Source organism: Psychrobacter sp. JCM 18903, assembly GCF_000586475.1.
GTDB lineage: Bacteria > Pseudomonadota > Gammaproteobacteria > Pseudomonadales > Moraxellaceae > Psychrobacter.
The window spans coordinates 57672-115342 of sequence record NZ_BAWJ01000010.1; the positions used below are offsets into that span (position 1 = coordinate 57672).

48 protein-coding genes and 9 pseudogenes (2 of these 57 cut by a window edge) are annotated in these 57671 nt (G+C 41.9%); 15 read left to right on the forward strand and 42 right to left on the reverse strand.

What is annotated here, in order from left to right; translation table 11 throughout:
* The 16 genes and pseudogenes from TT12_RS08550 to fmt form a co-directional block, all read right to left on the reverse strand.
* Positions 1-423, reverse strand: the 5' portion of a protein-coding gene (locus tag TT12_RS08550; RefSeq protein WP_045453896.1) for a thiol-disulfide oxidoreductase DCC family protein. 21 nt of this gene lie to the left of the window's left edge; only the first 423 of its 444 coding nucleotides appear in the window; the start codon lies at positions 421-423; its stop codon lies off the left edge, out of view.
* A 25-nt stretch (positions 424-448) separates the two neighbouring features.
* Positions 449-1300, reverse strand: coding sequence for a fatty acid desaturase family protein (locus TT12_RS08555; protein ID WP_201501686.1), 852 nt, complete (start codon positions 1298-1300; stop codon positions 449-451).
* Positions 1301-1415: 115 nt separating this feature from the next.
* Positions 1416-1862 carry a hypothetical protein gene (locus tag TT12_RS08560; protein ID WP_045453899.1) on the reverse strand — a complete coding sequence of 149 codons (447 nt, stop codon included), beginning with the start codon at positions 1860-1862 and terminating at the stop codon, positions 1416-1418.
* An 83-nt stretch (positions 1863-1945) separates the two neighbouring features.
* Positions 1946-2317, reverse strand: a complete 372-nt coding sequence (locus TT12_RS19110; protein ID WP_353511622.1) for a DUF1731 domain-containing protein — start codon at positions 2315-2317, stop codon at positions 1946-1948.
* Positions 2318-2910: pseudogene (locus TT12_RS19115) on the reverse strand (NAD-dependent epimerase/dehydratase family protein); the annotation flags it as partial.
* A gap of 23 nt (positions 2911-2933) precedes the next feature.
* Positions 2934-3434: a hypothetical protein gene (locus tag TT12_RS08570; protein ID WP_045453902.1), complete on the reverse strand. Its 501-nt coding sequence runs from the start codon at positions 3432-3434 to the stop codon at positions 2934-2936.
* Positions 3435-3551: 117 nt separating this feature from the next.
* A complete protein-coding gene (locus TT12_RS08575) occupies positions 3552-4505 on the reverse strand; it encodes a fatty acid desaturase family protein (RefSeq protein WP_045453906.1) in 954 nt (317 codons plus the stop codon).
* A gap of 156 nt (positions 4506-4661) precedes the next feature.
* Positions 4662-5180, reverse strand: a complete 519-nt coding sequence (locus TT12_RS08580) for a GbsR/MarR family transcriptional regulator (protein WP_045453910.1) — start codon at positions 5178-5180, stop codon at positions 4662-4664.
* 122 nt (positions 5181-5302) lie between these two features.
* On the reverse strand, positions 5303-5932 hold the full coding sequence (locus tag TT12_RS08585) for an L-threonylcarbamoyladenylate synthase (protein WP_045453914.1): 630 nt from the start codon (positions 5930-5932) through the stop codon (positions 5303-5305).
* 344 nt (positions 5933-6276) lie between these two features.
* The gene (gene dprA / locus TT12_RS08590; protein WP_201606037.1) at positions 6277-7512 is read right to left on the reverse strand and encodes a DNA-processing protein DprA; all 1236 of its coding nucleotides are present in this window, start codon (positions 7510-7512) and stop codon (positions 6277-6279) included.
* Positions 7513-7588: 76 nt separating this feature from the next.
* A complete protein-coding gene (locus TT12_RS17135; RefSeq protein WP_243443518.1) occupies positions 7589-7780 on the reverse strand; it encodes a hypothetical protein in 192 nt (63 codons plus the stop codon).
* Positions 7777-8160: a hypothetical protein gene (locus tag TT12_RS17140; protein ID WP_243443519.1), complete on the reverse strand. Its 384-nt coding sequence runs from the start codon at positions 8158-8160 to the stop codon at positions 7777-7779. The genes TT12_RS17135 and TT12_RS17140 overlap by 4 nt, the downstream gene beginning before the upstream one ends.
* Positions 8161-8180: 20 nt before the next feature.
* Complete coding sequence (locus TT12_RS17145; protein ID WP_243443520.1) at positions 8181-8720, reverse strand: LysM peptidoglycan-binding domain-containing protein; 540 nt, start codon at positions 8718-8720, stop codon at positions 8181-8183.
* A gap of 336 nt (positions 8721-9056) precedes the next feature.
* On the reverse strand, positions 9057-10478 hold the full coding sequence (gene thrC, locus TT12_RS08600; RefSeq protein WP_045453920.1) for a threonine synthase: 1422 nt from the start codon (positions 10476-10478) through the stop codon (positions 9057-9059).
* A 41-nt stretch (positions 10479-10519) separates the two neighbouring features.
* A complete protein-coding gene (locus TT12_RS08605; RefSeq protein WP_045453923.1) occupies positions 10520-12085 on the reverse strand; it encodes a transcription antitermination factor NusB in 1566 nt (521 codons plus the stop codon).
* Positions 12086-12204: 119 nt separating this feature from the next.
* On the reverse strand, positions 12205-13257 hold the full coding sequence (gene fmt, locus TT12_RS08610; RefSeq protein WP_045454018.1) for a methionyl-tRNA formyltransferase: 1053 nt from the start codon (positions 13255-13257) through the stop codon (positions 12205-12207).
* Positions 13258-13604: 347 nt separating this feature from the next.
* On the opposite strand from fmt, the gene TT12_RS17150 reads away from it, so the two are divergent.
* Together TT12_RS17150 and TT12_RS08615 are read left to right on the forward strand one after the other, a co-directional pair.
* Positions 13605-13991, forward strand: a complete 387-nt coding sequence (locus tag TT12_RS17150) for a hypothetical protein (protein WP_243443521.1) — start codon at positions 13605-13607, stop codon at positions 13989-13991.
* A 44-nt stretch (positions 13992-14035) separates the two neighbouring features.
* Positions 14036-16432 carry a response regulator gene (locus TT12_RS08615; RefSeq protein WP_243443522.1) on the forward strand — a complete coding sequence of 799 codons (2397 nt, stop codon included), beginning with the start codon at positions 14036-14038 and terminating at the stop codon, positions 16430-16432.
* A gap of 50 nt (positions 16433-16482) precedes the next feature.
* Here the strand turns inward: TT12_RS08615 and TT12_RS08620 are convergent, their stop codons facing one another.
* The 8 genes and pseudogenes from TT12_RS08620 to rpmH all read right to left on the reverse strand — a co-directional run bounded on the left by TT12_RS08620 (position 16483) and on the right by rpmH (position 23969).
* On the reverse strand, positions 16483-17157 hold the full coding sequence (locus TT12_RS08620; protein WP_045453927.1) for a riboflavin synthase: 675 nt from the start codon (positions 17155-17157) through the stop codon (positions 16483-16485).
* A 421-nt stretch (positions 17158-17578) separates the two neighbouring features.
* Positions 17579-18634 (reverse strand): bifunctional diaminohydroxyphosphoribosylaminopyrimidine deaminase/5-amino-6-(5-phosphoribosylamino)uracil reductase RibD, encoded by a 1056-nt coding sequence (gene ribD / locus TT12_RS08625; RefSeq protein ID WP_045454022.1) that lies wholly within the window; start codon positions 18632-18634, stop codon positions 17579-17581.
* A 95-nt stretch (positions 18635-18729) separates the two neighbouring features.
* Positions 18730-19188, reverse strand: a complete 459-nt coding sequence (nrdR, locus tag TT12_RS08630) for a transcriptional regulator NrdR (protein ID WP_045453932.1) — start codon at positions 19186-19188, stop codon at positions 18730-18732.
* A gap of 135 nt (positions 19189-19323) precedes the next feature.
* Entirely contained in the window at positions 19324-20769 is a 1446-nt protein-coding gene (gene mnmE, locus TT12_RS08635; protein WP_045453935.1) for a tRNA uridine-5-carboxymethylaminomethyl(34) synthesis GTPase MnmE, read from the reverse strand.
* 207 nt (positions 20770-20976) lie between these two features.
* Positions 20977-22672 (reverse strand): annotated as a pseudogene (gene yidC / locus TT12_RS08640) (membrane protein insertase YidC).
* A 211-nt stretch (positions 22673-22883) separates the two neighbouring features.
* Positions 22884-23261, reverse strand: a complete 378-nt coding sequence (gene yidD / locus TT12_RS08645) for a membrane protein insertion efficiency factor YidD (protein WP_201606044.1) — start codon at positions 23259-23261, stop codon at positions 22884-22886.
* A 1-nt stretch (position 23262) separates the two neighbouring features.
* The gene (rnpA, locus tag TT12_RS08650; RefSeq protein WP_227679021.1) at positions 23263-23796 is read right to left on the reverse strand and encodes a ribonuclease P protein component; all 534 of its coding nucleotides are present in this window, start codon (positions 23794-23796) and stop codon (positions 23263-23265) included.
* A 38-nt stretch (positions 23797-23834) separates the two neighbouring features.
* Positions 23835-23969, reverse strand: coding sequence for a 50S ribosomal protein L34 (gene rpmH / locus TT12_RS08655; RefSeq protein WP_007394757.1), 135 nt, complete (start codon positions 23967-23969; stop codon positions 23835-23837).
* A gap of 623 nt (positions 23970-24592) precedes the next feature.
* On the opposite strand from rpmH, the pseudogene dnaA reads away from it, so the two are divergent.
* The 5 genes and pseudogenes from dnaA (at position 24593) to TT12_RS08680 (ending at position 32617) form a co-directional block, all read left to right on the forward strand.
* Positions 24593-26036: pseudogene (gene dnaA / locus TT12_RS08660) on the forward strand (chromosomal replication initiator protein DnaA).
* A gap of 161 nt (positions 26037-26197) precedes the next feature.
* Positions 26198-27372: pseudogene (gene dnaN / locus TT12_RS08665) on the forward strand (DNA polymerase III subunit beta).
* Positions 27373-27553: 181 nt separating this feature from the next.
* Complete coding sequence (gene recF, locus TT12_RS08670; protein WP_045453938.1) at positions 27554-28762, forward strand: DNA replication/repair protein RecF; 1209 nt, start codon at positions 27554-27556, stop codon at positions 28760-28762.
* Between the two features lie 505 nt (positions 28763-29267).
* Positions 29268-31882 (forward strand): annotated as a pseudogene (gene gyrB, locus TT12_RS08675) (DNA topoisomerase (ATP-hydrolyzing) subunit B).
* Positions 31883-32035: 153 nt separating this feature from the next.
* Complete coding sequence (locus TT12_RS08680) at positions 32036-32617, forward strand: manganese efflux pump MntP (RefSeq protein ID WP_045453942.1); 582 nt, start codon at positions 32036-32038, stop codon at positions 32615-32617.
* A gap of 123 nt (positions 32618-32740) precedes the next feature.
* Here the strand turns inward: TT12_RS08680 and rlmF are convergent.
* The 3 genes and pseudogenes from rlmF to TT12_RS18395 form a co-directional block, all read right to left on the reverse strand.
* Positions 32741-33776 (reverse strand): annotated as a pseudogene (rlmF, locus tag TT12_RS08685) (23S rRNA (adenine(1618)-N(6))-methyltransferase RlmF).
* A gap of 102 nt (positions 33777-33878) precedes the next feature.
* Complete coding sequence (locus tag TT12_RS18390) at positions 33879-34313, reverse strand: LysE family transporter (RefSeq protein WP_279378850.1); 435 nt, start codon at positions 34311-34313, stop codon at positions 33879-33881.
* Complete coding sequence (locus tag TT12_RS18395) at positions 34271-34576, reverse strand: LysE family translocator (RefSeq protein WP_279378851.1); 306 nt, start codon at positions 34574-34576, stop codon at positions 34271-34273. Before TT12_RS18395 ends, TT12_RS18390 begins: the two co-directional genes overlap by 43 nt.
* A 216-nt stretch (positions 34577-34792) precedes the next feature.
* Here TT12_RS18395 and TT12_RS08695 point away from each other — a divergent pair.
* Positions 34793-35595 (forward strand): annotated as a pseudogene (locus TT12_RS08695) (crotonase/enoyl-CoA hydratase family protein).
* Positions 35596-35683: 88 nt separating this feature from the next.
* On the opposite strand, the gene TT12_RS08700 reads toward TT12_RS08695, so the two are convergent.
* Both TT12_RS08700 and TT12_RS08705 read right to left on the reverse strand, forming a co-directional pair.
* On the reverse strand, positions 35684-38410 hold the full coding sequence (locus TT12_RS08700; protein WP_045453945.1) for a TrlF family AAA-like ATPase: 2727 nt from the start codon (positions 38408-38410) through the stop codon (positions 35684-35686).
* A gap of 585 nt (positions 38411-38995) precedes the next feature.
* Complete coding sequence (locus tag TT12_RS08705) at positions 38996-39841, reverse strand: membrane protein (RefSeq protein ID WP_045453949.1); 846 nt, start codon at positions 39839-39841, stop codon at positions 38996-38998.
* Positions 39842-40086: 245 nt separating this feature from the next.
* Here TT12_RS08705 and TT12_RS17155 point away from each other — a divergent pair, with 245 nt between their 5' ends.
* Both TT12_RS17155 and TT12_RS08710 read left to right on the forward strand, forming a co-directional pair.
* Positions 40087-40230, forward strand: a complete 144-nt coding sequence (locus tag TT12_RS17155; protein WP_243443523.1) for a hypothetical protein — start codon at positions 40087-40089, stop codon at positions 40228-40230.
* Between the two features lie 25 nt (positions 40231-40255).
* Positions 40256-41251: a MalY/PatB family protein gene (locus tag TT12_RS08710; protein ID WP_243443524.1), complete on the forward strand. Its 996-nt coding sequence runs from the start codon at positions 40256-40258 to the stop codon at positions 41249-41251.
* Positions 41252-41253: 2 nt separating this feature from the next.
* On the opposite strand, the gene TT12_RS08715 is transcribed toward TT12_RS08710, so the two are convergent.
* The 7 genes from TT12_RS08715 to TT12_RS17175 all read right to left on the reverse strand — a co-directional run bounded on the left by TT12_RS08715 (position 41254) and on the right by TT12_RS17175 (position 46361).
* The gene (locus TT12_RS08715) at positions 41254-42816 is read right to left on the reverse strand and encodes an FGGY-family carbohydrate kinase (RefSeq protein ID WP_243443525.1); all 1563 of its coding nucleotides are present in this window, start codon (positions 42814-42816) and stop codon (positions 41254-41256) included.
* A 29-nt stretch (positions 42817-42845) separates the two neighbouring features.
* Positions 42846-44030, reverse strand: coding sequence for a glycerol-3-phosphate dehydrogenase/oxidase (locus tag TT12_RS08720; protein ID WP_279378852.1), 1185 nt, complete (start codon positions 44028-44030; stop codon positions 42846-42848).
* Positions 44000-44521: an FAD-dependent oxidoreductase gene (locus TT12_RS18400; protein WP_279378853.1), complete on the reverse strand. Its 522-nt coding sequence runs from the start codon at positions 44519-44521 to the stop codon at positions 44000-44002. Before TT12_RS18400 ends, TT12_RS08720 begins: the two co-directional genes overlap by 31 nt.
* Before the next feature lie 86 nt (positions 44522-44607).
* The gene (locus TT12_RS17160; RefSeq protein ID WP_243443526.1) at positions 44608-45252 is read right to left on the reverse strand and encodes an FAD-linked oxidase C-terminal domain-containing protein; all 645 of its coding nucleotides are present in this window, start codon (positions 45250-45252) and stop codon (positions 44608-44610) included.
* On the reverse strand, positions 45231-45683 hold the full coding sequence (locus TT12_RS17165; protein WP_243443527.1) for an FAD-binding oxidoreductase: 453 nt from the start codon (positions 45681-45683) through the stop codon (positions 45231-45233). Before TT12_RS17165 ends, TT12_RS17160 begins: the two co-directional genes overlap by 22 nt.
* Complete coding sequence (locus tag TT12_RS17170) at positions 45610-45786, reverse strand: FAD-binding protein (protein ID WP_353511620.1); 177 nt, start codon at positions 45784-45786, stop codon at positions 45610-45612. The genes TT12_RS17165 and TT12_RS17170 overlap by 74 nt, the downstream gene beginning before the upstream one ends.
* Positions 45787-45794: 8 nt before the next feature.
* Positions 45795-46361, reverse strand: coding sequence for an FAD-binding oxidoreductase (locus TT12_RS17175; RefSeq protein WP_243443529.1), 567 nt, complete (start codon positions 46359-46361; stop codon positions 45795-45797).
* Between the two features lie 615 nt (positions 46362-46976).
* Between TT12_RS17175 and guaA the strand changes: the two are divergent.
* From guaA to TT12_RS08750, 5 genes and pseudogenes are all read left to right on the forward strand, one after another.
* A pseudogene (gene guaA, locus TT12_RS08730) lies at positions 46977-48570 on the forward strand (glutamine-hydrolyzing GMP synthase).
* A 369-nt stretch (positions 48571-48939) separates the two neighbouring features.
* Positions 48940-49626 (forward strand): zinc ribbon domain-containing protein, encoded by a 687-nt coding sequence (locus TT12_RS08735; protein ID WP_045453956.1) that lies wholly within the window; start codon positions 48940-48942, stop codon positions 49624-49626.
* Between the two features lie 42 nt (positions 49627-49668).
* Entirely contained in the window at positions 49669-50484 is an 816-nt protein-coding gene (locus tag TT12_RS08740; protein WP_201606069.1) for a hypothetical protein, read from the forward strand.
* 354 nt (positions 50485-50838) lie between these two features.
* A complete protein-coding gene (locus TT12_RS08745) occupies positions 50839-52164 on the forward strand; it encodes a hypothetical protein (RefSeq protein WP_207804033.1) in 1326 nt (441 codons plus the stop codon).
* Entirely contained in the window at positions 52107-53603 is a 1497-nt protein-coding gene (locus TT12_RS08750; RefSeq protein WP_045453963.1) for a hypothetical protein, read from the forward strand. Before TT12_RS08745 ends, TT12_RS08750 begins: the two co-directional genes overlap by 58 nt.
* 144 nt (positions 53604-53747) lie before the next feature.
* Here TT12_RS08750 and TT12_RS08755 read toward each other — a convergent pair whose 3' ends face one another.
* The 6 genes and pseudogenes from TT12_RS08755 to TT12_RS08780 form a co-directional block, all read right to left on the reverse strand.
* Positions 53748-54755 (reverse strand): YhdH/YhfP family quinone oxidoreductase, encoded by a 1008-nt coding sequence (locus TT12_RS08755; RefSeq protein ID WP_243443530.1) that lies wholly within the window; start codon positions 54753-54755, stop codon positions 53748-53750.
* Between the two features lie 70 nt (positions 54756-54825).
* Positions 54826-55802, reverse strand: a pseudogene (locus TT12_RS08760) (zinc-binding dehydrogenase).
* Between the two features lie 155 nt (positions 55803-55957).
* A complete protein-coding gene (locus TT12_RS08765) occupies positions 55958-56638 on the reverse strand; it encodes a GDYXXLXY domain-containing protein (protein ID WP_201606059.1) in 681 nt (226 codons plus the stop codon).
* Positions 56635-57021, reverse strand: a complete 387-nt coding sequence (locus tag TT12_RS08770) for a DUF4401 domain-containing protein (protein ID WP_207804034.1) — start codon at positions 57019-57021, stop codon at positions 56635-56637. The genes TT12_RS08765 and TT12_RS08770 overlap by 4 nt, the downstream gene beginning before the upstream one ends.
* Positions 56985-57407 carry a hypothetical protein gene (locus TT12_RS08775; protein ID WP_045453974.1) on the reverse strand — a complete coding sequence of 141 codons (423 nt, stop codon included), beginning with the start codon at positions 57405-57407 and terminating at the stop codon, positions 56985-56987. The genes TT12_RS08770 and TT12_RS08775 overlap by 37 nt, the downstream gene beginning before the upstream one ends.
* Positions 57392-57671 carry the 3' portion of a DUF4401 domain-containing protein gene (locus tag TT12_RS08780; protein WP_045453977.1) on the reverse strand. 149 nt of this gene lie beyond the right edge of the window, so 280 of the gene's 429 nt are visible here — the last part of the coding sequence; its start codon lies beyond the right edge, outside the window — the gene reads right to left on this strand; it ends in the stop codon at positions 57392-57394. The genes TT12_RS08775 and TT12_RS08780 overlap by 16 nt, the downstream gene beginning before the upstream one ends.

Here is a 57671-nt window from a genome sequence, read left to right on the forward strand (position 1 = left end):
ACAAGCCTGCATCAGCGCTTTGCCATAGAGCAGCTTGGTCACCCAATTCGGGATTCTATAGCGATTACGCGCGATATACGGATAAGCGAAGTCACCAAGTTGTTTGACTACTGGCAAAAATAACAACGTTGACAATTTCACGCCGCCCGTTCTGTAGAGCAGCCGCACGGCATCCATATGCGTGTACCAATTGCCGTAGCTGTCTTGCATACACATATACGTCATCGCATCCTTACGGCTGAATCCTGCGGCCGCCAACTCATCAAGCCCCTCTTCCACAGGAACTAAGCGTATCTTCTCGGGCTGACGCACTTGCATATTGTGTGCCTCGGTACTGCATATGACGCAAGCATCATCGTAATACATGGTGATGGATAAATGTGCTTGCTCTCTATAACTGTTGATATGGTTTTGGATAATCATCTTACGACTCCTTTCTGAGTGATAACTAAATATCAAGGTGGCTGGCATTGGATTTTTGAGTCACGCTAGATTGTTGGTGCTCATTGGCTGCGGCTAAAAAGGGAATGACTGGCTGCTGCGTCCATTGCGGTGCGGCAACATCTAAGCGCTTCGCCAGTGTTGGTAAATGATTGGTCGGGACAGCTGGGAACAGATGATGCTCGATGTGGTAGAGCAAATTGAAAGTCAACAGATTAATCAATGGATGGCGCTCACTACGGGCATATACCACCTCATCGCAACCATGATGGACGCTCCATACCGCAAAGAATCCTACCATCGTATTGGCCAATATCATTACCAATACGTGATACATCAAAACTGGATGCATCGTGATAAAAGCGGTGGCGATCACTGCGAAAATGAGCAACAGATCAAAGCCAACGAGTATACGATTGCGGCTACTACCATGCGTCAAGCCAAACCACTGAATCATAAACGAAAAAATACCACCGCCTAATATCGCCTGATACCAAGGCAGACGAGCCCAATTACCCTCGACATCGCTGTCACCCAGTGGATCTCTATGATGATTGAGATGTGTGTGCCGAATAGCATGCGTGCTACAGAGCATCGTGATACTGAGAAAAAACAGCATGGTTTCAGTGGCAAGCTTCTCTACTCCCAACGTTCGATGATAACAATCATGGGCTTGTCTCAGTGCGGCAGTAAAAAAGAAAAATGTCGCCACAAGTGCAAGCAACCACCACCCTTGCCACGCGCTCCACCATGACAATAATAAAAAAGGCAAAGATAAGAAAATATTATAAACAGTCTCGCCAAGACTAAGCTGTCGCAAATCTTGCCATTCAATATTGGCTAACGAAGGATGACGCATGATGTTCTCCTTACTTGGTGATAAGCAGTAGCTGTCTAGCTGGCGCGACCGCTTAATTTAATCGGCTGTTTTAATTTACTTTATTTCTGTTAATAGTGAAATAACTATTTAAATTTTATTTGTATTTAGGTAGTGCGATAAGACCTGTAATTACAGCGCTGGCTCCACCTATCAAGCTAACAACCAATCCAAATATTATTTTCTCTAAAAAAACATCTGTTTCTATAATCCAAACTGCAAATATAAAAGTACTAAAGAATCCAATGAAGAATAATGGTACTATTTTTAGGATGGAATCAAAGACTATCTTCAACTTACATATAGTTAATCCAGCTACTAACGTAGGGAGCAAACCAAAAAAGAATCCGCCTACAATAGAAGCTAATAGCATTTTGAAAATATCTGTTAACTCTTGCCTAAAAATATTACCGTCAATTACAAGCATATATAAGAAGACAATCAAACCACCTATCGCACCTCCCGACAATCCATAAACTCCTATCACCTTACCTTTTGGATAGTTGGTTACAGTAACTGTATCGTTGCTATCAACTTTACTCATAAAAACCCCTCTTTAGGTTTCACATGAAACAAAGAATCCTATGATAAAAACTACGTTTCACATGAAACAACCTTCATAAGTATCTATGACTTCTGCTCTTCTAACGCTTGCTTCAGTGTTGGCTGTTTAAAATCATAACCTGCGTCCTGTAATGCTTGCGGCACTACTTTTTGACCATCAATTAATAGAGTCGACATCTCACCAAATATCAGCTTAAGCAGAAAATTGGGTAAAGTAAAAAAGGTGGGACGGTGTAACCATGCTCCAAGCGTTTTGGTAAAAGTATGATTGGTCACTGGATTAGGCGCAGTGAGGTTATATACCAGCACTGGCGTATCATTGATAGTTTCTAACGAGTGATCATCGGTAGTCTGAGTATCCGCATAATTAGCAAGATGCTTTTCAATGATGAATATCACCGCCCCAACCCAGTCTTCACGACTGATCCAGCTCATGATCTGTTTGCCATCACCTAACTGCCCACCAACGCCCATTTTAAATGGGGTTAATAACTTACCAAGCATCCCGCCATCAGGATGGATAACCACCCCAGTGCGCACGATAGCCACAGGCACGCCATGTTTAGTGGCTTTGAGCGCTAACTGCTCCCATTCATGACATAATTGATGGGCAAAATCAGTTTCAAAACCACTGCTTTCGGTAAGAGGTTTATCGCCTTGTGCGCCATACCAGCCAATCGCAGAGCCGCTGACCATTAGCTTGGGCTTAATACTGGTGCGCTTAATAAATGCTAATAAGGATTCGGTAGCTTGATACGGCTGGCGAGCAACTGCTCTTTGCGCGCATCGCTCCAGCGCGAGTCAGCAATGCCTGCGCCTGCTAGGTTTAAGATAACATCAAAGCTTTTATCTGAACTCGCTAGCTCATCGTAGGTCATCATACTGATCGCGTCAGGATGTGTTTGGCTGCTATCGCGTGTTAGCCATGTAATGTGTAAGTCCTTATCTTGCGTACGATAGCGTTTGATAAGCTCGTCACTAAAAGCACTGCCTAAAAAGCCTGAGCCACCACTGATTAAAATATTCATGTCCTACTCCCTATATTTTTCGCTTATCGTTTAGTAAAACTTAATCCGTTATAGTTATCGTCTACTTTTTTAGTACTAATATCAAAATGACTTTTACGTACTTTTGGTAAAGCAATGCGGCTGGCAATCGCTGAATTGATTGCGCCAAATAGTCCTATGCCAATCATAAAGGCCAGTAGCACACCAACCTCTATCAAGGAGTTGATGCCTAAATATAGGATGATTGCACCCATATAACCTGCTGACGTTATAAACCCCACTAAAAATGTCGTGCGTAGACTCTTATGATCACCGCGCCATATCTTCTTATAAGCGACGATAACACCCGTTAATAAAGCAGGTATAAAACCAAGCAGACCAACATAGAGTAATGGCTGATAACCAATCTGCGCAAAATCCGCATTCCTAAAAATGAATAATAGAGCCAGCTCTGAAATCAACCCACCAATCATACTACCAAGCCCTGCAAACAAAATAATCACTTGTAGATAAGGATACACACCTAACTCATTATTCGTTTTCATTCTATTTATCCCATTAACATTCATCGTTAATTCAGTATAAATACGGCGTTGCCAAAGCCAATGAAATTCATGTGGATAATTGGTGGATAAGTATCTTGATTTTGTTTTGCCTACTGATTAAGCAAAACGCTTACGAATAGGACAGTCACTATCATTACTATTTTGAGATTTATTCTTTAATTGGTTCCAACGATGATTAATAAAATCTATGACGTTAACCATACTTGGCAATACATGTTCTTTGGTCAGATGTGGCGTTGCTGCATCTAAACGCTTGGCAAGCGTCGGTAAATGATTGGATGGCACAGCAGGAAAGAGATGATGCTCTACGTGATAAAGCAAATTAAAGGTCAGCAAGTTGACCAAAGGATTGCGCTCAGTTCGGGCGATTGTCTCATCACAATCATGATGCACGCCCCACACCGCAATGATGCCAACGCTAGCATTGGCCAACGTCATGGTCAGTAGGTGATATATCAATACTTGCGCTAACATGGTCAGAGCAGGAACAGTTAAAGGAAATACGGTCAGTACGAAGGCAACCAAGACGACTAAACCAATCAAAGCAAACTCTAGCCACGCCAATTTTTGATTGCGACGGCTACTTAGACGCAATCCTTGACGATAAATATCCAATCGATAAGTTATCCCGTAGAGCAGCGCTTGCCACCATGAGCCTTTTGCTAGACTGCCTTCAATATCACTATCGCCCAATGGGTCACGATGATGCGCCATGTGGGTGGCTCGAATGCTGTGCAAACTGGTCATTAATAGTACGCTGAGCAATAATAATATGGCGGTGGTCGTGCGTTTACCTGTACCCAAACTATGATGATAGCCATCGTGCGCTTGGCGAAATGCGGCAGCAAAAAACAAATAAGAAGCGCCGCACGCCAATACATACCATGATTGACTAGCAAACCACCAAGACAACAACAAAAATGGATAAGGCAAAATAATGTTGTAAGCGATTTGAGCGCGCGTTAACTGGCGCAAATCCTGCCACTCGACTGCAGCAATAGCCTTTTTAATGGCTGGCTCTTTATTAGTGTGTGTCTGATTGACTGTCATTTTACACATCCATTTGTCATTGCTATTTTTGGTTGCTGCTATTTTATAGAAACTTATCTCACTTAAACTTAACTGGCTTTTATAGTTATTACATATATTTCTGTCAAAACAGAAATTATATTGCAAATTTTTTATTTTAAATTACACCGCTAACTATTAACGTAAGACCTTTTTAATACTAGCGCCCAGTTTTAGGACTTTTTTGAGGATGCTTGTGGGCAGTTTAAGCATCTCAGATGACCATGTGGTTAGGGTACTAACGAATTCTTGGGTATCACGAATACGTGACTTTACCTCATTATTTTCATGTTCAAATTCAGGACTGTCCATCAATTCTTGTAAGAACTGTACTGTTGGCTCAAGCTCACGCTTTTGTCGTTCAACCACGATGATGCGTGCCAGCTCCCAAACATCAGTATTGGTTGTGAAGTGATCGCGACGATTACCCAATATAGAAACCTTTTGTACCAAGCCCCAATGCTGCAACTCTTTAATACTGTTTGAGACGTTAGAGCGAGCAACACCAAGTGTGTCGGTAATTTCTTCAGCATTTAATGGCTTACCAATGATGAATAACAACGCATGAATCTGTGACATGGTGCGATTGACGCCCCACTGCGAGCCCATTTCACCCCAATGTAAGATAAATTTTTCGGTCACAGGATTCAGTTTCATGATTAATCTGCACTCTATTTTATAAGTTTTGGTTATTTATTGACTTATCTTGCGCTATTCTTTTATTTCTGTCAATAGTGAAATCAACAGATAACACTCATCACTTGGTTGACTGTCATGCGCTAACGAATCACTAAACCCGTGGTTGCGTCACGAATTTGGCTCGGTAAAGTATAGCCTAATGTTTCAGCCTGCAAGTAGCTGATTTGCTCGCCAAAATACCCATACGCATCAGTGAAAGTCATAGCAGGCGGTTGCCCTGATGGATTACAGCTTGTGGAAACCAATAGTCCAAATGGGTTTTGAACGTCGACCAGTTGTTGGCACAATTGACGAATCATAGGATGCGCAATAACTCTAACCGCCACTGTTTGATGCTGCCCCGTGATCCAAGGAGGGATAGTCGTTTCAAGTGTCTGAGGGATAGGCAGTAGCCATGTATGGGCTTGCTTACCTTGTAGCTCTATACTGTCAGTATCTGCCTGCCAACTCTTGATGATTTGTTGGCGCAGACCTTCTTCTAAAGGCTCTAGTAACGGCATTAAACGCTCAGCGCTGTCAGTAATGACGATCATGCCTTTGGCTTGTGGACGCTGTTTAATGGATAAAATACATTGAACGGCTGCTTCGTCATAAGCGTCACAACCAATACCCCAAACGCTTTCGGTGGGATAAGCAAGTAGCTGTCCTTCTTTAAGCCATTTGGCAGCTTGAATGACAGAGTCAGTAGTAAAAGATGTGTATTTTTCCATGGCTTGAAGGCTTCAAAAAGGTAGAAATTTAAGCACTCATCATAACATAAGACTAAGAAAAATTAGGGCAGCGAAGTTTAAAGCGACCTTATTAGCAGCTACCTAGGGCGTGTCATCAATTAGCACATTAGTACGTTTAGTGGTCTTAAAATGGCTAAATTTTTCTAAACATCGTCAGAAATTTTGTCAATATGTTCATATTAACGGCAATTTCTTCCTTGTTTATCTACAATTTTTCTCATTTTAAGCCTCACAATCTAATTGATGACACGCCCTAGATTGTACTGTCGTCAATCACTTGGCAGTAGATAGGTGAAAAGCCTAAAGCGATAGAAAGTACAATTTTAGACGCGCAAATACCGTCCGCCTTGCACACTAATGATGCCTAATAATTCAAGCTCCATTAACTGTCCAATCAGCTGCGGTGTGGCAAGTTTGGTAGCGATAATCAGAGCATCTAAATCCTGCCCGTGCCAATCAAGCTGCTCATACACAAGCATCAAATGCTCTGGTACGACGATAGCACTGGGAGAAGGTTTAATATTGGATGATGCTAGCTTGCCAGTATTTGCAGTAGAACTGCTATCGTTTTCTAAAGGGTTTTCTGTCTGACTACGATTCAATGTAGATAAGACATTTGATTGAAATGAATGACTGTTATATGGCAACTGACTATTGATATCCTCTAGCACTTGCTGCGGATGATAAATTAAAGTCGCACCTTCACGTATCAGGTGATGACAGCCTTCTGCATTGCTATTATCAATATGACTTGGAATGGCAAAAACTTGCTTACCCTGCTCCGAGGTTAAACGCGCGGTAATCAGCGAACCACTCTGAATGGTCGCCTCCGTCACAATCGTTGCTAAGCTCAATCCAGCGACCAAACGATTACGCCGTGGAAACGTATGCTTATGTGGCATTGTATGCGGCAATAGCTCACTAATAATACAGCCGCCTTGCTCAATTATTTGGGCAAACAATTTATCATGATGATTGGGATAATTGACCTCAATACCCGTACCCATTACCCCAATCGTTCGACCTTGATATTCAGCGTCTGCCTGTGCTAAAGCGCCTAGATGTGCGCGCTTATCGACACCCATGGCAAGACCACTGGTGATGATATAACCAGCTTGCGCCAAATATTGTGCGATATCAAAGGTGATTTTTTGGGCATGGGCAGTGGGTTTTCGGCTACCGACGATCGCGATTTGCGCTTGACGCAAACGCGATTTATTGCCTCGGTAAAATAATAAAGGCGGTGGGTCATAGATTTGCGAGAGCTGGGCGGGATAATCAGGCTGGTCAGCAAATAGCAGACCGTAGCGCCCTTCGATGAGCGCTTGCTGTATTTTATCGATACTGGCTTGCGTTTGCTCTGTCTGTTCATGACGGGCAAGATGGCTATGATGAATACCCAATTGCCGCCAAGCATCTACTTTGGCGTACCAAGCAAGCTCTGCTGTGCCAAAAGAAGTAATGAGCTTATGATAAGCAGATAATGATGCATTCACCTCAGTCCACAGCGCCAGTACTGCGCGCTGCTCATCTGATAAAGAAGAAGTAACTGCCATCATAATCATCTAGCTCGTATATGCTAAGTTAGTATATCCCGTCCAAAAATAAGCATGTTCTCACTTATAGTGTACTCATTTATAGATATGGCGGTGGCAACAGCTGATCGCCGACGTTTAATGGTAGCTCTGAATCAAGCACATAAGCATAGCTAATATTATCGAAAGTATTGAATACCATGACCATACCGCTTGGCTCATTTGGTAAGCGTACTGGCGTGTCATTGTCTTTGGTATCGCGGATTAAGGCCCCTTTTTGATAGACAGTCAATACATCACCAGGCTTAGCACCATGGTACTACCTAAGTTGATAGCAACGACACTACCCTTCGCCGCTGAGCTGATTGAGTCCATGACTCGGACAATCATGCCACCACGACTGACAATTGCAGGGGCTGGATAAAACACAGGTGGAATAGAGTTATTCAACTCAACGAATACGCGATCACCTTCACGTACTTCTTTGTCGTAACTGTCGGTGAGCTGCAAACTGCTGACGCCGTTGGTTTCTGTCGAAGTAACCAAACCCGTCGCAACTTGCGTGACCTCTAAACCGATAACTTCTTGGGTTTTTGGCTCAACATATAGTTCTCCTTCACGGTAGATACCATAACGCTGACCGACGATCAGTGGCACACCTTTGGCATACACTTTATCGCCGCTAGCGGTAATTAAGTTGCCTTTTTTAGAGCCAATATATAAGGCGTGGTATTAAAATCTTGTGGATTAACGATGACTGTCTTATCTAACCAGTGTTGAATAGCAGACCACGGAAGCGGTGGAATACTGTTGGCTGTCGAAGTGACTGAGACTGTGCTAGATACCACGTTACCCGTTAACTGCTTTTCGACTCCAGCACAACCTTCGCCAGTATCAACACCAATTAAGGTTTTACCTTGAATCACACATAAGATAAGGATGTCGTTAGGATAAATAAGATTGGGGTTTTTGATTTGCTTATTGGTTGCCCAGATTTCTTTCCAGCGCCACGGACTGTCTAAATAACGTCCTGATATGTCCCACAACGTATCGCCTTTTTTGACGATATAGCGATTGGGCGCATCCGCTTTGATGGCTGGTGGTGGATTGTTAGCGTGGGCAACACTCATTAGCATTGCACTACTAAATGTCGTGATTAACAGTGCTTTTGCTATCGTTTTTAAGCTCATCTTCATTGTTATATCCACAATATGTACCGCTGTTGTCGCCACAATTAGTACCATTTAGATCTATTACTTAACCTTAATCTTTGACTGTCATTAAAATAGTGACAAGCAATAAGGGTCGTAAAGGGACTTAACCGTACGATTATCATGACGCTTATAGGGCAGCTGTTCAGTGTAATTGGCTGGTATGATTACTAAAAAAGCGTCTAGCAAAATGATGAGTCGCCGACGCTGTTTCTAATATTACAATTATATCTACCATAACACAATCATAAACACTTTATTACAATGGCGTAACTTTTATATGAATATTATTTCTATATTTCCTCATTGAAATTTATAGAGTTCCTCATGAAAATAAGTATTAAAATCCACTCTGATTTATGCTGGATTTGGTATCACATGCTGACGAATTTGCTCAGCGACCAATTCGGCATCATTATCAAGCACCACCACATGCTGCGGTAAGTTCTCCAAGCCTTCGGTATGGGCTGGGCGTGCGATTCCTATTTGACCTATCGCTTCAACGATAGTATCTGCAAATTTCACTGGTAGCGCGGTCTCAGCACAAACAATGATCTCGCCTTCGCGCTGTAGCTCTTTGGCAACCTTGATACCATCAGCAGTATGCGGATCGACCAATTCACCATACTGCTCATAAAGTGTTTTGATAGTGTCGAGACGGTCGGCATGAGTAGATTTACCCGCAGCAAAACCGTAGCGAGTGTTGACCGCCTCCATTAGGTCAGACAAATCAAAGCCTTGACCAGATTTCACCCCTTCAAATAACTCATGAACGCGGGCGCTGTCTTTATCTAATAAGAGATAAACAAAACGCTCAAAGTTAGAGGCTTTAGAGATATCCATCGATGGGCTTGAAGTGATATAAGTTTTATCAGTCGGACGCGGCTGATAAGCACCTTGATTAAAGAAGTCGTTAAGCACGTCGTTTTCGTTGGTTGCGACGATTAGACGATCAACTGGCAGCCCCATTTCACGTGCAATGTGACCGGCACAAATATTACCAAAGTTGCCTGATGGCACGCTAAAACTGACTTTTTCATCGTTGCTTGTAGTGACCGCAAAATAGGCTTTAAAGTAATAAACAATCTGCGCTAGGATACGACCCCAGTTAATAGAATTAACCGTACCTAAATTATAAGCCGCTTTAAACTCAGCATCTTGCTGTAGGGCTTTGACGATGTCTTGGCAATCATCAAACATGCCGTCGATGGCAATATTATGGATGTTTTTATCAGTCAAACTATACATTTGCGCACGCTGGAATTCACTCATTTTGCCATGCGGTGACAGCATAAAGACTTCGATATTTTCTTTACCACGCAAAGCATATTCTGCCGCACTACCTGTATCCCCACTGGTGGCACCAATGATGGTAATACGCGCGTCTTTTCTTTTAAGCACATATTCGAAAGCATTACCCAAAAACTGCATGGCAACATCTTTAAACGCTAACGTCGGACCGTTTGATAATCCTAGAATATATAAATTGTCTTCAAGCTTACGGACAGGAACAATCTCATCAGAGCCAAATACCTCAGCGGTATAAGTGCGCTTAATAATGTCTTGCAAATCAGCCACAGGAATATCAGTCGCAAAGCGCTGCATAATCGCCATCGCCAGCTGTGGATAGCTTAGCGTGCGCCACTCAGTAAGCGTCGCACTATCAATATTCGGATAGTGCTCAGGCAACATCAAACCACCGTCTGGGGCAAGACCCATTAATAACACATCACTAAAATCCATCGGCGCTGTCTGACCACGGGTACTGATATATTTCATTAGATTGTCCTGTCTATAATGAGATTATTAGTTAAAACGGTTTATTCAGCAGTTTTTTGCAGCAAGGCATAATAAAAGCCATCGCCGCTCTCGCTATCTATTGGTAAGCACTGACGACCGATTGCTTGTTCGATACCCCAATTGCAATCGTCGCTAAATTCAACGGCTACTACATTATTATAGTGAGTCATGAAATCTTGCATCTGCTCGACGTTTTCTTGCTTTAGGATAGAGCAAGTGACGTATAAGAGGTAACCACCAACTTTAAGTTGTGGCCATAGATTATGCAAGATATCGGCTTGTAGCAATGCCGTTTGCTCAACGTCTTCTTCAGTACGCAAGATACTGATATCAGGATGACGGCGGATTACGCCAGTCGCCGTACAAGGTGAGTCTAGTAATATAGCGTCAAATACGAGCTTGCTCTTTTTCTTACCCGCACCTTGCCATGTGGTCGCATCAGCACAGACAATATTAAGCTCAATATTTTTCTCAGCTTGCTGCAAGTCGTGCTGACTTAAATTCAAGCGCTGTAAATTAGTATGAATACGCTCGATACGCGGCGCTTCATTATCAATGGCAGTCAACTTCACTTTTGAAACCATAGAAACAGACTCGTCGCTTTGTTTCACGTGAAACAGCGAAGAGTCATTTGAGCTAATTAATTCTAACCAATGAGCAAGCTTACCACCCGGCGCTGCACAAGCATCTAAAATGCGGATCTCGTTGTTGCTCGTATCCATATCGTCGTCTGCATCATCGTTTTTAACAGTCAGTTTATTAAGTAAAGCGTTATGGATAAGCGGTGCTGCAAGCTGAGCATGCATGTCTTGTACACTAGCAGCTCCTTCAGCGAATTGCGGTAAGGCATTGACTGCCGTGCTTTGATGTAGTCTAAGACCTTTGGTTAATATGCTATTAGATGTGGCTGCATCCGATGAGTTGGGTAAATTAAAACCACTCGTTAGCTCAACCAAATCTGCTTCAACTTCAAATTCCACCAATGCTTGCTGATAATCCTCTACCGAGGTAACCGCTGTATTCACGCGTAAAAACATCGGTGCAGGTTGACGTAATCCTTGCATCAGATCGTCATACTGCTCACTCCAATCTTGCTTAATCTGATAGGCAAGCCAATTCGGTAAGCTGTGTTTTTTATCACATTTCTTACGGAACTTACTTGGGTTCTTAGCGACTTTACGCAAGATGGCATTGATTAAACCGGTCGCATGCGCAAATTCGATTTCTTTTGCTGCTTCAACCGTTTCATGAATCGCCGCATGGTCAGCCACTTGCAAATAGAGCAGCTGCGTCAAACCTACTTGAATCGTCGTACGTACTTCTTTTTCATCAATCGAGTTATCAGCCAGACTATCGAGTAGGCGCTCAAGGGCATACCATTGACGCAACGTGGTGAGCAGTAACGCATGGGCAAAACCTTTATCACCATCATGCAAACTGTTTAGTAGCGGATCAAGGACGCTTGCTAGCGATTGACCATTCTGAATCGCCAGTAAAGTGCGAATCACGCGGACGCGGACGCTACCATTCATGATAAGGTTGCTTGACGGTTTGAGCTTATTGTTTCTTGGCGCAGTGCTTCTCATTAAATTGAATTTCCTTGACGCCTAATAGTTAGCGTCTGATAAAAGTTGGATTGTTTGGTATTAAATGACGAATATAAAAATAAATAAGGTTAAGCGGTATTAAACTGATTTAGGAGCAATTATTTTGAGTCTGCTGTGAACTGGTCACCATCATTTAATTGATTACCATGGCAAATTTGTTCAGCGGTCATTGGCTTACCACCAGCAAACTGTAATTCGGTAATGGCTAAAGTACTGGCTTGCGGTTTTTCGACACCATTATCAATATTACTGTCATGACCACAAGCTACCAATATCGCTTTGCGTCCAACGCTGATGACTGTACCAGCAGGCTGATTGGTTTGCTGCGACGGATTCACAGGTAAGCTGGCTAAAATCTTGACACGCTGCCCTGCCAAAAAAGTATAAGCACCTGGCCATGGCGTCAAACCGCGAATTTGTCGTTCGATAATAGTCGCTGATTGTGTCCAGTCGATTTCACCTTCAGTTTTGACGAGTTTTTCAGCGTAATTGGCTTGACTGTCATCTTGAGCGATTGCTTGTGCTTGATAATGTGGCAAGTCCTTTAGCACGGTAATAATGGCCGTCGCCCCAAGCTCAGCCATTTTATCATGGAGGCTGGCAGCCGTATCATCAGCCTTAATAGGAGCGCTGATTTTGTAAATCATATCACCTGTATCTAAGCCCTTATCCATCTGCATAATGGTAATGCCAGTCTCGCTATCACCCGCCAATAACGCGCGGTGAATAGGTGCTGCACCGCGCCAGCGTGGTAATAAGGACGCATGAATATTGAGGCAACCATAAGTCGGTGTGGTCAATACCCCAATCGGCAATATCAAGCCATAAGCCGCGACAATCATCACATCTGGCTGATAACTACGCAGAGTCTCACGTGCAATCAACCCTTCACTACTAGATTTTTTAAAGGTGAGAGGCTGCTCAACGGCAATATCATGCGCCAATGCGACTTGCTTTACTGCAGAGGCTGATAATTTTTGACCCCGTCCTGCCTTGCGATCAGGTTGCGTATACACAGCGACGATGTCTATATTCAACGCTTCTTGCTGGCTGATAAGCGCCTCAAGACTAACCGCTGCAAACTCAGGAGTGCCAGCAAACGCAACTCTTAAGCGCTTACTAGATGAGCAATCTTTCGTCGTAGATGGCATGGATAAATCGGAGGCAGAAGCAATTATAGTCATAAACAGGCATTATATAGTTGATTGACTCATTATAGGTGAGTTTACGATGTTGTGCCATGGTTGTAATAACGGTAATCGAGCGTTACCAATGATACGGTTTATCTTTATAATAGAAAGCAAGCAGGGCGCTCTTATTGATGAGTTTATTTACAAAATAATGCGTGATTGAGCGATATTCCACTGCCATTCACCATTTTTTTCTAGATAATAGCGGTAAAACCGTAAAAGTTAAAACGACTTGAATAAACCAACTACTGTGCCCAACCGATTACTTACTCATTATGTTTCTTGTGTCGATATAGGACCACGCTTTCATGCAACAGTTTCAGTCCTTACAGCGCTTACTCATATTTTATGCACTGACCTTGCTGGTCATGTTGTCTATCTATTATTTTGCGCTGTTTCACGAGATGAAAAAACACAGTGAACAACACAGTATCGATACTTTCCATACATTGCAGTATGAAGTCACTGAACGTGATGATCTTTTAAACCCTGACATTAAAAGGATTTTAGAAAAACCCGTATTTGAAGACATAAGCTATCAGCTGGTTTTTATGATGCCCTCTGGGCAGACTTATATCCATCGCCATACTCAGCCAATGAGTCTGCTTTTGCTAACGTTACGTTTCCTATTATTAGCTCATCTCCTTCTAATAACGGCAGTCATAGTGCTTACACGCTCAATAATCGCAACTTAACCGGCACCATTAAACTCAAAAGTGGTCATCAGCTTTATATTATATTGCGCCATAAACCGCTTATCATTGACTGGATATCTTATCGCTACTGGTTGCCATTGATGGCAGCGATCATACTTTTTATTATCGCTTTGCTGTATATGCTCAATCGTCGCACCAATTGGGAACAGCTGCTGATTTATACGGACAATCTAAGTAGCCACGCAAAAGAAGCCTATAGTCCGCCGCCTTTTTGCAAAAAATCTACGCCTGAGTTTCTGCGTTTAGGCCATGCGCTGAGCCGTGTCAGCTACCAGCTGCATAATGACTATCGCCGCATTAAAACCCTAACACACCGTCTTGAACGTTTGGTTGATCAATCCCCTTTACCGATGCTAATGATCATGCGTCATGGTCAAATCAGCTTTTTCAATAAACGCTTTGAACAAATATTCATGTCTTTACCGCAAAGCGCTAGCAACTATGAACTGACGGATTTTATCGCGGGTAAAGATGAATCCACGCAACGATTACTTCAAACATTAGCCAACCTACGCGTCACTCGTACCTTAACAGTCTATGGGTTAGAAAATGGACAGACTTACCAATTGCACGTTACGCCATGGTTTGGTGAACATGGTCAGGTTCACGGCTTTACCGTACTGCTGAATAACGTTAATGAATTTGCCAGTCAAATAGCCCAATTACAGCAAAAAAATCAACGGCTACAACGCCAAATTGATGAATTTAATACGATTAAATCGACGATGGGTCATGATTTGCGCCTGCCATTAGAAGCAATGATTGACACGCTAGAACCGATTGATCCTGAGACATTGACTGCTGCGCAGAATGACATTTTAATATCCTTAATTAAAAGCAGTCAGAGTATGCTCACGACGCTTAATGATGTGCTAGACATTGAGGAGATAGCGGTAAGAAAAACCCGCCTAAGCATTGAGCCTGTCGATATTTATAGACTGGGGCAACAGGTCAGTCAGTCATTTATAGAAAGGATAAGGCAGCAAGGACTTGAGCTGCTGTATTTTTTTACACCTGACAGTCCGCGTTGTATTGATACAGACCATCAGCGCCTACAGCAAATCTTGTACGACTTATTAGATAACGCGGTGAAATTTACCACTTCTGGCTATGTATCACTGACCATCGAAACAGTCAGTAATGCAGAGCTATTAGCAACAAAAAACCGAAGCTTAGTAAATATTAATAAAGACCCTACACTGATTAAAAACAATCAAATCAATAAAGACAATCCCAATCATGCCTCACACGACTGGATTCGTTTTAGTATAAAAGACAGCGGTATGGGCATCGATATAGCGAAGCAACATCAACTGTTGGTTCAGCTTAATAAAAGCAACAACCAAAACACCCATCGAAACGTTAATTACATTCAAAAGAACACGACTGGGCAAGGCCTAGGACTAAATAACGTCAATAGTTTTGCGCGATTATTGGGTGGTTTTATTGAAATAAAAAGCACGATGACTGAAGGCAGCAGTCTGAATCTTTATCTGCCTTGCAGACGTCCAAATTATCAGCCTATTTATCATCATAGTCAGCATTTGACTCATATCCATCTAATAGCCGTGATTAAACAACCACTACGTGCCAAACATCTGCGCGATTTTTGCGCATATTTATCGATGCCAGCTACTATCTATACTTCTATAGATAAATTAGATCTACAACAATTAAACGAAAAACTGGCACAAGACGAGCAAAGACTCGCCCCTATCTTGCTATTAGATTACGAATATTATGAAACCCTCTCTATTGCTTCCGCTAATCAGGCGATAGGGAATGATGATAGACAACAAGCATTAAATACCCTACTCGATAATCCGTCGCTACCAAAGATACTACTCAGTATGAAACCTGAGCGCCGTATTCCCTCTATATTATTAGATAAATATGAAGGATTCTTGGGCAAACCATTAGATGCGACTTTATTGCTCTCTGAATTACTGCGCTTAACCTTACCAGCGAGACAGAAGCTGGTTCAAGCCATAGAGATAAAAGAAGAGAATAAGCAGCTAGCAAACGAAGCAGATAAAGCTGCCAACGAGAATGTATTGCCACTTATCTTGGTAGTAGAAGACAGTCCAACCAATCAGAAAATAACGTGCAAGATATTGAGTAAACTTGGTTATCGTAGTGTGGTCGCAGAAGATGGTCAGCAAGCGTTAGATATGCTACAACAACAGCGTCAAGATATCTCACTCATTTTGATGGACTGTCGCATGCCTGTCATGGATGGGCTACAGGCTACCCAAGCGATTCGTGCGCAAGGCGATAAAATTGCGATTGTGGCGCTGACTGCGAACAACACCAAAGAAGATCGCAACGCTTGTATAGAAGTAGGAATGGATGAGTTTTTAGCCAAACCGATCAACAAAAAAGAGCTAGAGTCAGTTTTACAGAGCTTCATAAAATCATGACAATCTGTAAAACTGACTCTTCAGCTTTAAACCATTACTTCATAAATCAGCTATTTCATAAAACCATTATCTGCTAAAAATGCTTCTGTAATTTGGCTTTGCGGACTTGGCGTATTCATACCACTGGTTTGCGACTTATTTAACAAACGTTCTAAATAGCGCGCAACGATATCCACTTCGATGTTGACCTTATTTCCAACCAGCCAATGCTTAGCGATATTGGTCACTTTTGCGGTATGTGGAATGATATTTAAAGAGACAATATTGTCTCGTACAAGGTTGGTCGTCAGACTAATACCATCAACCGTGATAGAGCCTTTGGTCGCTGTATAGTGCGCCAGCTCTTGTGGTATCTCAATCTCGATATAGATAGAGCGTGCATCTTGTTGCAGCTTACTGACCACGCCGACGCCATCGACGTGACCCGCGACGATATGACCACCAAAACGCGTGGTTGGTAGCATCGCTTTCTCTAAATTCACCGTGTGACCAGCTTTCAAGGTTTCTAATGCGGTACGAGCAATAGTTTCACGTGAGACATCGACCGAGTAATGATTACTCCCTAGGTCTACGACGGTTAAGCAGATACCATTGGAGGCAATAGAATCTCCTAGCTTCACATCACTAAAATCCAAATCATCAGACTCTATCGTCAAACGTATATCACCGCCCGTAGGCTGCATGGATTTAACCTTTCCAACACTCTCTATAATTCCAGTAAACATATCGACCTCATTTCATTATGATATTGTCTTTATAGACAATATATCTTGATCTATTAATATTGTGCTAGCATTTGTCTAAGCCAGTTTTTTCAGTGCAACTTGAGCTTAATTGAGCCTATGATGGGATAGATTGTGGATAAGTACTGATAAATCAACTCATAACGTATTAAAACACGCATTTCCGTTAAGTTATCCACAGAAAACAAGATGTTGGCTAATATCAAGAAAGATTAATAGTAAAATCTAAGTTACTGATTACATTAGATTAATATCGAATTTTTTATAAAAACCCTATTTTTCTGTTTCATGTGAAACAAAGTTACACACAGTTTCATGTGGAACCTTGTAAGGCACTGGCTGCTTATCCACATTGAGCAAAAATTTAGCCCAAACTGTGGATAAGCTGTTTATAAATAATCAGTTATAGCGGTAATAAAGTCAATTTAAGGTCAGGAGTTAATGTTTCATGGCCACAAATATTAAAACGCAACTGCTGAGCTAGAGACAATGGGTTAAAATCGACCATTGGTCTTGCTTGCGCGCCTAACAAACAAGGCGCCTGATAAACAATCAACTCATCTACCAATTGTTGACTTAAGAAACTACCAGCAACGCTAGCACCGGCCTCTACCAATACGTCATAACATTGATGATCACTGACTAATTTTTTTAGTAATTCAGTTAAGTTATCTTCGCGCCAATAAATCGTATCCGGTCGACGGCATAATTGATAGTCAGACTGTAAGCTGTGTTCTAAGCGCTGACGCCTATCGAGTACGACAACCTTAGGAATAGGAACTTGTTCAGGTGGCACAGCTAATTGGTTAGAACGTACATTAAGCTGTGGATTATCCGCGATAACCGTTTCACTACCAGTAATAATCGCGCCACTTTGAGCACGTAGCTTCTGCACATCTTCGCGGGCAGCCGCTGAGGTAATCCATTTTGACTCGCCAGATGCCATCGCGGTACGACCGTCAAGGCTAGTGGCAATTTTCAGCCGTACATAAGGCATCTGGGTGCGCATTGCCTTTAAAAACCCACGATTTAAAGCTTCTGCTTGCTCGGTTAATATACCGACTGTCACTTGAATCCCAGCCTGCTCTAACAGTTTCACACCGCGTCCTGCCACTTGCGGATTGGGATCAAGTCCTGCGATCACGACACGTTGCACACCAGCATTAATAAGACCCAAAGCACAAGGTGGCGTACGCCCCGTATGACTACAAGGCTCTAAAGTCACATAGGCAGTTGCACCTAAAGCCCTCGCACCCGCTTCTTTTAGCGCAAATACTTCTGCATGAGGCTGACCAGCTTTCGGATGAAACCCTTGACCGACGATTGCTTCTGCTTGCACGATGACACAGCCTACCGCTGGATTAGGTCTGGTTGTATATAAACCCTGTTTGGCTTGTTCGATCGCAAGCATCATAAAGTAACGGTCTTGCGCATTCTGAGTATGGTTTGAGACTGGCATAAAATTAGACTTCATTAATGATTACAGAAAATTCTATCTAAGAAAAAAAATTGAGCTAAAAAGTAAATAGGTAAGATTCGATTGTATTCATCAATTTACTTATCATTTGGACGAATATTGGCAATCTCTTGATGAAAAGCATCAATATCTTGAAAGTCGCGGTAAACACTGGCAAAGCGCACATAAGCAACATCATCTAACGTTTTAAGCTCACTCATGATAATCTCACCCAACACCTTGCTACTGATTTCGCGCTCACCCATCTGTCTAACACGCTTCTCAATACGGCTGATCATCGCCTCTTGTTCATCAATGGTGATAGGGCGCTTTTGCAATGGTAATAAAATAGACCGGCGCAGTTTCTCATTATCATAAGGCTCAATTTTACCGCTTGACTTGATGATTCTTGGCATCACTACTTCTACCATCTCAAAAGTAGTGAAACGCTCTTGGCAGCTATTGCATGAGCGGCGACGACGGACTTGCGCACCTTCTGCCGCCAGACGCGAATCAATAACTTTAGTCTCTGACGCGTTACAATACGGGCAATGCATAGCGTTTCCTTATTTCAATATTAAGCGCAAGAGTCACAGTCATTATTTATAGGACCAAATGATAAGACCGAATGATAAGACCGAAATTTCTGAGAATTAACGAGCTGTATCAGGTAATTCAAAAAAATCGGCTGATTATTTTCCAATACAGAAACTACCAAAGATTTTGCCCAACAAGTCATCCGCACTAAACGCTCCCGTAATCTCACCCAAACTGTTTTGAGCTTGGCGTAAGCTTTCAGCGACTAACTCTCCTGCTTGAAAGACCGTTAACTGCTCGTGCGCCTCTGCTAAAGAGTCGGCTGTGCGTCTAAGTGCATCTATATGACGTGTGCGAGCAATTAGGCTGTTTTCTGGTGGATGAAAACCGACCTTAGCACACAAGGCTTCGACCAGATTATCGATACCAGCACCTGTTTCACATGAAACATTAACTTGTTCATAACCATGTTCTTTTATTGCGATTTGCGAGACAGAGGGTATTTGACTGCTACTATCATCTAGTAAATCACTTAACAAATCACTCTTATTAGCAATGATCAATAAGCGTTTGGCCTCTGGTAACTCACCAAATAATTGTTCTGCAAGCTGTAGCGGCGTACTTTCTTCTTCAAGATCACGAGTCACATCGTAGACCATCAGTAGCATATCAGCCTGTGTAATGGCGTTACGTGCTCGTTCAATCCCAATACGCTCTACCGTGTCTTCTGTGTCGCGCAGACCCGCCGTATCGGTAAGATGCAGCGTCAAACCATTGAGCACGACGGTCTCCTGTAGCGTATCACGAGTCGTACCTGCAACGTCAGTAACGATAGCGCGCTCTTGCCCTGCCAGACGATTCAGTAAACTTGATTTACCCGCATTTGGTCTACCTGCTAGGACCACATGGATACCATCACGTAAGAGCTGACCCTGCTTGGCAGTCGCCAATACTTGCTGTATCTTGTCTTGCGTTTGCTCAAGTTTACTTTGTATAACACCGTCTGATAAAAAATCCACGTCTTCTTCGTCAGGGAAATCAATCGCCGCTTCAACATACAAACGCAGATGAATAAGCTGCTCTAATAGTTGATTAATCTTCTTTGAAAACTCACCACTAAGGGAGCGAATGGCGCTGCTAGCAGCAGCGGCACTGGTCGCATCAATGGCATCAGCGATAGCCTCTGCTTGTACCAAATCCAATTTATCATTATCAAAAGCACGATAAGAGAATTCCCCAGCACCCGCTTGTTTTGCGCCCAGCTCAAATACCCTTGCTAACAGTTGGTTTTGTAGAATCATACCACCATGCCCTTGCAGCTCAATCACATCTTCCCCTGTGAACGAATGCGGGCCTTTAAAGTACAGCACTAACCCTTCATCGATGACTGTACCATCAGCCTGATAAAAACGACAAAAACTGGCCATGCGTGGCGTAAAAGCAGACTTACCTGTTAGTGTACAGGCAATGTCATAAGCACGCGCACCAGACAGACGTACAACACCAACGCCACCTCTTCCAAGCGGTGTGGCAATGGCAGCAATCGTGGCCAAGCCAGATGCTTTAGGTGGTTCAGATGCTTTAGGTACGTTTGACGCCATCTCTAGGGAATCCACAATTACTCTCAATAGCTAAAAACTCCATTATAGACGGCTGGACACAGACTGACAAAGCAAACTTTAAATAGCCATGCTTTGCGCTTATTTTATTTCAGATCAGTGAGGGATAATAGAAATGTCACGCATAAAAAAACCACCGCCGTAGCGATGGTCTTTTATCAATTGATGAGCTACTTAGTCCAATACTTTTTAGTCCAATACTTTCACAGTACGACGCTTTTGCTCTTCTTCGACTTTTTTATTGACAATATATTGCTGAGTCATACTGAACAAGTTGTTGACTGTCCAGTATAGTACGAGACCCGCTGGGAAAAACAGCATGAAAGCAGTAAAGATTATTGGTAAAAACTTCATCACTTTCGCTTGCATCGGATCAGCTGGCTGCGGGTTTAGCTGCTGCTGTACAAACATCGAGGCACCCATCAGCAATGGTAAAATAAACCAAGGATCCATCGCCGATAAATCCTGAATCCATAAAATCCAAGGTGCATGACGCAGCTCAACACTCTCAACCAACACCCAATATAGTGCTAAGAAGATAGGCATTTGCATCAAAATAGGCAAACAACCTGCCATTGGATTGACTTTTTCTTCTTTATAAATAGCCATCATTTCTTGCGACATCTTCATTCGATCGTCGCCATGCTCTTCCTTAAGTGCGGCTAATCTTGGCGCAATCGCACGCATCTTCGCCATCGAATAGTAGCTCTTATTCGAGAACCACATCAGAGCAATTTTGACTAAAATCGTCAATACAATGATTGACCAACCCCAGTTACCGATGACTTTATGAATACCGTCCAAGATGGCAAATAAAATTTTCGATATTGGCCATAACAACCCATAATCAACCGTTTTATTAAGGCCTACTGCCACATCTTTTAGCTCAGATTGTACTTTAGGGCCAGCGTATAACGTGGCATCTAATGTCACTTGTTTATTTGGCGCGACATTGACAGGTTGACTGTTGAAACCGATGAAGTAATCATCGCCTGTTTCACGGCTAAAGAAAGTAGCAGTAAAGTTTTCAGGTATCCATGCTGATACAAAATAATGCTGCACAACACCAACCCAACCTTTATCACTACTAACAGCTAGCTCACCATCATTAAAGTCTTTAAATTTGAGCTTGTTATAGGGGTCATCAGGGTACCCCAAGCGCCGCCTAAATAAGTCGCCATACTAAGCGCACCCTTATCAGACATACCTGGATCTTTACTGTCATCACGTTTCAACTGGGCAAATAGCTGACCTTGCCACGGTTGTGTAGAAGCATTTTGTATTTGATAGCTAATATCAATCGGATATTTATTTTCAGTAAAGGTAAATGTCTTAGTAACGGTCACGCCATCTTTTTTATAAGTAAGCGGTACTGACAGCGTCTGTTGCCCTGCTTCCATGACGTAATTATTAGCAGTGTGGCTGTATTTGGCACGACCTTCTGCAGTATCAATACCATTAGGACCAATAAGACCAGACTGAGCCACATACACGCGATTACTATTATTCTCTAGCAATACGAAAGGCTTATCGCTATCGAGTGTTGCGTCATACTGCTTAAGAGCAGCATAAACAATATCGCCGCCTTCTGGTTGATTTTTATATCATAGCGATCAGTAGTGACCGTGATTAATCCCGTGTCTTTAGCAGGCGTTGCCGTCACAGCATCATTAGCGACTGTATTATTATCAACAGGCAACGTCTGTACCGGAATATCACCTGCGGCACCAGTTGTCGAAGGGATGTCAGCACCTACTGAAGTAGTGGTTTCTGACACCGCATCTACAGCTGGCGCATCGGCATAATCATCTCGCCATGCCAAAATCAGCAGATAAGCGGTGATTAACATCGCAATGATGATCATCACCCGAAATATCTTTTGCATAAACCTTTCCTAGATTAAAAAATTAGGGAATGAAAAATTAGGGCATGTGTCATGACCGTACAATTATCATCATATGTGACAACAGTATTGCTAGTCATTTACATAAAATGTGCATCATTTTACTAAAAATCTGCCTTAAATGATACCAAGAGTGTGGATAACTTGTGGGTAACTAAATAGATATCCACAACTTCGCAGTCTATGATGAACGCTATGTTAGTTTCATCATATGGTTTAAGCGAGACACATAGCTTTTATTATCTCTAAAAATATATAAACCTTGAACTTTGACACTAGTAGCTAGTGCGTTAAAAGGTACATATTGATAATGATAAGAAGATAACGGTAGCGGCACAAAATCAATGCCGTGTCCACCCAAAGGATGACAACTGCCAACACGTTTCAATAATAACCAACTGCCTGCTCGGACTCCATGCCATGCCAAAGCTTGTTTACCATAATTCGAGCACGTAGGATAATAGCGGCAACGAGCAGGTAATAGTGGACTTATTAACTTTTGATAAAAAACAATAAAATAATAAATAATTTTATAAAGCAAATTATTTAAATTAATAAATAAAAAATTCATTTTATTTTTTTTCTATTTTTTTAATAATATTAATTATTTGATTTTTTAATTCTTTATTATCTATATCTTTTATAGATTTTTTAACAATAAAAACAATATCTTTGTTTTCTAAAGAATGAGCCTTTACACGAAAATGCTCACGTATTTGACGCTTGATTAAATTTCGCGCGACAGCCGTAGGAACTTTACGCTTGGTAATAGCCATGCCGACTCGTGGCTTATCCTGATCATTGGTACGCACAAATGCCATTAGATGGCTCTGATGAAGCTTACGCTCAGGTGCATCAAAAACCTCACGGAAGGCCGCAGGCGTGAGCAAACGCTGCTCTTTGGTGAAGCGGGCATTAGCTGCCGCTGAAACAGTATTGGACATAGCACAACCTAGTATAAGAGCGAATAACGGTAGCGGAAATAATAGCGCAGAAATAACAACAAAGTACAGAGACAAAAAAAGCGCCGATGTGGGCGCTTTTAATATATGGCTAAGTGTCAGTTGTGGTGATTGACTATCGCAATCTATAAATAATAGAAACACAACAAGCACTATAAGCCATGCTTATCGCAATCTACTGATTATACAGTAAGACGATGACGTCCTTTAGCGCGGCGACGAGCTAAGACCTGACGGCCTTTTTTAGTTGCCATACGAGCACGGAAACCGTGAGTACGTTTACGCTTGATCACGCTTGGTTGGAATGTACGTTTCATAACTCACCTATCAAAATAATGGACTAAATTCGTAATAACGGAGGATTATACCACCGCATAGAATCTTGGTCAATGAACTAATTTAATCTATGTCGATGCAGACAGATATTTTGACAGAGGAAATATCATTTTAAATGATTCATCGTGTGTAAATTTCATATTCATAACTAAAAAATAACGACTCAGTTAATTAATTCAGTGATGGATTCCCAAAAGTTACCCACAGTTTTTGTCGAAATCTATAATAATTAATTATTAATATATATAAGTATTGTTGTTATTGGGAGCTCGATTATCTGTGGCTAAGTAAGTTTTCCTTTTTGTTATCAACATATTGTACTATGGGTAAACCTGTGGATAACCTGTGGGCTAAATATGGATAACTCAACTTTTAAAGTTATGCACAAAAGTATCCACAGCCTTATCCCCAAAAAACAAGGTTTTATCCACAGGGTATTTGTGTTAGATTAGCCCCTACTTAATATGTGGCTTCGTATAGTTTATCAACGTAACTTCCAATATGGTTTCCAACGGAAATAATTGCGGAAAATATTAAGGGCTACGCAACAGATCACACTGCTAAAACACAAATATTATTTCAAATTATAGGGTTAGTATTTTTCATGATAGACACAGCAAATATTTGGGATAAATGTCTAAATGACCTACGATATAACGTCAAAGACAACGTATTTACTATGTGGTTGAGACCATTGTCAGCTCATCAAGAGGCGCAAACGCTGACTATACTTGCTCCTAATGATTATTTTGTGACTTACATCAAAAAAATCACTTGCAAGAGATACAGCAGCTGGTTGCTAAGCACAGTCAGGGAAGTATCGAAGAGGTGGTTGTGCGTGTTGATAACGCTGGCCGCGATAACGAAGACAATCGTCAATTGCAATCAGGGTCTTTGTTTGATGAAGATAAACCCTCCCCTACCCCTGCAGACCATCAGTTTGAAACCATTCATCATAACAATGCAAAAGCAGATATTGATGCCAATATGCGTCACGCAGAATTGGTTGATTCAGCTGATGCCAAGTCGTTAAGTTATCTAAACCCTGACTTTACTTTTGAAACTTTTGTCACTGGCAAATCTAACAATCTGGCTTATAAAGCCTGTTATGAGCTTGGTAAGCGCCAGTCAAAAAATCGACACAATCCTTTATTTATATACGGACCTTCTGGTTTGGGAAAAACGCATTTAATGCATTCTGTAGCACATCGCTATTTAAAAAATAATCAAAGTTTTTATTATTTCACTTCTGAAAAATTTATTAATCAATTGGTTTATTCATTAAGAAATAATAAAATAGAGGATTTTAAAAAGAAAATTAAAAAAGTGGATTTATTGATTGTAGATGATATTCATGTATTAGCAGGAAAAACCAAAAGTAGTAATGAGTTTTTGACATTATTTGCAGATTTTACCAGTGGTGATAAACAACTGATTTTGGCTTCAGATCGTCATCCTTCGCAAATGACCGAATTCGATGAACGTTTTAGATCGCGATTTTCTTGGGGGCTGACTGTAGCAGTTGATCCGCCTGAGATTGATACTCGTGTGCAAATTTTGCAAAAAAAAGCAGCTTCATATGGTATGACACTGCCTAAAGAATGCGCATTATTCATCGCTCAAAACGTGGTTTCAAATGTTAGGCGTTTAGAAGGTGCTCTAAATCAAGTCTTTGCTAATGCTAACTTGACGGGTGCACAGATTACTCTTGAATGGTGCAATATGCGCTAAAAGACATCGTCGCGATGCGTGTGCAAGCTGTGAATATGGATAATATTCGCAAAGTGGTTGCTGAGTACTATGATGTGACCATCAAAGAGATGATGGGTCGTAAACGCACGCGTAGTATTGCTAGACCGCGTCAAATAGCGATGGCATTATCGCGTGAGTTGACTGGTGATAGCTTTCCTGAGATTGGTCAATCATTCGGTGGTCGCGATCATACAACGGTGATGCATGCTTGCGACAAAGTTAATGAGCTACGAGCAGCAGACCCTGCGTTTGATAAGGATTACAAAACACTGGCATTGATGCTGCAAGCGGGTTAGCAGGTCGCGCTATCACTATGTTTTAGTAGATTGATATGGTTTATAATATTAAAAATACGAGTAGACAGACAGCGAATGGATTATAGTCAATAGACAGGGTATGATTAAGCCATTATTGTTAAGTTTTATAATAAAAATCATTTAAATAAGAGTAACCAAGCATGCAATTATCGATTAATCGAGAGTCGTTACTAAAAGCCATTAATTTGATCGCCAAGGCTGCTGATAAACGGCACAATATGGTTATTTTGGGCAATATCAAGCTACAGCTATCCGAATCAGCGCTTATTTTGACGGCTTCTGATTTAGAAGTAGAGCTGACATCGACTTTGAAATTGCCTGCTGGTGCTTGTGTTGAAGCTGGTACCACGACTTTACCTGCAACAAAATTAAAAGACATCTGTAAATCATTGCCTGCACAAGCTCAAATTAATTTGGCCACTCAAGAAAATGAACGCTGCTTATTAACCAGTGGCAAGAGTCGCTTCACCTTAGGCACATTACCTAGCGAAGATTATCCGAGTTTGGGTAATCCTGAAAATATCACGCCATTAACCATCAGTCGCAATCGTCTGATCGATTTGATTCATAAAACCCAGTTTGCAATGGCGATTCAAGATGTACGCTATTATCTCACTGGTATGTTGTTTGATGTGTCGCAACAGCAACTGACGACGGTTGCAACCGATGGGCACCGATTGGCTTTGGCGCGCAGCGTTATCGATGTCAGTGCTGATTTAAATATGCAGGCTATTTTGCCCCGTAAAGCTGTCATTGAGCTTGAGCGCTTGGCCTCTGAGCTAGGAAAAATGCTTGGTGAGCAAGACAATCAAGTCACCTTGAGCTTCGGTCGTGAGTTTTTGCAAGTGAGCTTACCCTTTGGTGACGTTGATAGTGCAGGACAGGTTAATCAAAACCTGATGGTTACTTTCACTGCGCGTCTGATTGATGGAAAATTCCCTGATTATCGCCGAGTGATGCCAAGTAATACGGATAAACTGGCTTTATTCAATCAAGAAAAAATGACGGACGTACTGCGCCGTGTCGCGATTTTAAGTAATGAGAAATCTCGCGGTGTGGTGTTTAATTTTGCCAGCGATGGATGGTAGAAGTTCGTGCTAATAATGCAGAGCAAGATGAAGCGGTGGAGATGATACAGGCGAAGTATCAAGGTGAGCCGATGGAGCTGTCTTTTAATGCGGCTTATTTACAAGATGTGCTTGGCGTTATTCAAGGTGACTTGCAAATGCACATGAGCCAATCGAATGCGTCGGTGCTAGTCAATCAGCTGAATGATGAGTTCCATCAGTATGTCATTATGCCAATGCGTATATAGTTTCTGTATAATTTCTATATGTTTTCAATAGGCTTAATAGCAGGGACTAAAGACACTCAGTTTGCACTAAAAAATTAAGGTAAGCTGAGTGTCTTTGATTAAAATCCAGTATTTTAAATTCAATAATTATTAAACTTTTGCCTATTATTATAGGTAGCGTCAATAGGCGGCTGTCGGCATTATGATTGAACGTCTACAAATATCCAACCTACGCAACCTGACGCACGTCAATCTACATGCAACAGCTTGCAACGTCATTATCGGTGCCAATGGCAGTGGAAAAACTTCATTACTCGAAGCCATATTTCTGTTATCAAGAGGAAAAAGCTTTCGTCATCACCAGCCAAAACGCTACATTCAGCACCATCAAAATACTGCGACTGTATACGCTAGACTCAATGATAGTAGTACCCTAGCTATCCAAAAACAAGCTGACGCGACCACAATTCTACGTCTGAATCAAACCACTGTCTATAACCAAAGCATCTTAACTGAGCAGATACCAACGCTACTGATAGATCCATCGACGATGGATATGTTAGAGCAGGGCAGTGCTAGTCGTCGCCAGCTGCTAGATTGGTTAGTGTTTCACATGAAACAAGGTTTCCATCCGCAATGGCTCGCCTATCAGCGTCTATTAAGACAGCGCAATAGTTTGCTAAAAAAAACGCGTCATTTGACCCAAGTGCAGCTCGCTGAACTAAAATCGTGGGACAAAGGACTTAGTAATCATGCGGCACTGATTCATCATTATCGTGAACGGATATTCGCAGAATGGCAGCCTTATTTTGCTGAAAGTATCGCGCAGTTATTGCCTGCTTATGCGGAGCAATTGAGCCTTAGCTATAATGCTGGTTATGATACGAATGTTGCGCTGGATATACAGCTTAACGAGCGCTTAGAACAGGATTTGCAACTGGGATATACTCGTATCGGTAATCACCGTGCTGATATTCATGTGCATTGGCGCTCTAATGACTCGGCAGCGTCGAATAACAATTTCTCAGATACAATGCATGAAGCGGACACTAACCTCAAAGTAGCTGTGATAAAAGAGCAGGCAGCCAATGTGTTGTCGCGTGGTGAAAAAAAGCTATTAATCACAGCACTGCGTTTATCGCAACTGCCATTACTGCTAAATACCCAAAAGACTAATGATCTATCAAATGATAGCGCTCATGCTCAGGTGACACCAGTGGTATTGCTAGATGATATTACTGCAGAGCTTGATGATAGGGCGATAGATATTCTATTGTCGACGTTAGCGCAGCTGCCATGTCAGGTATTTATGACCAGCTTAACCGATGATATTTTGCCTTTGGTGCATCAATATTGGTCGAAACCCAATATGTTTCATGTGAAACAAGGTCAAATTCTAATTGCTCCATAATCTCCCTTATATTACTATTTTCTATTTTTCTGTGGTACTTCACATTTATCCTTATCTACCTGCCACTTTTTGATGATATAGACTTATCTTTCAAAGCTGGTTTTACAGGCATAAAACGCTCAGTAAACAGTGACTTAGAGGCAAAAAAATGCTAAAATAGGGCTTTATTTTTGTCCTGTTCTCAGCAAGTTGTTTGATGACGTTATATAGGTGTTTTTCAATGCCTGTAAATTTCTAAGTATTTGATAAATATATGTTTTATTTGCTCTCTTGGTTTTTATAATGTTTAAAAAAAGAAGCCGATGTTAGAGAAAAAAAGCGCGGACTTGAAACTCTTTTTAAGTCGCTATCAACACTCAAGAATTTTTAGCTAATCGTGTTTTAGCTGGTAATGCTTATCAAAGGTTTTGACTATAAAAATTAAGTCTAAAATAACGTTATGAGGCGTCATCGTAGTGGTGCGCTAATAACAAACGGCTGATTATGGCTAGATTAAGGAATGCACATGAGTGATTCATTACCTACCGACCACGAGCAACTGACGTCAGACAGCATTGCTGAAACTACGGCACCAGCGGTGGTTCCTGAAAGTTTACCTTCTGATTATAGCTCCAAAGATATTCGTGTATTGCGCGGGTTAGAAGCGGTACGCGTACGCCCTGGTATGTACATCGGTGATACGGATGATGGTACAGGCTTACATCATATGGTCTTTGAGGTGGTGGATAACTCTATCGATGAGGCACTCGCGGGTCATTGTGATCAAATCGATATCATTATCCACGAAGACGAATCTGTGAGCGTCATGGATAATGGTCGCGGCGTGCCTGTCGATATCCATCCAGAAGAGGGTGTATCTGCGGCGCAGGTCATTATGACTGTCTTGCATGCAGGCGGTAAGTTCGATGATAACAGCTATAAAGTATCAGGCGGCTTACATGGTGTTGGTGTCTCGGTCGTTAACGCACTATCGAAAAAGCTTGAAATGAATATCTGGCGTGAAGGCTATCACTATCATCAAACCTATACTGATGGGGTGCCTGATGCGGACATTCAGCAAATGGAGCCAACCGACAAAACCGGTACACAAATTCGCTTTTATCCAAGTAGCGATGTGTTTACTGGCACCATCTTTGAGTACGATATTTTAGCGAAGCGTTTGCGTGAGCTATCATTTTTGAACTCGGGCGTACGCATTGTTTTAACGGATGAGCGTATTGATAAGCGCCATGAGTTTGAACACAAAGGCGGCTTGTCAGAATTTGTCAGCTATATCAATGCTGGTAAAGATGGCATCAATGAAGTCTTTCATTTTGTGAGTGAGCAAGATGACGGTATCAGTGTCGAAGTGGCGTTGCAGTGGACAGATACTTATAACGAAAAAGTGTTTTGTTTTACCAACAATATTCCCCAAAGGGATGGTGGTACGCATTTATCTGGCTTTCGTTCAGCGTTGACGCGTTGTTTGAATACCTATATGGATCGCGAGAATCTCTTCAAAAAAGAGAAGGTCGTTGCTACTGGTGATGATGCGCGTGAAGGTCTAACCGCTATCGTATCCGTTAAAGTTCCAGATCCTAAGTTTTCGAGTCAAACCAAAGATAAACTGGTATCAAGTGAAGTAAAATCAGCGGTCGAATCAGCAATGCATGATAAGTTTAATGATTATCTGCAAGAGAATCCAAGCGCTGGTAAGGCTATTGCTGGCAAAATCATTGATGCCGCTCGTGCTCGTGATGCCGCTCGTAAAGCGCGTGAAATGACGCGTCGCAAGACCACGTTAGATATCGCTGGTTTGCCTGGTAAGTTAGCAGATTGCCAAGAAAAAGATCCGGCATTGTCAGAACTGTACATTGTGGAGGGTGACTCTGCAGGTGGTTCAGCAAAGCAGGGCCGTAGCCGCAAAACCCAAGCGATCTTGCCATTGAAAGGTAAAATCCTAAACGTAGAGCGCGCACGTTTTGACAAAATGCTATCTTCTGCTGAGGTTGGTAACCTCATTACTGCGCTTGGTTGTGGCATTGGTCCAGACGAATATAATCCGGATAAAGTACGTTATCATAAAATCATTATCATGACCGATGCGGACGTGACGGGTCACATATTCGCACCCTTCTATTAACCTTCTTTTTCCGTCAAACGCCTGAGTTGATCGAACGTGGTTATATTTATATCGCCCAACCACCGCTTTATAAAGTGAAAAAAGGTCGTCAAGAACTGTACCTAAAAGACGACGAAGCACTTAAAGCGTATTTATTGTCTTCAACGATTGATAATACTAAGCTGCATATCAGTGCGGATGCTCCTGCTATTACGGGGCAAGCGCTAGAAACGCTACTAAATGATTATAACCAAACGCAGCTGATCAAAGCCCGTTTGCAGATTCGTTTTCCAGCGGTACTTTTGGATGCGTTAACGCATACACCGAAGCTTAGCACCGATATGACTTATGATTTGCCTGCGATGCAAGCTTGGAAAGAGGTGATGCAAGCTCAGCTTGAGCACTTCGGTAGTGACTTGAGTCCGGAGATTGAACTGGTCAATATCCATGCGCCGCAGCCTAAAAATATGGATGCTGCTGCTGCTGATTTATTGGGTATGAAGCCTGTCATTGAAGTTGAAGGCGGGGAAAATGTTGACGCTGAAGCTCCAGTAGCAAAAGCACAGTGGCTACCGCGTATTACGGTGTATGTGCACCAGTTAGCCCATCATTATCTGCTAGATGCTAGCTTTATCAATTCGGGCGAGTACAGCAAGTTGCTGCGTTTGTCTGCTGAATGGAATACCTTGCTTGCAGAGGATGCCTTTATCCGCCGTGAAGCAACGACTGGTACTACCAAAGACATTCCTGTACGTGACTTTGACTATCTCTGGCAGCAGATGATGCTTGATGCGCGTCGTGGTCTAGCAATTCAGCGCTATAAAGGGCTGGGTGAAATGAACGCAGATCAGCTCTGGGATACCACGATGGATCCTGAAAACCGTCGTATGCTACGCGTGACGATTGAAGATGCGATTGCGGCGGATCATATGTTTACCTGCTTGATGGGTGATCATGTTGAACCGCGTCGTATTTTCATTGAAGAGAACGCATTGACGGTGTCTAATTTAGACATCTAGGTTGGGCCTCTAAGTTGAACATAAAGAGTTGCGAAATCATTGTTAATTAATTAAAAAACCACCGCTTTGGCAATCAAGGCGGTGGTTTTTTAATGTTAGAGTTGTTTCACGTGAAACTTAATTTACAAATTGCTTTAGATAATGGATATAGAAATGATTGAAGTTTTTTTACTTGCGATAGCCTTGGCGATGGATGCATTTGCGGTATCAATTGGGCTAGGAGCTAAATTGCAAAAGCAATCATCTGCTTATGTGCTGCGTTTAGCCGTTTATGCAGCACTATACTTTGGTATTGCGCAAGGCGTGATGCCGCTGATAGGTTATCTATTGGGTGCAGTATTATTAGGCTGGTTAGCGACTGCTGCCCCGTGGATTGGTGGTGGGATTCTTATTCTGCTTGGCGCTAAGATGTTATATGAAGCGTTTAATGGTGAGGTTGAAGCGGTATTAGCAGGCAGTTTCGATGAAAATATACAAGAAAAAATCAATCATCGTATGATGTTTACATTGGCTATTGCTACCAGTATTGATGCAATGGCAGCAGGCTTTACTTTAAACCTACTGGTAGTTAATGCATGGTTAGCGTGCTTCATCATCGCTATTGTCACCGCTGGATTTGGCTTTTTCGGTATCTATTTAGGTAAGCGTTCAGGTACGTGGCTGGAGGATAAAGCTGAGATACTTGGTGGATTAGTATTGATAGCCATTGGCATAAAGGTGATGTTTATCCGTTAATAAGCATCATTATTTGGTTTGATTCTCTACAATAAAAAGCACCCCTTTGATGATCAAAGGGGTGCTTTTTTAATAAAGACTTTGTTTCACGTGAAACTATAACTATTTTATATTAACTACTATCTATTCTTCGTCAGTATCAAAACGCCATGCGAGTATACGCGTACTTTTTTGACCTTGGCTCATCTCAATGATGCGCATTTGGGCAACACCAAGTTGTTTTAGCAGTAGTTGCATTGGTTTCACGTTTTCTGACTTTGAGACTAAACTTGTGAACCAGCCAACATGCTCAGCGAAATCTTGACTCTCTTTTGCCATCTTGGTTAAGAAGGCAATCTCACCGCCCTCAGACCATAGCTCTTTATGCTGACCACCAAAGTTTAGGTTTTGCGCGGCATTGCCAGCCTTGGTTGAGCTGCGGCTGATTTGTGCGTTCTCATTCTTACCACGATGTCGTTGCAAATTATGTTGCTTACGGCTATTGGCTTCCATCGCTTCTTCTAATGAGGCATGGAACGGTGGATTACATACCACCACATCAAAGTAATCTTGGCGACCGATGATATTTTTAAAAATAAATTTAGGTTCGGTCTGTAGTTTGACTTTAACGGCACTCTTGAGCTTTGGATTGGTCTCACAAATAAGCGCGGCAGTATTGACCGAAATAGGGTCAATGTCTGAGGCAGTAAAGCGCCAGCCATAGCTTTGGCTGCCAACAATAGGATAAATCGCGCTGGCACCCGTGCCAATATCGAGGGCGTGGATTTCTTTGCCAGTCGGCGGGGTATTCTCTTTATTAACATGCGTCGTTTGCGCAAGTAAATCGGCAATATAGTGAATATAATCGGCACGTCCTGGAATCGGTGGACATAGATAGCCTTCCGGGATATCCCAAAACTTCACACCATAATAATTTGCTAGTAGTGCCTGATTAAGACGCGCACGGCGGCGCTGTCTGAGAAGTTAATCGTCGACTCGCCCTTAGGATTGGTAATGGTATGCTTAGCAAGCTCAGGCAAAGCGCGAGTCAATACTTCAAAGTCATAACGACCTTGGTGCGGATTGCGCGGATGTAGCTGCCTAATTTTTTAGCAGTCTCAGGCGATCTGTTTCGGTGATTGTTGGCGGTCGGGCGACGGTTCATAGGCTTACTGGTCATAGTATCGGGCTTTGATGTTTGAATATAATGCACCATTTAGCAGATTTCACGAGTCACTAGCGTCTTATCGACTACGTAAAATAAGATTTAATCCCAATATTATCATGCTGTACCCAATACGCGGTCGATCCAATGTTCAAAACGCTGAAAGCGACGATGAATGGCAGGAATAGACAGTAACATCACCACGGTACTAAACCATGCCATCTGCAAGACCATCATCCATACACCATAAATAGCCAATTGCCACAGCGGTATGTCGGGTGATAAAACGAGAGTAAATATCGCCACGAAATATACTGGCGCTTTTGGGTTAAACACATTACAAAAAAAGCCACGGCGCAGAATGGAAGCGGTTGAGCCTGTATCAGTAGGCGGTTTTTTATTAGAAATGGCTTTATCAGAAAGCTCGGTATGATTGGTAGAAGTCGTTTGCTTAATAAGCATATCTTGTGAAACGTGAACACCTGAATCTATTAGCTCTACTGGATTTGCTAATTCTGATGTTTTTTTCGGTTTGGCTTGAATACCTTGCATCCTAGATAAATAAGATAACTGCCGCCCAACCATTTAATAGCAGTGAGTAGTGGCTGCGAATGGGCGATGAGCGTTGCCAGTCCTAGCACCGAATAAGTGATGTGTATCGCAAGACCCAAAGTAATACCAAGACTACAAATCAAACCTGTGCGTCGCCCTTTTGCCAAAGTTTGCTGTGAGACTAATACAAAATCAGGACCCGGGGAGGCAGCAGCGAGTAGATGGACGCTGGTGATAAGCAAAAAACCGTGCCAAAATTCCATAAAATGCTCTGAGTCATGTCTTGAGTTGGATAATAGTTGCACATTAGCGTAAATGAGGTCAACTGATATTGATACCAGCTATTGAGGCTCATGCTAAAACGATGCTTGCGTTGCACGAAGCGTATGTCTATATTGAAAGTAAGTTACATAATTTTTAGCGGTATTAATTCGCCATGTGACAAACCATAAAACGATCGCTCTAATAAGGATAAAAATATGACTACGGAAAGTACTACTAGTACAGACACTCGCATTACCTATGACGTCCAAGATTACATCTGCTTGATCGGGCTCAATCGCGCGGATAAACGCAATGCCTTTGATAGCCATATGATTAAGCAACTATCTGAGGCACTCACTCAATACGAAAATGATGCCAATCTTCGCTGTGCGCTGATATTCGCCCATGGAGAGCATTTTACCGCAGGGCTTGATTTGATGGAGCTACAGGATAAGTGGGATAAAGGTGCGTTTGAATTCGATGAAACCCAAATAGATCCATGGGGAATCGGTGGCAAACTGCGCACCAAACCTGTGGTCGTGGCGATACAAGGAACGTGTTTCACTGCTGGTATTGAGCTGATGTTAAATAGCGATGTCGTTATCGTAAGTGATAACTGCAACTTTGCGCAAATGGAAGTCCAGCGCGGTATTATGCCGTTTGGTGGCGCGACTGTACGCTTTGTAGCAGCAGCTGGCTGGCAAAAAGCCATGCCGTATCTATTAACGGGTAAAAACTTTGACGCGCAAACGCTGATAGACTGAATTTGGTCAGCGAAGTGGTGGCAAAAGGTGAGGAATATAAGCGTGCGCTAACCATCGCCCAAGAGATTTGCAACGCTGCACCGCTTGGCGTGCAAGGATTATTATCATCAGCACAAGATGCCAGTCGTAATGGCGCAAAAGCAGCACTCGCCAACATTCATGGTTATCTGCCACATTTGTTTCATTCAGAAGATGCAAAAGAGGGTGCGATGGCGATGGTTGAGAGACGTGAGGCTGAGTTTGTGGGTAAATGATATGAGATTATTATTTAATAACTAAAAACTTGTTTGTAATACATCGATAACTGCTTAAGGTATTGATTCAGCTAGAATTTTTAAGCAGTTAAATATTGAACATACGATTATATCGTTTTTGTAAAGCTATTTCACCACCCTCCATTATCTCACAAACATTTTTTCTTACATTTATTTCTTGAAGAGCTCCAGATGCGTTTATATTAATTTGACCTTTTTCTTCAAGAGCAATAACGTACTCAGAATCTCCATTAACTACTATGTTAGGATTATGTGTCACAATAATTATTTGTCTCTCTTTCTTAGACTCGTGAAGTTTTGAAACAATTAGGCTTGATATTAGACCGTTATCAAGATCATCTTCAGGTTGATCTAGAATTAAAGGTTCTGAGCCGTATGAAAGAAGGAAGGACAATATAGCAGAGGCTTTTTGTCCAGCAGAGCCTTGAGAAACATCTTTAAACTTTTTTCCATCATTGAATTTTACTGTCAGATTATCTTCTGGAAACCAAGTTTGAATTGCATCTTGAATATTGGGATTTAAATTATCTAGTAAATCCTTAAAACGCTTACTCAAATTTAGATTAGATACTTCGTTTGGAGACTGTGCTGAAAGAGATAATTTAAGTGAGCTTAAAGCTGAAAATGTATCTTCAAGACTAGATTTAGCTGTAGTCTCTAATTTTTGATTTAACTCATAAAGCAAACCTGACTTTTTATCATAGTCATATATATCTGAAACAAAAGTATTATCATTTTTACCTATTAATTCTCTGAATGTACTCTCTAAATGATATTTATCACATAATGGAAGTATCTCAATTTTGATCACATCATTATTACTTAGATATCGATTTAAAAATGCTATTCTATTTTTTGTTAGTTCTATTCTTATATCAACTATTGTTCGGTATGAACTATTAATATCAGAGTCGACTTCTTGAATTTGAATCTCGATTTTAGTTAATTCATTGATATTTCTTTCTAACGATAATTTTGTACTAATTAAGTCTGCATATTGATTAGGATTTCCGATACCTTCTTCTGCAAGTGAGCTGCTAAGCTTTTCTTGTAGGACTACAGCACTACTATGTTTATCTTTAAAATCACTTTGATGATAAGATTTATTGAATGTATATAGTTGTTCTTCTAAGCGAAAAATATTATCTAATATATTTTGTTTGAATACTTCTAAGTGGTCTGACAGGATTTTTAACCTATCAGATATATCGTTTTCAACGGTAGAGCTGAACTCATTTAAGTCTATACGAGGTGATTTTGTATCAATCAAGTTAGTGAGTAATTGAGTATAGGTGGTAATGGCTTCTTCGTATTCTAAAATAAGCCGGTTTCTGCCTTCGTAAAACTGATATTGCGTTAATACATCTTGATGCCCAGAGCTTTCTATAACTGATATTTTTTGATCAATATCTGCTAATTGACCTACTAGTATCGGCTTATTAGATACTTGAAGTTCTAATTCTCTTTTCTGGGCACATAGTGAATAGTAGCGATTAATTTCATCTTTCCAACGCATGTTCCATTGTTGATATTGTACACTTGAAGACTGGTCAATTAAATTGAGGAGGGCATTGGGGTTCTTTGCAAAGTCATAAACTTGTTTTTGACTAAAAATTTTGACCGGAAAACGAGAGTAAGCTTCTCCATCTTCTTCGATCCAATTATCTCCTACTTTCTTTTTAATGCTTACTGTTGGATCGACCATACTCCATTCAAGTGAATATAGTGCTGAATCCTTGTGGTATAGACATTCAATCTGGGTGTTTTCCAGTAATGCGCCTTCTGAATCTTTTGATTTAGAAGTTTTAATAAAGTTTTCAAAAGTTCTTCGAACTTCATTGTTAGCATCTAGATTTTGAACATCACGAGCTCTATCCATACCTAATCTTATAAACTCTAGTACTGAAGATTTGCCACTTCCTCTACCACCAATTAATGTATTCAACCATGGACTAAAAGATATGGTTAGAGGAGAAGAACGACCAGCATATTTTGTATTGCTTACAGTGATTGACTGAAGTCGAGTGTTTGAAGTTTGATTAGGGTTCTGATTTTCAGAATCTGAACGTAAGATTGATGACTTGCCATCTATTAAAGCGAGTCTCAAACCTTCTATAGATGGAGTTGACATCTTAAACCAAGTGAAAGCTCTGTCTATATCATTTGGATGATGGGCGTCTGAACCTATGACAGATGGCAGGTTTATATTTGTATTTTTATATCTAGATAAAGGAGCATCATCTCTATCTTGGTCTGGGTAAATGATCTCAACTGCATTAGCCACTTCGCATATTTGTTTTATCGTATGAGCGGAGGTTTGAGTACACATACCTGCCTTCAAATCTATGTGTGCTGGTATAGCTATTCCTCCAGCATGTTTAATTTCTTTAATGATTTTTTCTGCACTTTCTTGAGCTACTGCATTACTGTTTCCTCTCTCACCTTCATATCTCGAGCGTGCAATTATTGTGTCTATTTTAGACGATGAGCATGATGGATCAAATATCCCAAGGATATGAATATTTGAGTTTGCAGTAATTTCAACACCAGGAAAAACATGAATTTCAATACCTTCCTGTCTTAACTCTTCTGCGGAAACCTTCAATCTATCTATCCAGTTCCCACTGTTGTGATCAGTCACGGCAATACATTCAATACCTTTATTTACAAAGTTTATAAGCCAATCTCTTGCTGTTATGTTCTTTTGACTAGAATCTCCTTTACCATAATCAAATGAAGCAGGTGTATGAGTATGAATATCAAACTTCCACCAACGAGCACCTACTAAGTCCATTTATAACTCCGATAAAATTCTATAAGTATTTGTATTATGTATTAATAAATAATGTAAAGCTCGCTACTTTGTATTGTTTATTATTGAGATAAATCACTTATATTGATTAAATGATGATTTTAAAATTATTGAAGATTTTTTAGTAAAGAATATAGATTGTATGTCAGCATATATCAAAATCACTCACTAGAGTAAACTTTAATAGCTTAATTATAGTCGCCTTGAGGCACGTTTTAGCCCTGACAGCAGCGGCTATCCTGCTTGGATAGGCGTGTTGCGAAGGCTAGGTTTTGGGGCAGTATCGTGACCAAACAGGAATGACCCAAACCGTAGCCGCGCCATGCTAGATAAGCAGATAATAGCGGATGGCAGGATTGGCTCCCCTTATTACTGCAACGGTTTTACCTTCTAATCCGCAAATTCTAAACTATTCCCAAACCATCTAAAGCCCCACGCCAAACCCCTAAACCTAGTACCGTAATCTTAAATAGCAAAAACCTCGCCATGGCGAGGTCTCATTATTTTATCGAGTATAACTAGTGATAACTGCACCAGCGTTAGCAGCTTGGCTCTGATTAACTGCTATTATTTAGCTGATTTATAGTAGTCCACCATCATCGTGCCCAAAGTGCCGTTGTCATCGATAGTGATGATTCTGACCGTGCCTGACTGTGATGAAGTACTAGATTTCACTTGTCCAGCGCTGCCTAAGACGACTTGATTGTTTTTAGCCGCCATTGCTCCGTTACCGATAGCGATGCTGTTCATGCCGCCAGCCATAGATTTATTGCCTATCGCTACCGAGTTTGCACCTTGTGCGGCTGCCGCTTCACCAACTGCGGTAGAGCGTACACCACTAGCATCGGCTAGATGACCAAAGGCTTGCGCGCGTTCGGCAGTGGCTTTTGATTGCCAACCGATAGACGTTGAGCCTAAACCTGCGGCATTGGCTTCCCCGCCAACAGCCGTTGCGGAGTTTAGACCTGCATTGGCTTTATTGCCGACAGCGACCGTATCGTTAGTACCACCAGCGGTTGCCGCTTCGCCGACTGCGGTAGAGCGAACACCGCTAGCATTGGCTAGATGACCAAAGGCTTGCGCGCGTTCGGCAGTGGCTTTTGATTGCCAACCGATAGAGGTTGAGCCTAAACCTGCAGCGTTGGCTTGACCGCCGACAGCGGTTGCTGAGTTCAGACCTGCATTGGCCATATTACCGATAGCAACCGTGTCGTTAGTGCCGCTAGACATAGCACTATTGCCTAAAGTAATGGCAGTACTATTCGTAGTGGTTTGGGTATTTGAAACTTGGGAGTCAGAACCTGTTGCCATAGCAGTGCATGCAGAAGTTGCGACAATGGCGAGAGTAAGGGAACTGATTTTGAGTATCGTACTTTTAAGTGCTACGTTTGATAGGGAATCCATTTTCATCATGCTAAATCCTTTTAGACAAGCCATCTTGGCTTAGTAGGGGGTTTGGGTAACAGCTGATAGATCACAATCCTTGCAATATGAGCATACTCTGGCATAAATAACTTGATCATATGTAGAGTCCGCAACATTAATGTAACACTAATTTTTAACCATTATTCAAATAATGATAGCATTATATTTTCAAAGGTCATTTAAGCCGACGAATGAACAGTTATAATATAAAACTACCGTAAAGGAGAGCATCGGTGTTGTACAACTTTGATGAAATAATAGACAGACGTGATACGGGGTCGTTTAAATGGCATTATACCGATGACACGATTCCGCTATGGGTCGCGGATATGGACTTTAAGACTGCCCAGCCTATTTTATCGGCGATTGAGCAGTAACGCAGCATGGCATATTGGTTACACCGTGCCGACCGAGCCGTTGTATCAAGCGATTATCGACTGGCATGGCAGTCGTTATGACTTGTGGCTGGAGCAGCAGGATATCCTGTTTTCTCCGGGTGTCGTGCCAAGTTTGGTGCTGATGATGAAAGTATTTACCGAGGCAGGGGATGCGGTACTCATTAATGACCCGATTTATACGCCTTTTATGACCAAGGTTTTGGATAATAATCGTAAGCTGGTGACCTCTGCATTACAGGAGAATGAGGGGCGATACTATCTGGATTTAGCTGATATAGAAGCTAAAATTATCGAGCATAAAGTTAAGCTGTATTTGTTGTGTAATCCGCATAATCCGGGCGGACGTGTATGGACAGCGGATGAGCTTGAAGCGCTGCTTTTAATCTGCAAAAAGCACGATGTGGCGATTGTGAGTGATGAGATTCATCAAGATTTAACTTTGAGTGGTCACACCTTTATTCCCTTTTTAACCCTAGCAACAGGCTATGAGCACAAAGTAGTCAGCCTAACCTCGATGACCAAAACCTTTAATATTGCCGGTATCAAAGGCTCGATGATGTTTGCTAAAGACAGGGCATTACTGAGTAAAATTAACCAGCAGCAGCGTTTGAGTGACGAGCATGAGCTAAATTTATTTGCTTATACGGCCATGCGTAGTGCTTATGAGCAAGGTGGCGAATGGTTGGCGCAGGCGCTGACTTATATTGAAGCCAATATTGACTTAACGCTACAATTTTTAGAAGAGCGTCTACCTAAAATTAAGGTGATGCGTCCAGAAGCTTCGTATCTGATTTGGCTTGATTGCTCGGCATATGCGCAAGACGATCAAATGCTTTATGACGCGCTTAGAGAGGCCAAAGTTGAGCTTAGCGCGGGGATTAAGTACGGTAATGAAGGGCATCTTAAAATGCGCCTTAATGTAGCGTGTCCTAAAACGCTGCTGATAGAAGGGTTAAATCGTATGCATACTGCATTAAATAGCAATGATTTTAAACAGTAATATCATTTAGCAGGATACCCCGTAATGTCCTGAATGCTTTGGTATAAAGGTTTTAAGCGCTCATACATTTTCAGGTAGACTTCATTATAAAGACGTTTGTAGAGCTGGACGTTGGCGTCAATGGGTAAGAATTCATCACCTAAATGCACCATCGCCTTAGTTGCTGCTAAATGGTCGGGATAAACGCCAAGCCCCACTGCACAATTGATAGCAGCGCCTAAGCCTGAAGCTTCATAAGTATGCGGCCGGTATGCAGGCATACCAAAGATATCAGCCGTAAGCTGCATGGCTGAGTCACTTTGAGATCCGCCACCAGCGACACGCAAGTGTTTGATGGGTTTGCCTATACGCTTCTCAATAGTATCAAAACCAAGTTTTAGCTCATAGGCAAGCCCTTCTAGGATAGCGCGGTAAACATGCGCTCGCGTGTGTACGTCGCCAAATCCAATGAGCGCACCCTTGCCTTCAAGACCCGGATGCCGAACGCCGGGTGACCAGTATGGCTGCATCATTAGCCCCATACAGCCCGCTGGAATGTCTTTTACCGCTTGATCTAGGAGTTTTTCGGTATCGATGCCCTGCGTTTTTGCCAGCTGCTCTTCATAGTGGGCAAACTGCTCTTTAAACCAGCTAACCATCCAAAAGCCGCGATAAATCATATATTCATGGTTGTAGTAATTTGGTACGGCGGCGGTATAAGCGGGCATGTGCTTGAGTATTTCAACATAATTTTTTGAGGTGGTATTGACGGTCGCGGTAGTGCCAAAGCTTAAGCAGGCGGTATCGGCGGCAAGTCCAGCAGAGCCCAACGCTTCACAGGCTTTATCGCTGGCGGCAGCAATCATCGGTGTGCCTTTCAGAATACCAGTGACAGCGGCAGCTTTGGCGCTGATAGAACCGAGTGGCTGTCCCGGCGGAACAACTTTAGGCATCTGCTCAGGTGTACAGCTGAATAGCCGCCATTTAATATTATCGGGCTTAAACCACGCTTGCGCTTTATAGTCATAGGGCAGATAGCCTAGCGCATGACCAGTGGAGTCGATAAGTTCATCAGTAAGTTGATAGGTTAAGTACGCTGATAGATTCACATAGTGTGCTGTTTTCGCCCATATTTCTGGTTCATGATGAGCAAGCCAATTACAGCGGGCTTTTTGCTGCGCCTCTTGTACCAGCTCGCCCATACCGATGACTTTGGTGAGTGGATTGAGCAAGCCTATGTCATTAATTTCGCCGCGACGCAAATCCATCCAGACGATAGCGGGACGTAGCGGCTGTTTGTCTTTACCTAGACATATCATGGTATAGCGCTGAGTGGCGAGACTGACGCCAGCAATTTGCTCAGGCGTAATATCACAGCTTTGCCATAACTGCTGGCAAGCCTCGCTTAGTTTTTTCCAATAGTAGTCGGCATGCTGCTCTGCAAAATTGGGCTGCGTTGAAAAATACGGCTCGATAGGGACGCGGGCTTTGGCAATCTCGGTTCCAAATTGGTCAAAGATAAGTGCTCTGACGCTTTGGGTGCCATTGTCTATGGCTAAGAAGTAAATAGAGTCATCAAAAGTCATAGTCATCCTTAACTATGTAGTCATATAAATTAAGCAGCGGGCAAATGATAATAGCGTTGCCATAAGGCTTGATAACGTTCAACTTCTTGCTGCCATTTTTGCTCATCCCAACCCAGTTCCTGCTGGCATATTTGTTTGAGCCTATCGCTAATCAATGGCGTCATTGCGCCATGTGGCAGTATCAACCCTAGGCGCGTGCGTCGCAGTAACAAATCGTCCAAGTGAATGACTTGCTCATAATGCGCCGCAAAACGGATTTCCGCCCAAATGGTGTTGCTATCGGTCACATAAGCCAAATCATCGTCATGCGCTAACTCTAATAAGGCATCAAGCTGTAGACCGTAAAACCCTTGCAAGCGTTGTTGCAATAGTGGTGTTAGGGTTGAAAATTTGGGATTGGTTGGCGGTTGATTACTAAAGACTTGGCTGCTATATGAGACATTATCTTGAGTAGCTGACTCATCAAGTTCGAGCACCTTTTGACAAACTTTCAGTACATCAAGGGCGATTAGGCGAAAGGTGGTTAATTTGCCGCCACTGACGGTCACTAAATTATTATCCAACCAAACGCTATGGTCGCGTTTTTCTTTACTCGGGCTGACGCGCTTACCATCACCGCCATCAGAAATCAGTGGACGCACGCCTGCCCATGAGCTGATGACATCCTTGCGGCTAATGTCTACATTATCAAAGAGATTATTGGTCGCTGCCAATAGGTAATCCACCTCTTCATTAGTGATACCGACTTCGTTATCGTCTAATGGCGGATGATCCAAATCGGTGGTACCAAGGACGGTACGGTTTTCCCATGGAAAGACAAAAACGGCTCTTTTGTCGATAGGGTGCAAAAAAGTATAGGCTTGTTTGATTGGTAGGCGCTCTTGGCTGACCACCAGATGGCTACCACGCGACGGGCGAATTTGTTTATGAAAGGTTTGTTCTGTTTGTTTGCTTGCCTGCATTCTTAGAGTATCCGCCCAAGCACCCGTCGCGCTGACCACCACTTTGGCATGAATATCGTAAGTATGATTGCTATCTTCAGCAGAAGTATCTAATAGAGTAGCGCCAACGACCAAGCCTTGCTCATTAGTAATTAACGACTCAGCTTTAAGGTAGTTAATCGCCTGCGCGCCGTCATTAATCGCCTCATCAAGTACCCGCATCACAAGGCGTGAGTCATCGGTCACTGCATCGCTAAATTGACTGGCGCCCAAAAATTTTTCTTGCTTGATGTGCGGATTAAGCTGTAAAAAAGCGTCTTTTTTAACGTATTTAGAGTAGCGCTTGCCCGCGAGCCCATCGTAGACACGTAGCAAGGTATTGAATATCCATGGCGGTGGAAACTTGCTTTATAATGCGGCATGACGTAATGCATCTCGTTGACGAGACCACTTGCTTCGCTTAGCATGCGCTCGCGCTCACGGACGCTCAGCAAAGTGGTTTTATAGTCACCTGAGGCAATGTAGCGCAGCCCGCCATGTACCATTTTGCTAGAGCGGCTGGACGTGCCCCACGCAAAGTCTTTTTGCTCAATGAGTAACACCGCTAAGCCGCGCCTTGCTGCCTCGCGAGCAATTCCAGCACCAGTAATACCGCCACCGATGATGAGTATATCCCATGGTACTACTTGAGACGAGCGACGAGATAAAGGCGCTAATGCTTGCTGGCGTTGCTGGTATTGATCATGCTGATTGGCTTGGTTCATAAACGATCCGTCGTAATTTACACTCAAATTAATCAGTGACTTAACCTGTTTAAGCCAACTAGTGACGCTAAGGCGACCGCTGCCTTTTACTCTTTAATTAAAACACCCGGATTCATACGCTGTTCAGGGTCCAAGCTTTTGAGCATATCATGGGTTACTTGAATACCGAGCTTACCTTTTTCGGCAGCAAGGTACGGGGCATGATCGCGACCAACACCATGCTGATGCGATATCGTCGCTGTGCCATTGGCCAGACTTAAACTGGCGGCATGTTTGATTTTTTGCCAGCGGCTTAACGTGCTGGCATGATCTTTAGCCGCTCTAAAGAAGTAAGTGGTATAGAGGCTAGCACCTTGCTTATAGACGTGAGAGATATGGGTAAAGGCCATTACTTCTTCGCATTCATCTGCCAAGGAAGTCCGAACGGCTTCTTGCATCTGCTGCATCTGCTCGTCGATATGATTCCAGTTGGTTGCGGTCTCAAAGGTATCGACCATGATGCCTTTTTCCCATAAAGTGCCACGAAGATAAGGGAATTTAAAGCGTCCATGTGCCCAGACACTACCCATGATATCGGTTATTTTACCCGTGACACTACCGTGCTGCTTTAATAGCTTATTAAACTGCGTCAGTGCCAATTTATTCTGTGCTTTATCACCTGATACACCATAAGTAAGCATGACTTTATCTGAGCTGAGACCGCGCGCTTTTAGATAAGTGCTAATGGCCATAAACTGGCTGGGCGTCGTACCAAATGTAGATGCGCGTCAGTCTCGACCGCATTGCTTAGGCGTAGCATTGATAATTGAATATTTTTTTGTACGGCTTGTCTGAGCACTTCTTTACCCGCTGCCCAGTTCGGTAAAAAAGCAACTTTAAACAGCTCTTCTTCTGGTTGCGACTGCACCCGCATTTTGACTTCGGTAAAGATACCAGCGCGACCTTCCGTGCCCATCATCATCTCGCGTAGGTCAGGCCCTGCCGCTGACGCTGGAATATCCGCAATATTGAGTACCCCTTGCGGTGTCACAAGCGTACCACCGGCAAACATCTGCTCGATGCGCCCGTAGCCTAACGACTGCTGACCACTAGAACGCGCGGCAATCCAGCCGCCAAGTCGATAGCTCCCAAGACTGAGGATAATGTCCCAAACGATAGCCATGTTCGTTCAATTGCGCCTCGACCGCCGGCCCTTGTGTTCCTGCACCAAAGGTGGCAATTTGGCTCTCATTATCTAAATCAATAAGCTGATCCATTTTGCTCATGGCGATGGTCAATACGGGGCGTGAGCTTTTTGTGGATTGATATGACCCGCTACTGAAGTGCCGCCACCAAAAGGAATGACGATCAGGTCGTGCTCGCTTGCTAACTGTAATAAAGTCTCGACATCAGCGGTCGATGCAGGAAAAGCGACGCCATCAGGAAAGACTTCAAAGTCGCCACCATGCATGGCTATCCAGTCTGGAAAGCTTTGACCACGGGCGTGTCTAAGTCTCACTTCGTTGTCGACAGATACAGTATCAAGCTCAGTCATAGCAACAGGCAAGCGCGATTTGGGGACGGTTTTAAGTACTTGCTGTAAGCTCACTGATGATAGTTTTTTGGTTTTACCAATATGCGATTTGATCAGTTTCGCCCCATGCGCTGAGACTTTTTTATTAATATTGATATTGCCCCAGCCATTCCAGCGCGTTTGCTCGATTGGGGTATTTACCGCATGACCCTTTGAGGCAGCATCTATACTGGCGTTATTGGTATTTTGGTTATCAGAATTGACTGAAATAGCTTTAGACGGGTCAGATTTAGGGCGTTTTCGGATAAGGGCTTTGATTTTGCTCATAGAGACATACCTGTCAATTTATTATGATTATCTGTGACTATAATAAGTAACTGTTTTCTGTACATTAGTCAACAACGATTGGTGTGCTGTTCCGACTTGCTAATTCTTTATTCCCCACCAAAACCATCAGTCTATGCGCTAAGTAGTACCAAATAACACCAATAAACCCTAATATATAAAAATACCAATGCGGTGAGACTAAGCTTGCGAAGATTTCAGATGAAGTCCATGTGTTGCCGAATAATATGCGGTAATCATAGGCGACACTGATGCAAGCTTCTCTGTAGAATACTATTTAAAAAAGTATAATGGTTATTTTGTAATAACACTTGTTTGTAATAATGCTTGAACCAGAATTTATGCGTTGCCTATAGAAGTATTAGGTCAATTAATCGCGTTTTTATTCTGTTGACTGCTCTACAGTGCCTTATCATCGCTACCTAGATGTAGAAAAATATAGAAGAAATGCATTCATTAATGAAATAAAGTAGAGGTTTATACTGATGAGCTATAGATTTATATACCAGTTAGCAGATTAGCGTATTTTTATAACCAATAGACTGCTCAAACTTGTTAAAATAGCGCACCAATTTATTTATTGATGGACACTACGTTATGACAACTGCTGCCAACGTTCCTACTATTAAAGAAGATCGCATCTTAATTCTCGATTTTGGCTCACAGTACAGCCAGCTTATCGCCCGCCGTGTCCGTGATTCTGGGGTATTCTGTGAGATGTTCCCGTTTGATATCGATACCCAGCGCATTATCGATTTTGGCGCAAAAGGCGTCATTTTATCTGGCGGTCCTGAGAGCGTGCACGCAGATGACAGCCCACGCATCAATGATGCCGTATTTGATCTAGGCGTACCAGTATTGGGTATCTGCTATGGTATGCAAGCGATGGCAGAGCGCTTCGGTGGTAAAGTTCATGCCAGTGATATCCATGAATTTGGCGCAGCAACCATCAATATCGATGGCAAATCAACGCTGACTGATGGTATCGAAGACGCAGCAGCGAAGCTAAATGTGTGGATGAGTCATGGCGATAAAGTGTCGATGCCCCACAAGGTTTCGATATCGTTGCCAGCACGCCAAGCTGTCCGATTGCAATTATGCTGATGATTCGCGCCATTATTATGGTTTGCAGTTCCATCCTGAAGTCACGCATACCGCGCAAGGTTCTGCATTACTAGGACGTTTTGTCCATGAAATCTGTGGCTGCGCCGGTAGCTGGACGCCTGATAACATCATCGATATGCGTATCGAACAACTCAAAAAGCAAATCGGTGATAAGCAAGTGTTACTTGGTTTATCTGGTGGTGTGGACAGTTCAGTCGTCGCAGCATTATTGCATAAAGCCATTGGCGACCAATTAACGTGTGTGTTTGTCGATACGGGTCTGCTGCGTCTGCACGAAGGCGACCAAGTGATGCAAATTTTTGCAGAAAACATGGGCGTAAAAGTCATTCGTGTCGATGCTGAGGATTTATTCTTAACGGCATTGGCTGGCGAGTCTGACCCTGAAGCCAAGCGTAAAATCATTGGTAAAACCTTTATCGATGTATTTGCTAATAGTGCGCGTGAAGTGAGCGAGCAGAGCGATGGTAAAGTCATCGAATTCTTAGCGCAAGGTACGATTTACCCAGACGTCATTGAATCAGCGAAGTCGCATCAAGGTAAAGCCCACGTGATTAAGAGCCATCATAATGTTGGCGGTTTGCCAGATGATTTGGCGTTTGAGTTGGTTGAGCCGTTACGTGATTTGTTTAAAGATGAAGTACGTAAATTGGGCATTACCCTTGGTTTACCAGCGAAGATGATTAACCGTCATCCGTTCCCAGGACCGGGTTTGGGCGTGCGTATCCTTGGTGAAGTTACCAAAGAATTCGCTGATATCTTGCGTTCTGCTGATGCTATCTTTATGGAAGAGTTAGAAAAATCAGGCTGGTATGAGAAGACTGCGCAAGCATTTGCGGTATTCCAACCGATTAAATCGGTCGGCGTGGTCGGTGATGGTCGCCGCTATGCGTGGGTGATTGCGCTACGTGCGGTTGAGACCGTAGACTTTATGACCGCGCGCTTTGCGCATCTGCCGTATGATTTGATTGAGACGGTATCGAATCGCATTATGAATGAAATCGCTGAAGTTTCACGCGTGACTTACGATGTATCTAGCAAGCCACCAGCGACGATTGAGTGGGAATAGACCGTTTAAGTATTCTAAACGGTAACGGTGTTAACCTAGCTAGATGTACAAACACGTACTATCTGCGCTCGGTTGCCTTGTTACCATTTTAGACTACGTAAACTTATCTAAATAGCTTTTCAACTCAAATTTTTTGAATTGATATACGACTAATCGATAATTAGATTAGTTCAATATAGCGATAAAAAAGCACTCAACTTGGTTGGGTGTTTTTTTGGTTAAAACAAACAGGCAACTAAGAATCCTCTAATTTTTCATTGAACATTTGTCTTTATTATCTATAATAGTGTCAACTTTAATTGGCTATTGTTTGTTAAAGTCGAAATAAGCCTATCAATCGTTCAGTATTTAGTAAAATTAAGGGATAAGATGTTTTGTAATAACTGTAATCAAGAAAATTCAAGCGAGGCAGGATTTTGTTCAAAATGTGGGCATCAGCTCTCTGACGTCCAAGCACAAACACCGCCACCATTAACGCCAGTTAATATCTCTAAAGATGCGCAAATCCCGCAAAACCATTCAGCTTCCAGTTCTGAAAATGCCGATGCTTTATTGGCAGCTTTCGTTGGTAAAAAGTATGATGATTTCTACCGCAATAAATGGTTTAAGGACAGTGAGCCACGTTTAGAAGTCAATAAGGATGGTTCGAGCATTCACAGTTTTAATATTGCTGGACTGCTCTTGGGAACATCTTGGTTATGCTATCGTAAAATGTACCTAGTAGCCTTGTGTATTGTACTTGGCATAAATACGGTCGATTTAATTTTAATGCATCTGCTCGGTATGGAGGCGTATAGCTCTATAGGTCAAACCAGCTTTTTTGTCGCATGGGCAGTACTGACAGGACTTTTAGGTAATTATTTTTACTTTAGTCACAGTGTCAAAAATATAAAAAAAGTCATGAGTAATACAGCTGACCCAGCGACGGTCGAACAGGAGTTAGCGGCAAAGGGTGGTACGTCATGGGTTGGCGCCATTGTGGGTAGCATATTATCAGTATTGCTATCTATGGGTATGTCCTATTTGTTTGCGCCTGAGTGGTATTGGTTGGTGTAGTACGTCTAATAAATAAGGTTAATCTAAGGAGGCGAGACAAAAGTGATGGAACCATTAAAACAAGCATATGATTTGGAACTAACGGATAAAGATCATGGGCAAGGTTGGGCTTTTGGTCGCCCAGTCGGCATCACCACGGATCAATGGCCGCGAAGCAGGATTAACGGTCTACCGATGGCGCACTTATGGACTATATTAGTGCCTGAAGCGTATCGCGTAAAAGGGAAAGATCTCGTGGCAATATCGCTTTTTCAAGCGGATGATCATGTTGAAGATAGGGTAGACGGTGTTGAAGATATGATTGCTAACCTCACTGAGGTGAATCATACAGACGCTGAGAATTTTTGGGCGTCACTGAGTCGCTATGCTAACTATCGTCACCCTCAAGAAATCTATCTTGAAGATATTATTGGTGGTGGCTGGGCATTGATTTGGCTAACGGAAGCAGAGTTTTTTGGTGAGTCCACGCCGCTGCCTAGTAAAGAAGATGGTATATATCCAGACTATGAAATTGAAGCGTGGAGTAGCACTTGCTTTGCCAAAGATGAACCCGCTCAGTTTATTAAGCACGTTGTCCGAATAGATGATCCTAACGTTGGCAAGATGCTCGATGAGTGGCCAGATGAAGATGATGGAAATGCCTATATTCCGATGTTCTCTGAAAAAGGTGAGATATTAAAGCTTGATAGGTTTCATGCAAAAAGTCATTTTGGTGGTACGGCCAATCCTATTCAAGCGATGCCAGAATTTAGCCCTTTTTATATTGAGTTTGAAGAAGAGTTTGGTAATGCCAATATGGGCGGTGGTAATGGTCAAATCGATTTGTTGAATAATGAGTTTGATTGGGCGTGTGGCTAGTTGTTGATAATGCAGAAGTGACTTATGATGTGTCTAGCAAGCCGCCTGCGACGATTGAGTGGGAATAAACCGTTTAAGTATTCTAAACGGTAACGGTATTAACCTAGCTAGATGTACAAATACGTACTATCTGCGCTCGGTTGCCTTGTTACCATTTTAGACTACGTAAACTTACCTAAATAGCTTTTCAACTCAACTTTTTTGAATTGATATACAGCTTGTCGTCAATAAAAAAGCACTCAACTTGGTTGGGTGTTTTTTTGTGGTACTAAAACCTTATAGTTATACTATTTATATAAATAGCTTCTAATAGTGTACTATAGTTGGATTTTAATATTAATAAGGCAATGCTTTATGTCAATAAATTACGATAGAGGCTCCGAGTGGAGAAAGTGGGATCTACATGTACATACACCGTCTTCAATATGTCAAAATTACGGTGGAGATACAGATGAAGCTTGGGAAAGATATATAAGTGATTTAGAAAGTTTGCCGCAAGAGTTTTCTGTATTGGGGATTAATGATTATTTATTCATAGACGGCTATGAAAGATTAAAGAAAGAAAAAGAAGAGAATAATAGGCTACAGAATATTGATTTATTATTGCCTGTATTAGAGTTTAGGCTTAATAATCTAGCTGGAGTTGGTTTTGGTAAGCTAGATAGAATAAACCTACATGTTATATTTTCAGATGAAATACCAGTAAATATTATAAAAGATCAATTTCTAAACACGCTTGTTCAAAGTTATATAATTAATGATGGTCGAAAATGGGAAGGAGTTGTTACTAAAGATAGCTTAGTAGAGTTAGGAGCTGAAATTAAATCAGGTATTCCTGCCGAGGAAATTAGCAAGTATGGATCTGATTTAGAAGAGGGTTTTAATAATTTGAACTTAAATCTAGAAAATATTATTCATTCCTTGAATAAAGAAAGGTTTAAAGGTAAGTATCTAATTGCCGTTGGGAAAACAGAATGGGATGCAATGAAATGGACTGATGCATCAATAGCTATTAAAAAACATATCATTAATACAGCGGACATTGTTTTCACAGCATCCGAGAGCGTAGTTAAGTTTAATAGTGCTAAAGAAAAGCTTGTTCAACAACGCGTAAATAGCCGACTTTTAGACTGTAGTGACGCTCATGACCATTCATCCTCTCTAAATAAGGATAGGATTGGCAACTGTTTCACATGGATAAAAGCTGACCCTACTTTTGAAGGTCTTAAGCAAGTTATTTATGAACCAGAGGAAAGAATATGTATCTCTGAAGAAAACCCATTTTTGCTATTCGATAAACCTTATTTTTCAGCTATTTCTATCGACAATGACTTGAACGTATTTGATGGTGAAACAGATCTTACCTTTAGTAAGTGTAAAATTATTCCACTTAATCAGAATTTAGTTACAATAATTGGAGGTAGAGGTGAAGGTAAAAGTATGCTTGTTGAATACTTAGCAAGTAGTTTTGTTGATAATGAACAGTCGAAAGATGGGATTTTTAACAAGAATGGTGCAGTTAAAATTTTATATAATAAAACGAATTCCGACTCGGAGGAAATTATTAGTTTTGACATTATAGAAGGAAAGCATCCATTAGAGTTATTTATATCAGTCAGGGTATGCTTAAGAAATATGCAGGTGAAAGTGAAGAGAAAAATAAGCTGGCTGATTCTATGAAAAAACTTGCTCGATTAAATGAGGTGAGTTTTGATGATCATTTGGATCATAAGATTATAACAAAAATTGGTAGGTATTCTGAAGTAAAATCTACACTAGAGTATAAGAATGAAGAGGGGATTTCTACCAATTCAATGAGTTTTTTACATGAAAGAAAAGATAGAGTTCAAAGTTTTATTAATAATATTACTACTGAAGATAATAAGAAGAAGCTAAGTGAGTATGCGAGCGATTTAGAGTCTTTAAACAAAAGTAATAAAAAATTAATTAATATCAATGAGTTAGAGCGTTACTTACTAAATGCTGTTAATGATATCAATCTTAAAATCAGTAATCTAAACCTGTCTGAAGACATACCTCTTGTTGATAATAGCTCTTTTGATGCTCAACAAACTAAGATAGCACTTATTAAGTCTACAGTCAGTGAGGATATAGCTACTTCTAGCCAATCAGTTCAAGATGTTAGAAGTAGGTTTGAGATCTATAAAGGTGACTTGTCAACACTTCTGGAGGATTTTAAAGATTATCAAAGCGAATTAGATTCTATAAATTCAAAAATATTAGAAATGCAAATGTTTTCGACCGAGTTGGGAAGTATTGAACTAGATATATTTGGAGCTGGTTCAGATAGTTCTTCTTTATTAGATAAAATGGAAGAGGACTACAAAGAACAGGCTTCTAATTTGGCTAAAAGTTGGAGTGATTTTAAAGATATAAGTCTAAGAACTGATTTTAATGATACTCAAAAGAAGTTGATGGGAAGTATGTTAGAGGATCTTGATGCTGAAATTGTCATAGATTTCAATCCAGAGGCTTTCTATGATAAAGTTTCAGATTGTATTGATGGTTCTAAGTGGCGAATTAAGAATAATAATGAAGCAAAGGCCGAGAATTTTGGTATAAGTGATTTTAGTTCTTTTTTCGATTTTCTTCGAAGTAACTTCAAAGATATGTATGATAGAGATGGCATTCATCAGAATGTATTGAAGGATATTTGTTTTAAAGACTTTCACCGTAGAGATTACATTAAAATATATCCAGTATTAAAATATAAGAATAAGGATTTAAATAAAGTTTCAGCTGGACAGAAAGGTACTGTGTACCTGAAAATGAAATTAGCAACCAGTGCTTTTTCGAAGCCTATAATCTTTGATCAACCAGAAGATGATTTAGATAATGGCTTTATTGTTGAGGATTTAATAGAGCTGTTTAAAGAACTGAAAAAGTATAGACAAGTTATTATCGTTACTCATAATGCTAATTTAGTAGTTAATGCTGATGCAGAGCAAGTAATCGTAGCAACTAATGATCATGGAAAATTGAGTTACATATCTGGTAGCTTAGAAGATAGCACAATCAATTCTGAAATATGTAAAATACTCGAAGGTGGTGATAGAGCCTTCAACAATAGAAGAAGCAAGTATCAAAATGTGAAGTAGTTTAGTCTTTGAAATATTGGTTACTGGTTTTTTACGTTCTTCCTATCATGATGACTGCTGTAGATTAGCGCTATCAAAGTAAAAAAGCAGTACCTCAAAAGAGATGCTGCCTTTTTTATAATATTTGACTGCTAAGCTAAAAAATTATCCCTTCACATTCACCACATAACGCCCAACCACTTTGCTCGACATAAAGCGATTTAGGTATTCTGGCGTTTGCTCAAGTGTAATCTCTTCACCATAGCTCTCTAGATTAGGCAGCTTCATATCGGTGGCGACACGCTGCCAAATAGCTTCTTTATCAGCCAGTGGAATATACACCGAGTCGATACCCAATAATGACACCGCGCGGGTGATAAAAGGTATCACTGACATTGAAAACTCAGCGCCGCTGGCTAAACCACAACTGGTCACTGCACCACCAGATTTGGTTTGCTTTAGCAGGTTGGGTAAGTAGTCGCCGCCAATGGTATCAATGGCATTTGCCCACAGCTCACGACCGATAGGCTTGTTACCGATTTCATTGATGGTATCGCGATGACGCACTTCGCTCGCGCCCAATGCTTTTAAATGCTCGCTTTGCTCTGGCTTACCTGAGAAGGCAATCACCTCATAACCCAGCTGACTCAGAATAGCGATGCTGATCGTACCGACGCCGCCTGTTGCGCCAGTTACCGCGACTGGACCATCACTGGGTTTTGCACCCATTTTTTCTAATTTTTGAATACTGAGTGCTGCGGTTAAGCCGCCCGTACCGTAAGTCATTGCTTCTTTTAACGTCAGCGTTTTTGGGCAGGGCAATGCCCAATCGGCAGGGATAGAGATCATCTGACCCAGACCGCCATCCGTATCCATGCCCAAATCATAGCCAAATACCAATACTTCTTGCCCTGCGGTAAACGTGCCTGATTTGTCGCTGACGACAACGCCTGCTGCATCGATACCGGGGGTATGTGGATATTGTTTGGTGATTCTTTTATTGCCTGATGCCGACATGGCATCTTTGAAATTTAACGAGGAATAATGCACTTCTATCAACAAGTCATTTTCTGGCAAGTCACTGACGTTGCGTTCTTGAATACTTTTGCTAAAGGTGCCGTCGGTATTTTCTTCGACGACTAAGGCTTTAAAGGTTTTATTATTAGACATCATATTATTCCTAGTGAGGTTATTTGGTGTGTGTCGTTATTTGCACGTACATAGATATATGTAAGACAATAATTTATGCTTTTAACAACACCTTACCATTCTTACTTGCCTGCAATTTGCCATCGACGGCCTTGACGATATCTGCCAAATCAAACGTCGCTTCAACGGGCAGTTTTAAATTGCCATCGTTAGCACGTTCGATTAGCTCATCAATCAAACGCTGTTTGTTTTCAACGCTCATTTCTTGACTGATTTTGCTGCCCCAAAAGCCTTTAATCGTTGCTTGTTTAAAAATAATATGGGTTGGATCTAGCACCATTGGTTTGCCTGACATGATGCCAAACGATGCCAATGTGCCACCGTGACCCAGTAACGCCAGCAGATCATTACTAGACTCACCACCAATAGAATCAACCGCGGCACTGATTTTCTCATCACCAAGGATGGCTTTTACTTGGTTTTTCCAGTCGTCATCTGAGGTGTTGATATTATGTTTGATACCCAGTGCTTCTAATTCCTTGATAGCATCGTCACTTCTCACGACATTAATGGTGTTAATACCACGCGCGGCGGCTAGCATGGCGAGCGATTTGCCGACCGCGCCATTGGCAGCATTATGAATCACCCACTGACCGCTTTTTAGTGCTAAAACTCAATCAGCATCAGCGCGCTGAGTGGCATCGCAATGAGCTGCGCCGCCATTTCGTCCTCTAAGCTATCAGGCATGACAAATACCATGTCTTTTGAGGCGACAAAATACTCTGCCCATGTCGCTTGTACGCTCGCCGCCGCCACGCGCTGACCAACTTTTAAGTCTTTGACATCCTGACCGACGGCATCGATAATGCCGACCGCTTCGCTACCACCAACCGCTGGCAGCTCAGGTTTAAAGCCATATTGACCGCGAATGGTTAATAAATCATGGTTGTGGATAGAGGCGAGTATCGTTTTGACTCGGACTTCATTGGCTTTTGGTTCAGGAATAGGTGTGTCACCTAAACTGAGGACGTCAGATGGTTTACCGAAGGTACTATAAGTTGCGCTACGCATAATTATTTCCTTTATTTATTTTTAGGTCGTGAGCAACAGTAACAAGTTTGTCTCAGTACCCTCAATGTTACTTTAGTTAAGGAATGTTATGCGTTGCACGTATCGCGTGTAGTAAAGCATAAGTAGTAATGCATGATAAGTCACAACGTGAACGTCTACTGAGAGGCTTTATCCTCTTCATTTATGTCGCCAACGATGACTGTAAAATCACCGTCTACCATCTCTGTGAGTAATGGCTCGCCTTTGTCATTGACGCGAAACAGACCATATTCAGCCGCTTCAAACGCCTCAGCATGACCTTCTTGAAAGAAGAACGCATTGGTCGCCAATTGCACACTGCCGTTACGGATGCGGTAATAAATGGGCAGCTCACTTTTAGTTAACTCTTCACGACTATTACTCTCTGCTAAGCGGACAAAATGCCCCACATTATTGTCATCGATTCTCACAATGACATAACCGTCGCTTGGCTCATAAATACGAAAATCCGTATCAAGCTCGTCTAATTCTACATCTGGTTCTGAGCCTAATTCGTCTTGTGTTGAATGAGGGTGCTTTGGTCGCATGGCATCAAAAATATCGCGCTCTAGCGCATAGCTTAACGCCATATAATCACCTTGCATAAAACCGCGCGGATCGACAGGTGCTAGCGCTAATAATACCGTTGTGCCATTACTAAGATGGTTTTCGTATTTGATGATATTCAGTGTCATCATGACCAATATCAGCGCCAATCCAAGTAAGGCAACAGTGATGGTAACAGCTCGTTTTTTTAGCCAATGGCTGGATGGTGATGCTTCATCAACGAGGCGCTTAGTCAACATTTTCTGGTTCATGAGTGGCGCTCCTGATTGTCGTTAGCGCTCGGTTTTATATTTGCAAGATAGCCTTTAATAAGTGTCCAACGCATAAGTAGTAGCGCGATACTGATGACCAGCATAGAGATAGATTTAACCAATAACGAAGTATCGAGCTGGTAGTAATACCAAAATATATAGCTGACCAAGGCGGTGACGCCCAAACCTAACAGCACCCGTTGGCTATTAGCGATCGCAATGACGATGATAAGGCTGGTCGCGAGCAGTCCTGATACGTAAATCGATATTATCCCAAGCAATACAAGCGCACCACCAATGAAGAGTCCCGCTGCCGATAGTAATTTAACGTCGTAACGTTTTAGAATCAGATAAGTGGCATAAAGCTGGCAAGTGTAAGCAATCCTTGCGCCAAATAGTAATTGTAGCGAAAAGTGTCGCCATAATAAGTAGCAAGGCTATGACTATGTTCAGCGGCGATAAAGTACACAGAAACGCACAACAGCATCAGCGCGCTGGCGTAACCAAGGGCTTTAATAATATCAAAAGCATCCGCGCGCCATTTACTAGGTATACGCTGCAATAGAGAATAGCGTGATAAGTTACTGCCAGTCGTAATCAGTGTTAATAGCCCCAAGCTAACCTCAGGTAGATGATAATAGTTAAGCAGATAAACCGTCAAACCTAGCGTCATTATGCTGCCCAATAGGCGATAGATACGGTTGGGCATAATGACCGTCATAACGGCTTGCACGATTAAAAAAAGCCAAATATCTATAGGATGTGACAAATTATTATCAAATAAAGCAAAGCCAATGTAGCTTGCCCAGCCGAGCTAATAGCCAATGCTAGGCTACTGATAAAGGTATTATCACGGCTTTGCTTGTTTCTAAATAAGACAAAACCCGCCGCGCTGAGTACTAGACCTGTAATTAACAAGGCAATCACGCTGTCAAAGCCATCGATGCCGAACAATAACAAAGACAAAAAGGCGATTAGAAACAGACTTGCTACAATACCGCTGAGACCAAAAAGTATTTGTATAAACCAAGGA

Excerpts from the sequence above, each read along its gene's own strand:
- TT12_RS08555 (WP_201501686.1), bottom strand. The coding sequence starts at position 1,300 with ATGCGTCATCCTTCGTTAGCCAATATTGAATGGCAAGATTTGCGACAG.
- TT12_RS08560 (WP_045453899.1), bottom strand. The coding sequence starts at position 1,862 with ATGAGTAAAGTTGATAGCAACGATACAGTTACTGTAACCAACTATCCA.
- TT12_RS19110 (WP_353511622.1), bottom strand. The coding sequence starts at position 2,317 with ATGAGCTGGATCAGTCGTGAAGACTGGGTTGGGGCGGTGATATTCATC.
- TT12_RS08570 (WP_045453902.1), bottom strand. The coding sequence starts at position 3,434 with ATGAAAACGAATAATGAGTTAGGTGTGTATCCTTATCTACAAGTGATT.
- TT12_RS08575 (WP_045453906.1), bottom strand. The coding sequence starts at position 4,505 with ATGACAGTCAATCAGACACACACTAATAAAGAGCCAGCCATTAAAAAG.
- TT12_RS08580 (WP_045453910.1), bottom strand. The coding sequence starts at position 5,180 with ATGAAACTGAATCCTGTGACCGAAAAATTTATCTTACATTGGGGTGAA.
- TT12_RS08585 (WP_045453914.1), bottom strand. The coding sequence starts at position 5,932 with ATGGAAAAATACACATCTTTTACTACTGACTCTGTCATTCAAGCTGCC.
- dprA (WP_201606037.1), bottom strand. The coding sequence starts at position 7,512 with ATGATGGCAGTTACTTCTTCTTTATCAGATGAGCAGCGCGCAGTACTG.
- thrC (WP_045453920.1), bottom strand. The coding sequence starts at position 10,478 with ATGAAATATATCAGTACCCGTGGTCAGACAGCGCCGATGGATTTTAGT.
- TT12_RS08605 (WP_045453923.1), bottom strand. The coding sequence starts at position 12,085 with ATGAGAAGCACTGCGCCAAGAAACAATAAGCTCAAACCGTCAAGCAAC.
- fmt (WP_045454018.1), bottom strand. The coding sequence starts at position 13,257 with ATGCCATCTACGACGAAAGATTGCTCATCTAGTAAGCGCTTAAGAGTT.
- TT12_RS17150 (WP_243443521.1), top strand. The coding sequence starts at position 13,605 with ATGCAACAGTTTCAGTCCTTACAGCGCTTACTCATATTTTATGCACTG.
- TT12_RS08620 (WP_045453927.1), bottom strand. The coding sequence starts at position 17,157 with ATGTTTACTGGAATTATAGAGAGTGTTGGAAAGGTTAAATCCATGCAG.
- ribD (WP_045454022.1), bottom strand. The coding sequence starts at position 18,634 with ATGCCAGTCTCAAACCATACTCAGAATGCGCAAGACCGTTACTTTATG.
- nrdR (WP_045453932.1), bottom strand. The coding sequence starts at position 19,188 with ATGCATTGCCCGTATTGTAACGCGTCAGAGACTAAAGTTATTGATTCG.
- mnmE (WP_045453935.1), bottom strand. The coding sequence starts at position 20,769 with ATGGCGTCAAACGTACCTAAAGCATCTGAACCACCTAAAGCATCTGGC.
- yidD (WP_201606044.1), bottom strand. The coding sequence starts at position 23,261 with ATGAATTTTTTATTTATTAATTTAAATAATTTGCTTTATAAAATTATT.
- rpmH (WP_007394757.1), bottom strand. The coding sequence starts at position 23,969 with ATGAAACGTACATTCCAACCAAGCGTGATCAAGCGTAAACGTACTCAC.
- recF (WP_045453938.1), top strand. The coding sequence starts at position 27,554 with ATGATTGAACGTCTACAAATATCCAACCTACGCAACCTGACGCACGTC.
- TT12_RS08680 (WP_045453942.1), top strand. The coding sequence starts at position 32,036 with ATGATTGAAGTTTTTTTACTTGCGATAGCCTTGGCGATGGATGCATTT.
- TT12_RS18390 (WP_279378850.1), bottom strand. The coding sequence starts at position 34,313 with ATGCAAGGTATTCAAGCCAAACCGAAAAAAACATCAGAATTAGCAAAT.
- TT12_RS18395 (WP_279378851.1), bottom strand. The coding sequence starts at position 34,576 with ATGGAATTTTGGCACGGTTTTTTGCTTATCACCAGCGTCCATCTACTC.
- TT12_RS08700 (WP_045453945.1), bottom strand. The coding sequence starts at position 38,410 with ATGGACTTAGTAGGTGCTCGTTGGTGGAAGTTTGATATTCATACTCAT.
- TT12_RS08705 (WP_045453949.1), bottom strand. The coding sequence starts at position 39,841 with ATGATGAAAATGGATTCCCTATCAAACGTAGCACTTAAAAGTACGATA.
- TT12_RS08715 (WP_243443525.1), bottom strand. The coding sequence starts at position 42,816 with ATGACTTTTGATGACTCTATTTACTTCTTAGCCATAGACAATGGCACC.
- TT12_RS18400 (WP_279378853.1), bottom strand. The coding sequence starts at position 44,521 with ATGAACCAAGCCAATCAGCATGATCAATACCAGCAACGCCAGCAAGCA.
- TT12_RS17160 (WP_243443526.1), bottom strand. The coding sequence starts at position 45,252 with ATGGCCATTAGCACTTATCTAAAAGCGCGCGGTCTCAGCTCAGATAAA.
- TT12_RS17165 (WP_243443527.1), bottom strand. The coding sequence starts at position 45,683 with ATGGCTATCGTTTGGGACATTATCCTCAGTCTTGGGAGCTATCGACTT.
- TT12_RS17170 (WP_353511620.1), bottom strand. The coding sequence starts at position 45,786 with ATGAGCAAAATGGATCAGCTTATTGATTTAGATAATGAGAGCCAAATT.
- TT12_RS17175 (WP_243443529.1), bottom strand. The coding sequence starts at position 46,361 with ATGAGCAAAATCAAAGCCCTTATCCGAAAACGCCCTAAATCTGACCCG.
- TT12_RS08735 (WP_045453956.1), top strand. The coding sequence starts at position 48,940 with ATGTTTTGTAATAACTGTAATCAAGAAAATTCAAGCGAGGCAGGATTT.
- TT12_RS08745 (WP_207804033.1), top strand. The coding sequence starts at position 50,839 with ATGTCAATAAATTACGATAGAGGCTCCGAGTGGAGAAAGTGGGATCTA.
- TT12_RS08750 (WP_045453963.1), top strand. The coding sequence starts at position 52,107 with ATGCTTAAGAAATATGCAGGTGAAAGTGAAGAGAAAAATAAGCTGGCT.
- TT12_RS08755 (WP_243443530.1), bottom strand. The coding sequence starts at position 54,755 with ATGATGTCTAATAATAAAACCTTTAAAGCCTTAGTCGTCGAAGAAAAT.
- TT12_RS08765 (WP_201606059.1), bottom strand. The coding sequence starts at position 56,638 with ATGAACCAGAAAATGTTGACTAAGCGCCTCGTTGATGAAGCATCACCA.